Genomic DNA, 57,671 nt, shown 5'->3' on the forward strand with positions numbered 1-57,671 from the left:
TTCCAGGGCAAGCCGATCATCGGCATCTGCAACACCTGGTCGGAGCTCACGCCGTGCAACGCCCACTTCCGCAAGATCGCCGAGCACGTCAAGAAGGGCGTGCTGGAAGCCGGCGGCTACCCGCTGGAGTTCCCGGTGTTCTCCAACGGCGAGTCCAACCTGCGCCCCACCGCCATGTTCACCCGCAACCTGGCGAGCATGGACGTCGAGGAGGCAATCCGCGGCAACCCGCTGGACGCGGTGGTGCTGCTGGTCGGCTGCGACAAGACCACTCCGGCGCTGCTGATGGGCGCGGCGAGCTGCGACATTCCCACCATCGTGGTCACCGGCGGGCCGATGCTCAATGGCAAGCACGAGGGCAAGGACATCGGCTCGGGCACCGTGGTCTGGCAACTCTCCGAGCAGGTCAAGGCCGGCAAGATCTCGATCCACGAGTTCATGGCTGCCGAGGCTGGCATGTCGCGCTCGGCCGGGACCTGCAACACCATGGGCACCGCCTCGACCATGGCCTGCATGGCCGAATCGCTGGGCACGTCCTTGCCGCACAACGCGGCGATCCCGGCGGTGGACTCGCGCCGCTACGTGCTCGCCCACCTGTCCGGCAGCCGCATCGTCGAGATGGTCCATGAGGACCTCACGCTCTCGAAGGTCCTCACCAAGGGCGCCTTCGAGAATGCCATCCGCACCAACGCCGCGATCGGCGGCTCGACCAACGCGGTGATTCACCTGAAAGCCATCGCCGGGCGTATCGGCGTGGATCTCGACCTCGACGACTGGACGCGCATCGGCCGCGGCACGCCGACCCTCGTCGACCTGCAGCCCTCCGGGCGCTTCCTGATGGAAGAGTTCTATTACGCTGGCGGGTTGCCCGCGGTACTGCGCCGCCTGGGTGAAGCCGACCGCCTGCCGCACAAGGACGCACTGACCGTCAACGGCAAGACGCTGTGGGACAACGTCAAGGATGCCCCGCAGTACAACGACGAGGTGATCCGGCCGCTGGACAACCCGCTGCGCGAGGACGGGGGCATGTGCGTGCTGCGCGGCAACCTCGCCCCACGCGGCGCGGTGCTCAAGCCCTCGGCGGCGACCCCCGAGCTGATGACCCATCGCGGCCAGGCGGTAGTGTTCGAGGACTTCGACGACTACAAGGCGCGCATCAACGACCCCGACCTCGAGGTCACGGCCGACAGCGTGCTGGTGATGAAGAACTGCGGGCCGCGCGGCTATCACGGCATGGCCGAGGTCGGCAACATGGGCCTGCCGGCCAAGATCCTCGAGCAGGGCATTACCGACATGGTGCGCATCTCGGATGCACGCATGAGCGGTACCGCCTACGGCACCGTGGTGCTGCATGTCGCCCCGGAAGCTGCCGCCGGTGGTCCGCTGGCCGCGGTGCGCAACGGCGACTGGATCGAGCTCGACGCCTATGCCGGCAAGCTGCACCTGGACATCAGCGACGCGGAGCTCGAAGCGCGCCTGGCCGAGTCCGATCCCACCGAAGCGTCCCGGACCATTGCCGCCAGCGGCGGCTACCGCCAGCTCTATATCGAGCGGGTGCTGCAGGCCGACGAGGGCTGCGACTTCGACTTCCTGGTGGGCTGTCGCGGCGCCGAGGTGCCCCGGCACTCGCATTGAAGCATTTCAGCGCTCTGGGATCCGAATCGGCATACGTTCGTTAAGCCTATTACATGGCGGGAGGATGGTTTCCCCGAGTTTGGCCGAGCATAGCGATTAGGTTGCCTGGTTAGCCAAGTTCCCTTGATAGGGCGACGAAACAGAAAAGGAGAGCGGGAATGATAGGCGTGTCTTCCCTGGAATGCGTGTGGGCCGGCCGTGCCCAGCTTGGTGAAGGACCTATATGGTGCCCTGAGCGAGGTGAACAAGGCGAAGTCCTGTTCGTGGACATCCTGGAAGGCCGCCTACATGCCTATGATGTCGCCTCGGGAGTGACGCATGGCTGGTCGCTTGATGAGCCCTGCTGCTGGCTGGTGGCGCGCAATGACGATGACGGTTACATTGCCGGGTTGCGCTCACGTCTGGTACACCTACGCATCGACGACGCCGGCCCCACAGTGGTTGCAGCATGGTCGACGCCCCCCGATGAACCCGCAGGCAATCGCTACAACGACGCCAAGGCCGACCGTTGGGGGCGGCTCTGGTTCGGGTCCATGGACGATGCCGCCGAGCGAGCCACGGGGGCGCTCTACCGTCTCGATGAACGAGGGGTGGTCAGGGTGGATACCGGCTATCGAGTCGCCAATGGTCCGGCGATTAGTCCCGACGGCACTACGCTTTATCACAGCGACACGCCCAGTCGGGTCATCTATGCCTTCGATATTACGCCCGAAGGTGAACTGACCGGCAAGCGCAAGCACGTCACCTTCTCGGGCACGCAGGGCTACCCCGATGGCATGACCTGTGATGCTGAAGGTGGGCTATGGGTCGCCCATTGGGATGGGGGAAGGGTGAGTCGTTTCGCCCCGGATGGCCGACTCGACGAGACGATCCCCATTCCGGCCTCACGGGTAACTTCCTGCGTGTTTGCCGGACGTGAACTGAACCAGCTCTATATCACGACTGCCGCCACCGAACGGGACAGCGAGGCCTTGGCCGGCGCGCTGTTTCGGATGACGTTGGGTGTGAAGGGCGTACCGTCGGCCACATTCCGCTGCCCGCCATCTGCAGCCCCGTTACGGGCCTGAGCGCATGACATGCCGTCTCCGAGACAAGCGCATTTTCGTGACTGGCGCCGCCACGGGGATCGGTGCCGCCATTGCCCGGGCATGTGTCGAGCAGAACGCTGCCGTGTGCCTCGCTGACATCGATTTGGCGGGGGCGCAACGATTGGCGGATACACTGGCTGATGCGGGGCATGAGGTCATCGCCGTCGAGTGTGACATTGCCGAGCGGGCCTCGGTGGAAGCCGCCATGAGCGAGGCTCGCCGTGCCTTGGGTCCGCTGACGACGCTGATCAATAATGCAGGGCAAAACGTGTTTCACGAGCCGCTAACCATGCCCGACGAGGCTTGGCGGCAGTGTATGACAATCGACCTCGAGGGCGCCTGGCACTGTAGTCGTGCCGTGTTGCCCGACTTTCTTGCACAAGGCGGTGGGGTCATCGTCAATATCGCCTCGACACACGCCTTCTCGATCATCAAGGGCTGCTTTCCCTACCCCGTCGCCAAGCATGGCCTGATCGGCCTGACCCGTGCGCTGGGTATCGAATACGCGGCACAGGGTGTGCGGGTCAATGCCATCGCGCCGGGGTATATCGCTACTCCGGCCGTCGATGCACACTGGAAACGCTTCGACGACCCGGCCGCAGCGTTGGCGCAGGTCGAGACGTTGTTGCCGCCTGGGCGCCTGGGACGCCCGGAAGAGGTCGCCATGACTGCCGTGTTCCTGGCCTCGGATGAAGCCCCCTTCATCAATGCCAGCTGCATCACCATCGATGGTGGGCGCAGTGCGGTCTATCACGACTGACACGATGCGCGACCATGAGATTCTGCACCTGCAAATGCAACACGGGGCGGATCCTTGGACCCGCCCCGTGTTGCTAGTGACCCACATCAGTGAGATTTACTCAGGTAGCGCGTAGACCGCGAGCTGGTCGCCGACCTGTTGCTTCAGGATGGTGTTACCGCCCCCGATGAAGGCAACGTATTCACGACCGTTGTACTCGTAAATGGCGGGGTTCGATACGGAAGGCGCCTCGAGCTGGTCCGACCACAGCTCCTCGCCGGTTTCTAGCGAGTAAGCGCGCACTTTGGCATCCATCGACGCGCCGATGAAGATGACACCACCGGCTGTCACTGCCGGGCCACCGATGGTGGGTGAGCCCCAGCTTTCAGGCATGAAGAAGCCGTATTGTTGTGATGCGCCTACCGGGCGGCGCCATTTCACATCACCAGTGGTCATGTCGAGGGCGACAATCTCGCCATAGGGCGGTTCCCAGCAGGGCATGCCTAGCCAGTTCTGCGCTACCTTGAGACGCATGCCATAGGGGGCGCCTTCCTGTGGCGAGAAACCGACTTCGTTACCCGAACCGCTATCGGCCTGGTCGTAATCCTCGCGTGTGTAGAGTTTCAGGTACTGCACGATATGCGAAGTATTAACGATCGCGGTCTGGCTCTCGGGGTCGAAGGCAACGCCGCCCCACTGCACACCACCGGAACTGTCAGGATAGGTCAGCGTGCCTTCGCCCCGCGTGGTGGGCGGGGTGTACATGCCTTCATACCAAAGGTCGTCCCATAGCGCTGAACACTGACCTGCGCTGATGGCATCGGCAAGCCACCAGACTTTTGGCTTTTCTGCCTGATCGAGCAAGGGAGCGGGCTTGGTCGGGAAGGGCTGGGTCGGGGCGTAAACCTCGCCGTCGACGGTGCCATCGCCGCCCGGAACAGGGCGCTCCTCGATCGGCCAGACATCCTCACCGGTCAATCGGTTGACGACGAACAGGAAGCCCTGCTTGGTTGACTGGATCAATGCCGGAATTTCCTCGCCTTCAACAGTGATGTCCATAAGCGTCGGCGCGGCATTGATATCGTAGTCCCATATATCGTGATGAACCCACTGGCGCGACCAGACTACGTCACCCGTATCCACGTCGAGTGCCGTAGTAGACGTGGCCAATGGCGCCTTTTCGGTCCGGTTGCCACCCCAATAGTTCGGTGACGGCGAGGAGACCGGAAGGTAAACGAGACCGTTCTGCTCGTCAGCCGACATATGCGTCCACACATTGGCGGTGCCGCTTTTTTCGCGTAGTTCCTCGGGCAGGGCCTGGAAGGTCCATTCGCGCTCGCCGGTACGGGCATTAATCGAGAAAACGGTCCCGGGTGGGGCTTGCTCATAAGCCCAGTCCTTGCCGGCCCAGCCGAGAATCAGGTGATCGCCGACCACGATCGGGGGCTGCAGCAGCGACAGCGGCCAGCGGTCGTTGGTGTCATTCCACTGATTGACATCGAGCACGCCGTTGTTGGCGAAGCCTTGGCATTGTTCGCCGCTATCGGCATCGACCGCGAAAAGCTGTGCGTCCATCGTGCCCAGGTAGACGATCTTCTGGCAGGGCTCTCCGTCGACTGGGTTTTCAGCCTCCCAGTAGGCGACACCGCGATTTTTCAATGCGGGCTGGGTCAGGGCCTCGAGCGTGGATTGCGTGTCGAAACTCCACTTCTCGTCGCCGGTCGCAGGGTCAAGCGCAAGGATCCGATAAAACGGCGTGCCGATATAGAGCGTATCGTTGGCAAAGACCGGGGTCGCGGACCAGACCGTGGGAGGTAGCTCGCCTGAACCATCCGCAACATCGCCGGTATGTACTTCCCAGACTTTTTCCAGCTCGCCAACATTGTCGGCGGTGATCTGGTCGAGCGGGCTGTATTTCTGCGCGTTGAGTTGGCCGTGGAAACTATCCCAGGTGGGCTGTTCGGGAACCAGCGGGATCGGAGCGGCGTCCGCTTCTGGAGTAGACGCCTCCTGCGCTGTGGCGTTTTCCTGTGTCGCCGGCTGGCCTTGAGCGCTGGGCTGGTCCTGCCCCTGATCGTTCTGCTGCTCCTGAGCCAGCAGCGGCGCGGGAATGAGGTAAAGCGCCAGCGCGGTGGCCGGGGCCAGGCGTTGTGTGGCGAACCTGAAAGGGCGTTTCGCGGTGAGTCTGAATGACGGCATGGAGCGGCTCCTCATGAGTGGATGTGGCGACCTGCGCGGACCATGTCGAGGATCAACCCGACAAGACCAGCCACCATGGCGACGCCGAGCCACCATAGGTGCAGGAGGAGCCCTGCGAAAAAGGTGCCTGCGAGACCCAGCAGGATCACTATGCGCAGCGCGATGCGAATCCCGCGCCCTTTCAGCGCAGCGAGCGCGAGCGCCATGACAGCAAGCGCGATGCAGGCCAGGATGGTGATGAGCGCGCCGAGCGTACCCGTGACACCGGTCAGCGGGGTGTAATAGGCGTAGAGGGCGATGGCAAGCCCCGCGAGCGAGGACGCCATGATCAAGATGGCGCCCCATCTGGGTGAGTTAGATGGCGACATGTCGTTTCTGTCTCCTTGTGAGCCTGAAGGGGAACCCTTGGAGTCAGTTGTTTTCTGTTAGCCGGAAAACAATGAGCCTGTTAGGTTAGCAGAAAGCCGTATTCCTTTTATTGAAGGAGCATTCGCGACGCCTCAACAACGCCTGGATAAGCCCACAAAGGGCTCTCATCGCGCTATTCTGAGCCGACCAATTCCACAGGAGACGCTGAATGACCATCACGCTGGAGAACACCTTGCTCAGATTGGAAGTCGCCCCCGAAGTGGGCGGCTCGGTGGTGCGTTTCGAAGCACTGCGCAAGGATGGGGCCATCGACCTGTTTCGGCCCAGCTCGCCCGAAGAAACCGATGCCAACCATATGGCACTGTTTCCGCTGGTACCGTGGTCCAATCGCATTAGCGGCGACGGGTTCGAGTGGCAGGGGGAGCATTATCCATTGGCGCCCAATCGTGACGATCAGCGCTTCCCCATTCATGGCGATGGCTGGCAGCAGGCCTGGACGGTACGTCAGCGCACCGCCAACCAACTGACACTAGCATTGGAATCCCGGCACCAGCCTCCATTCGACTACCGAGCCTCCCTCATTTACCGCATCGATGGCGCAGCCCTGACGGTCGAATTGGTCGTCACTCACCTGGGCGAGCAACCCGCCCCCTACGGCCTGGGTGTGCACCCCTGGTTCCCGCGAACCGACGATGTGCGCATCGATGCGCCAAGCGATGGCGTCTGGGAGGTAGACGAGGCCCAGCTGCCGACGCAGTGGCGCGCCATCGACGACAAGCCCGAGTGGAACTTTCATCAAGACGGCGCTCTGCCCGGGGAAAAGATCGATAACCTGTTCACCGGCTGGAATGGCCATGCCCGGTTACGCTGGCCGTCGCGCGACTTGACCCTCTACATTGATACCGACCCGGCCTGCCCGCGATATCTCGTCTACTCTCCGGGGGCAAGTGCGGACTTTTTCTGTTTCGAACCGATCACACACGACGTTGACGCGCATCATCGCCAAGCTCCGCTCGACCACGGACTGATCGAGCTAGGCAAGGGACAGACGATCCGGTCACGCTATCGTTTCCAGGTCACCGCGTAGTTACCGTTTCGGTCATCGCGCGATCTGACTTCAACGGCGTGTCCGGTCATGGCGTCAGCGTCCGAAAGGAGGCAAGCATGACCACGACGATTCACGGCAAGCAGTTCATCGCTGGCACCCGCGTTGCGGAGGGAGGCCACACCGAGCTGTACAGTATCGATGCCGTTAGCGGGGAGGCCTATGAACAACCGTTCTATGAAGCCACCCCGCAGGACGTGACGGCGGCGGCGCGGGCCGCTGCAGATGCCTTTCATCCCTTTCGTGCCATGACGCCGGAAAAGCGGGCAGAGTTTCTCGACACCGTTGCCGATGAGATCGATGCCCTGGGTGATGACTTCATTGCCGAGGTGAAGCGCGAGACAGCGTTGCCCGAGGGGCGCCTGACCGGCGAGCGCTCACGTACCACCAACCAGCTTCGTCTATTCGCCAAGTTGCTTCGCCGAGGCGATTTTCTCGGAGCGCGTATTGACCGGGCCGATCCTGAGCGCCAACCGCCCAAGCCGGATCTGCGCCAAATGAAGCTGGGCTTGGGGCCGGTCGCCGTTTTCGGTGCCAGCAACTTTCCATTGGCGTTTTCGGTAGCCGGGGGCGACACCGCCTCGGCGCTTGCCGCCGGTTGCCCAGTGGTCGTCAAGGCGCACCCAGGACATCTGGTCACTTCAGAGCTTGTTGCCAACGCGATTGTGCGCGCGGTGGAAAATTCCGGGTTGCCCAACGGGGTCTTCAACATGATCTATGGTGACCGGGTCGGCGCCCAACTGGTCCAGGAGCCGGCGATCAAGGCGGTGGGCTTCACCGGCTCGCAGCGTGGTGGCCGGGCGTTGTTCGACCTGGCCAATGCGCGCCCCGAGCCGATTCCGGTATTTGCCGAGATGTCGAGCATCAATCCGATGTTCCTGCTCGATACGGCAATCGAGAAGCGCGGTGATGACATCGCCAAGGGACTGGCCGGCTCGGTGACGATGGGCTGTGGCCAGTTCTGCACCGGACCGGGGCTGATCATCGTCCAGCGCTCGCCGGAAACGACGCGCTTCATCGAGACGCTCGGCGAGCATATTCGCGAATTGCCCGGCCAGACCATGCTCAATGCCGGCATTCTCGACAACTATCAGGAGCGTATCGAGCGATTCAAGGGGCTGGCCGGCATGCAGGCCGCTGCGGTTGGGCCGGCTGAGGGCAACCAGGCAGCTGCGTACTTGTTCAAGGCGGAGAAGGCGCTGCTTTGGTCCAAGGAGTCGCCGCTACTCGAGGAGGTATTCGGTCCGTCTACCGTTGTCGTCGAAGTGGATAGCCCCGAGGAACTGGTCGATGCTGCCCGTTTGCTCAATGGCCAGTTAACGGCAACGATCATGGCGGAGGAAGTCGACCTGGAGCGTCAGCGCGGCCTGATCGAGATTCTCGAAGACAAGGTTGGGCGTTTGCTGTTCAACGGCTACCCCACCGGGGTCGATGTCTGCGATTCCATGGTGCATGGCGGGCCGTATCCGGCAACCACCGATGCCCGGGGCACCTCGGTAGGTACCTTGGCCATTGAGCGCTTCCTGCGCCCGGTGTGCTACCAGAACATGCCGGAGTCATTCCTGCCCGAGCCGCTCAAGAACGCCAATTCGCTGGGACTGTTGCGGCTGGTCGATGGCGAGTATACGCGGGATGCGCTGGCCTGAGCGCACCACCGCCGCTCTAGGCTGAGTCAAGTGTCGGCGTGAATCGCGATGAATCGCTCCGCCGGCACTTCGGGAAGAATTTCGAGACCGGGATGGGCGAAGTAATACCCCTGTTGCCGTGTAATGCCCATACGGTAAAGCCAGCGGGATTCTTCAGCTGTCTCCACGCCTTCGGCCAACAGCCGAATATCGAGTTCCTGCGCCATGCCTGCCGTGGCGCGGATCATCGCCTGACGCCGCGTATCTTGATCGACGCCCATGACCAGTTGGCGGTCGAGTTTCAGGGTGTCGGGTATCAGGTCGGTAAGCAGGTCGAGATTGGCGTAGCCGGTGCCGAAATCATCGAGTGCCGTGGTAAATCCCATGGCGTGGTAAGTGTCGATGATGTTGTGCAAGTGGCCGCGATCCGTGACGCTTTCGGTCTCGGTAATCTCGAAGTTGATTCGGCGCGTTGGCCAGCCGACACGCTGGCATGCTTCCAGGGTCGCCTGGATGCAGGCGTTGGGCTCGTAGACGGCGTTGGGCAGAAAGTTGATCGACAGCGTAGCCTGCATGTCGAGGCGACTGGCCAGTTCGATGGCCTTGACGCGGCAGGCCTGATCGAACAAATACAGTACCGTGTCGTCGACCTGCTCAAGAATGCTGCCCGCTGACTGGCCCTGTGGGCCGCGTACCAAGGCCTCGTAGGCCACGACCTTGGCCATCGCCACGTCGACGATCGGCTGGAACGCCATGGTGAAGTCGAACGACAAGGCACCGTCACAGCGGCCACAGTGGCCGGCGACTCTCGCACAGTGAGACATGGTTTCTTTCCCTTTCCCTCGTTCGGATGAAAGCCGTCTGGGTTCGTCCGGTTATCGGCCGGACAGACCGAGGCTTAACTGTCCCTTGTGCTCGTGGTGTCCGGTCCCCTCCCGGTCCGGACAACCAGAAGCACACCGGCAATGGCGATCGCCATGCCAAGTAGCGCCACGGGCCCCAGGGTCTCATCGAACAGCAACCACGCCTCCAGGGCGGTGAGTGGAGGGACCAGATAAAACAGGCTGGCGACACGCGAGGCCGCACCGCGCCGGATCAACGCCATCAACAGCAGAATGGCGCTGATCGACAGGCCCAGCACTAACCAGGCCAGGGTGAGCATGAAGGTGAGTGTCCATTCGACCTCACGATTTTCCAGCCACAGGGCGCCGATACCGAGTGCCGCACCCGCGGCCACGTACTGCACTACGCTGCCGGTAAGCAAAGGCATCTCGGCGCAAAAGCGTTTCTGGTAAAGCGTTCCTGCTGAGATAGCGAGAAGTGAGGCGAAGACGCAACCCAGGGCGCCCAGGCCGAATCCCGCGAAGAGGTGACCATCGCCCGGTGCCAGCTTGCCACTAAGTACCAGGGTGATGCCGACCAGGCCCATGACAAGCCCCAGCCATTGCCAGCGCGACAGGCGTTCGCCCAGCAGGGGAAGGGCGAGGGCCGAGGTCAGCAGCGGTTGCAGGCCGACCAGCAGCGAGGCCAGGCCGGCCGGCAAGCCGAGTTGGATGGCGTAGAACACCCCGCTCAGATAGACCCCGTGCACCAGCAACCCTGTCACGGCGGCATGCCCCCAGAGCCGGGGGGAACGGGGCCACGCGGCTTTGAAAAGCCAGACCAGGGGGAGCATGACCAGCACGGTCAGGACGAAGCGAATGAACAGGAAGGTCAAGGGCTCGGCATAGGGCAGGCCGAACTTGGCGCCAATGAAACCGGTGCTCCACAGCAGTACGAAGACGACCGGCATGGCGGCGAGCCACAAGGTAGACGGCCGGCCTGTCAGCGTCGTCGCACTCATCGGGCCGGGACTCCCGAGGAGGTACCCTCGGCTTCGCGACGACGAATCGGCATGTTGTCAATAATATCGAAGACTTGGCGGGGAGCCACGAAGCCTTCCAGTTGCATTTTCTTGCCGCCATCCATGCCCACCAGAATCACCGTCAACGGGCCGTCTGGCGCCACCTCCATGGCTTCCAGTACGGCCTGCGTCTCGTAAGTAGTCATTGGGCGTCCGGCGCGATGCCCGTTACCTGCCTCGATGCTGTAAAGCACCATCTTGCGCTGCTCAAACTCATCCCGCTGCGCCTGCAGCTGCTCGCGAATGCGGCGGAAGTCGGCATTGTCGAGGCTCGGCGTCACCAGGATAAGAGGGCGGAACAGGCCCCGGTCGGTGACCAGCGGGTTGGCCGGGTTGTCGGCTGCAGATACCTCACTGGGTGAGGGCAAGCCGATCGTCAGGGTTATCAGACTCAGGAGAGCGAACCAGTACCTTGGTCGGAGCATGGCGAGAGTGAGGAAATCGTTGGTTACGGAACCCCAGCAGAACAGATTCATGGGCGAAGTGCCACTGTCGCGACGAGGAGCAGAAGGTTCGTTGGTCGTGCTTTGGTCTAAGAACGTTAATATTTTGTAAATTGGTATGACCAGCACGAGCCCAATCACCATGTGGCCGGATGGCTTTTTTCGCTGAAAAAACCTCCCGAGGCGGAGGGTTAGCGTTGACGGGCATAGATGGAAAGCCAACGCAATTTGGCTAATGTGAGATCTGGGACGCGTTTCCATGGCGAAGCAAGCCGCGCAAGCACAGAGGCGCGCTTCGCAACATGGGGTAGAACAACAAACAACGTTCGTGCACCGCGATGTGCTCGGCCCGAATCCCAGGAGTTATGCCATGCAAGACAAGAATAGCCAATCGCCTGTCATTACCGAGGCCTCCAGCGACTCCGCGCAGGGGAATCATTCCGGCAAGTCACGAACCCGCCGTGACTTTCTCAAGGTCGCCGCCGCCGGCTCCGCAGCTGCGGTCGCCGCGCCCTGGATCAGCAATGCCCAGGCACAGGAGGGCATTCGTATCCGCATGCAGTCCTCGTGGCAGCCGGGCACCACCGGTTACAAGACCTTCGAGAACTGGGCGAATCGTGTCCAGGAGCTGACCAGTGGCGAAGTACGTATCGAGCCATTTCCGGCCGGTGCGGTCGCCGGGGACTTCGAGGTCGCCGATGCCGTGCGCAACGGGGTCCTCGAAGGCCAGAACTGGTTTACCGTCTACTGGCCCGGCAAGATGCCGGCGGGGGTCTTCCTCACCGCTTATCCCATGGGGCTCTCCGATCCGCACCACTGGGACATGATGTTCGGCGCCTATGGTGGGTTCGGTATTGCCAAGGACCTCTACCGTAAACAGGGCCAGGAATTCCTGGGGCATGTCCATCACGACATCAACCTGATTCACTCCAAGGTCCCCCTGCGCAGCCTCGAGGATTTCAAGGGCGTAAAGATCCGCATGCCCGGCGGTATCGTCGCCGAGACCTTCGCCTCCATCGGTGCGCGGACTACGCTGCTGCCGGGCTCGGAGGTCTACCCGGCCCTCGAGAAGGGCACCATCGATGCCTCCGATTACACCGGTGCAGCGGTCAATTACGAGCTGGGCTTCTGGCAAGTGACCGATTACATCATCCTGGGGCCGCCCTCCACGCCGTGCCTGCACCAGGCCGTCGACCTGATGGATATCGGCATCAACCGGCGTGTGTTCGAGCGCATGTCGCCGCATGTCCAGGATCTGATGCATGAGCTCGTCGCCGCCTATTCTCGCGAGCATTACGCTGCCATTCAGGCTGCCAATGCCGAAGCCTGGCCGAAATACAAGGAGAAGGGCGTCGAGATCATTCACCTCTCCGAGGACGATGCCAGTCAATTCCGCAAGGCCGCGATACCACTGTGGTTCAAATGGGCCAACAAGGACCCCGATGCGGCCCGTCTGTTCAAGGCCCACCTGCAAACCATGCAGGATCCGGCCGTGGCGCTAGTCACCGAAGAGGATCTGGCTGGCCAGCAGCTCAACGGCTGAGTTCGTTTCCTAATGCGCTGTATCTGCGTCGTCTCCGGTGGAGGCGGCGCATACGTGTGGGCGATTGTCCGCGGGGAACCGTGTTATCTGCAGGAGTGCTTCTTGATGCCTAAGTGTCGCCACGGGAGAGGGTCATGAATCTACAGGTGAATTTTGTCCTGCCACATTGGCTGTATTGGCTGGTCCTGCTGGCGCTGCCCCTGATCGTGATGTGGCTGGTCGACCGCAGCTTTCGGCGCGGCGGCACGGTCAGTGGAAATACCACCGTCGAAGTGCCGGCCGGAGAGGACGATGCTGGCTATCGCCCGCCGGGCAATGTCCTGACCCGGGTCATTGACAAGATATCGGGATTCACCGGTCGTTACGTTGCCTACTGGTCGCTGATCGCGCCACTGGTCTACTGCTACGAGGTGTTCGTTCGTTACGCCTTGAATTCGCCGACCAACTGGGCGCACGAGTCGATGTTCCTGATGTTCGGCATGCAGTACTTGCTTGCTGGTGCCTTCGCGCTGCGTGAGGGGGGGCACGTGAAGGTAGACATTCTTTATACGCGCGCCTCGCCATTGACCAAGGCGGCGCTGGATCTGATGACCTCGGTGTTCTTCTTCATCTTCGTCTTGGCATTGGTCTCGACGGGATGGAACTTCTTCGCTCAATCGGTCAACCAGGACTTCCTGTTCTTCGGCCAAAGCTACTCCAATGAGACTTCGTTCACCGAATGGGCGGTGCAGTACTACCCGGTGAAGTTCACTCTGGCGTTGGGCGGACTGCTCCTGCTTCTGCAGGGCATCTCGCAGTTCATCAAGGATTACCAGGCATTTCGGTATGCTCGGCAGCAGGCTCAGGGCAGCCGTGTGCTCGCCTGGCTGTTCGTGCTGCTTGGCGTGTTGCTGGGCGCCTACGCGATCCATGAGATCGTCAACGTGGCGGTCAATGAGTACGAGGCTTTCCCGCTGAGCGTGGAGAACAGCCTCTACCAAGTGGATACCGGCACACTGACCGCGCTGATGTTCGGTACGCTGATGCTGGTGTTGATGGCCGGCTTGCCGCTGGCTTTCGTAACTGGCGGGTTGGGGGTGGTATTCCTTTATCTGGTTGGTGATCAGTTCATGCTCAACCTGATCCCGTCGCGCATCTTCCCGATGATGACCAACTACCAGCTCTCGGCGATCCCGCTGTTCATTTTCATGGCGGCGGTGCTGGAGAAGGCGGGGCTGATCGAGGAGCTGTTCGACACCGTCTACAAATGGATGGGGGGGCTCAAGGCGGGCCTGGCGATCGCCACGATCGTTGCCTCGACCCTGCTGGCGGCGATGGTCGGTGTGATCGGTGCAGCGGTAGTCACCATGGGTCTGATTGCGCTACCTGCGATGCTCAAGCGCAAGTACGATCCCGAGATCGCTATCGGCTCGATCATGGCCGGGGGAACGCTGGGCATCCTGATTCCGCCCTCGATATTGGCGATCATCTATGGCGTGGTGGCCCAGCAGTCCGTAGGTGAACTGTACCTGGGCTCATTGGTCCCCGGCCTGTTGCTGGCGGGCATGTATGCTTTCTACTGTTGGCTACGCGGCACGCTCAATCCCAAGGCGGCACCTCCCTTGCCGATGGAAGACCGAGTAAGTACCGCCGAAAAGCTGCGCCTGCTGCGCAAGATGCTGGCGCCGATCATACTGGTCATCGTCGTGCTTGGGGTAATCTTCACCGGCCTGGCTACGCCCGTGGAGGCGGCCGGTATCGGCACGCTCGGCGCCATGGTCGTGGCGGCCATGCATGGCCGCCTGACCTGGCCCAACCTGCATGCTGCATGCATGACCACCTTGGTGGCGACCGCCATGGTGATGTGGATCATCTTCGGCGCGACCATCTTCGTCGGCTTCTACATTCTGCAGGGCGGCCAGGATTTCGTGCAGGAGCTGATCTCGGGTGCCGGGCTGGGCCCCTACGGCGTGTTGATGGTGATGATGGTGCTGCTGGTCGCGCTGGGCATGTTCCTCGACTGGGTCGGCATCCTGCTGCTGGCGGTGCCAATCTTCGTGCCGCTGATTCAGCCTTTGTCGTTCGACGGCCTGCTTGGCCTGCCGGGGGTCGATGCCAGTGACGTGTCGCTGTGGTTCGGCGTTATCTATTTGGTCAACATGCAGATGTCGTTCCTGAGCCCGCCATTCGGTTATGCGCTCTTCTACATCAAAGGGGTGTGCCCGCCGCACATCACCATGGCGCAGATCTTTCGCTCGTCGCTACCCTTCCTGGCCCTGCAGGCACTGGGGCTACTACTGGTGATTCTGTTCCCCGCACTGATTACCTATCTACCCAATCTGGTCTACGGCTGATTTCGTCTGGTCGTCTTCCGGCCCGTCCCATTACTGGGGCGGGCCGTTATCGTTGGGGAGCGACTCGACAGTCGAAGAAGTGTGGGCCAGAGTCATACAGGGTGTTTTGACACCCTGACAGGATTGTCTCGTTGGGCAAGGAGCTGTTTTTCATGGTCTACATTCCCTTGGACTCGAGCCGGGAAAGTTCCGTGGCGCTGTTGCGGGAGGGCAATACCTTCATCTCGACCCGCTGCGAACGCTATGACACTGACATCTTTCGGGCCCGCCTGATGCTGGAGAAGACGATCTGCCTGCGCGGCGAGGCGGCGGCGCGTTTGTTCTATGACGAGGAGCGCTTTACACGCGAAGGAGCCGCCCCCGGCCTGCTCGTCAAGACGCTGTTCGGTGTCGGCGGTGTGCAAGGGCTGGATGGCGAGGCACACCAGGTCCGCAAACGGATGTTTCTGGAACTGATGAGCGATGCCGACATCGACGAGCTGACACGCTTCGCGGCCGAACACTGGCAGCAGGCCATCGGGGGCTGGCAGCGCCAGAAGCAGGTGACCCTTCACCCGGCCGTGCAGTTGATCCATTTTCGCGCCGTGTGCCGGTGGGCAGGGGTGCCAATCGATGCCGACGAGGCCGAGACGCGTTGTGCCGATCAGGCTGCGATGATCGATGGCGCCGGTGGCATTGCCATCCGGCACTGGCAGGCCCGGCGTGCCCGCAAACGCTCGGAAACGTGGATGGCCGAGCTGGTCGAACAGGTGCGGAGTAATCGAATCCAGGTCGACGAGGATCGCGCCCTGTTTCGGGTCAGCTGGCACCGTGATGCACAAGGCGAGCTGCTGACGCCGCAGGTAGCGGCAGTCGAGATGCTCAACCTGCTACGCCCGACGGTGGCGATTGCCCGTTTCGTCGCTTTCGCCGCGCTGGCTTTGCATGAGCATCCGACCTGGTACGAGACGCTGCGCGATAACGATACCTGGCTTGAGCCGTTCGTGCAGGAGGTGCGCCGCGTTTACGGGTTCTTCCCGTTCCTGGCGGCGCGTGTGCGCGACGACTTCGAGTGGAACGGTTACCACTTTTCAAAGGGACGGCGGGTCATGCTGGATCTCTACGGCACCAATCGCGACCCGCGTTCATGGGAGCGGCCCGAGGCGTTCCGGCCCGAGCGCTTCGAACAGGAGTCCATTAATGCCTACAACTTCCTGCCGCAGGGTGGCGGCGATCATGCCGTCAACCATCGCTGCCCGGGTGAATGGTTCACTATCGCCCTGATGAAGGAGGCCGTACGGCAGTTGACCCGGCATATGACGTATTCGGTGCCACCTCAGGACCTAAGTGTCGACTGGTCGAGGTTACCGATCATCCCTGAGAGTCGCTTCATCATCGAGTCGGTCAGGCCGGTAATCCCGGCCTGACGATGCCTACAGCCAAGTAGAGAGCGTCAGCGAGCCGAAGCGGTCGGAGTCAGTCTGCTCCTTGAATTCCTTGGTGCGCCACACGGCGGTATAGGCCAGCTGCCAGTCGCCCCAGTTGAAGGCAACACCTGCCTTGAGGTCTCCGACCCACTCCTGGCGCTCCACGTCGTGGCTGTCCTCGAAGGTGTTGCCATCGAGCAGCAGGTTATGCGCCATGTAGCGGCCTTCGACCCCCACGAACCCGTACCAGCCGAAGGACCTGTCTGGCAGGAAACCCTGGCGCACGCTCATCGCTGGCGCCACGCTGGGAACCCCGAAACTGTTGTCGAGGCCCTCGCCGAAGCGTAGCGTGCCGCCAGCACCGGCATAGGTATACAAATTGCCCAAGGCCAGTGAGGTATGCGGACCATATTCCATTTCCAGGCCGCCCAGATCGGCCTGGGCCCACCAGGCCTTGTGCCAGCCCAGATTGAGGATGGGTTCGTTCTCCAACTGATTGTCCCAACCTTCGGCTTTCTCGCTACCCAGGATGTGATGTGCGCCGTTCTGCAACTTTTCGGCGCCTGTTGCAGGTCCGACCAGACCGATTTCCAGGTCGAGTACCGAGGCCTCGCGCCAGCCATCATGCTCCACATCATCGAACAGCGAGATACCGCCTAGCAACAGACCAGCATAGGGGCGATCGTTCTCGAGGAGCGTCGTGGCTTCGATGTTGTTCGGGGTATAGATCTGATGCGCCAGATGGTAACCGACGGCATCCAGGCTCTGTGCTGACCAGCCGGGCAGGCGAGCGGCGAGATGGCGTGTCCAGTGCTGCTGGTCAGGCACGCTGATCCGGGTCAGCTCGACGCCATTGGTGTAATGCTCGTCGCCACCTGCGGAGAATGTGTCGTTGGTCAGCTTGAGTGAGTAAAGACTCTCATCGGCGGCAGCAAGCATGGGCAAGGCGATAAGGGCTAGGCACAAGCCCTGTTGGGTGGGGCGGGATAGTCGTGGCATCGGTACTCTTCCTTGAGTCGAGTAGGAGAAGTAAGCCTACACAAACGCACGCTTTACACTAGCCAAACATTAGATTGATAACAATCTTTCATGGCTGCGAAGTGCAGAATTATTTGCAATATATGCAAATAAATTTGCATATCGATGGGGGTAAGGCTAACGTTTCTCCATCTGCCAAGAGGAGTGACCAATGTCAGCCACCTCCCGCCATCCAACAGCACCTGCCAGTTTCGCCGAGCTACAAGCATTGGCCAACTCGGTCCGCCGTGGCGATACCCAGGCGCCACGCCTTTCGCCCAAGGCACAGCATCTACTCGATGCTCTGCTGGGTATGCCGGAAAGCGTCGGTTTATCGAATATTTCGAAGCTTGGAGAGCAACTCGAGGTCAATCCGTCGAGCCTGACGCGGCTATCACACGCATTGGGATTTTCGGGGTTTCGCGCCTTTCAGGCCCTGTTTCGTGAGGACCTGGCGGGCAGCAGTTTCTATTCCACCCGCGCGGAGCGGCTGCTCGACTTTGGCGAAGCTCCGGAGGGGACGGTCGCATCAACGTCACAGGACCAGGCCTTGTGGCAACAGGAAATGGCCAACCTCACCGCGACGGTCGAAGGTCTCGATAGCGGCGCCTTGCAGCGCGCGGTGCGTTTGATCGTCGAGGCGAGGCACGTGCATGTCATTGGCCTGCGGGCAAGCTTCGGAGCCGCTCACTACCTGGCGTACTACCTCGATTTTCTGCGTGACGATGTCAGACACATTTCGCCCTTGGCCGGCGTCGGAGTGGAGCAGGCCCAGCGACTGGCTGAGGGCGATCTGGTTATCGGCGTGGCGTTCCGGCCCGAAACCCGCGCCAGCGTCGATTACTGTCGGTTGGCCGTAGAGCAGGGGGCAACGCTGTTGGCCTTGACCAACCACCCCGGCTCGCAACTCACCAGCCTGACCGACCATGTCCTGCTGGCGCCGGCCGAAGGTCCGTTCTTCTTCAACCCCATGACCAGTCTGTTTCTACTGGTCGAGCTTCTGTTGTCGCGTGTCGCCCATGACATGGGCAGCGACGCGATCACCAGCATTCGTCAGCGTGAGGCATTGATCGCCTGTCTCAACGTCGAATGAGCCGTCACGATTATCATGCCCTGGAGGCAATACGATGAAACCTGCCGATGTGTCCACCGCGCAGTCCGATGCCTCGCTGCCGGTCAGCAAGCGTCTGGAAACCGCCTATGCCAAGAACGATGCTGCTACGCGCGCGTCCGACACGCTACTGATCAATGAGCAGTCGCGCCTGCTCGAGGCGGAAGGCAAGCGGGTCTACAAGTTTGGCTTCGGGCAGTCACCGTTTCCTGTCTTTGCGCCGGCGGTGGCTGCGCTGGCCGACCATGCCTCGGACAAGGACTATTTGCCGGTTCAGGGCCTGCCGGCGTTGCGCTCCCGCGTATCTGCCTTCTATAGCGATGTGGACGGCACCTCCTGGGAGGCGTCGCGTGTCGTGGTAGGCCCGGGCAGCAAGCTGTTGCTGTTCGCCCTGATGAAAGCATTGCCCGAGGCGGATATCCTGATACCCGCGCCGTCCTGGGTCTCTTATGCGCCTCAGGCTCGCATGGCCGGACAACGTGCCGTGCATCTGGATGCTTCCTTCGAGACGCGCTGGCAGGCCACTGCAGCGCAGCTCGAGGCGTATTGTCACGCCGAGCCGGACCGCCTCAAGGTGCTGATCTACAATGCACCGGGTAACCCCACCGGGCTGGCGCCAACCCCCGATGAGCAGGAGCGTCTTGCCGACGTCGCCCGACGGTATGGCGTGCTGGTGCTGGCCGACGAGATCTACGGCCTGCTACATCATCGGGGCGGGCACCGTGCCTTTGCTCGTAACTATCCGGAAGGTACCGTGACCACTGGAGGATTATCCAAGTGGTGCGGTGCCGGAGGATGGCGCCTTGGCGTCATGCATGTCCCGGCCGCTCTGGGCAGCGAACTGTTCTCCCGTGTGCTGGGCATCGCCTCGGAGACCTGGTCCAGCGTGGCCAGCCCGATCCAGCAGGCAGCCATAACGGCCTATACCCGCACGGACGCACTCGATGCCTACCTGCAGCGTCAGCGTGTGGTGCTGCTCGAGATCGGCCAGTGGTGCGCTACGCGTCTCAATGAGGCGGACATACGTACACATGCCCCCGACGGCGGCTTCTACCTGTTTCCCGATTTCGAGGCGCATCGCCAAGCGCTGGCGGCCCGCGGCATCACGACCAGTGCCGAGCTGACCCGCCGCCTGCTGGAAGAGGCGGGGGTAGCCTTATTGCCTGGCAGCGCTTTTGGCTGTGATCCCGGACAGTTGACGGTCCGCCTGGCCTATGTCGATTTCGATGGTGCGGCACTGTTGCAATCTGACGCTTCGGTCATGGATCATGAGGCAGCCCGTATGGTTGTCGAGGGTATCAAGGCGATTGTCGGCTGGCTTCAGCGGCAGGCATGACGATACGACGGCGAAGCCGTGTCGCGTTTTGAAGACGCTTGTAAGGCGGTGGAGACGTCCTGTTTCCTTTTTCTACAAGAAAGCAGGAACCTCTCGGCCCGAGAGCCATCACAGGGAGACACACAGCATCACTTGGGAGTATCGCTATGCGTAGGATGACCGCACTGTTTTCTGCCGCCCTGCTGACCGCAGGCATGATGTCCATGCCGGCCATGGCACAGCAGGATTCAGCGACACAGCAGGGGGGCACGGCCCAGCAGGGCCAGGCGGCCAGCCAGAACTTCACGGATCAGCAGTTGCAGCAGTTTGCCGATGCTTCCCAGGAAATCGCCAAGGTTTCTCAGGAATATACGCAGCGCCTGCAGGAAGCTCAGGGAGATCAAGCCCAGCAGCAGGAGATCCGTATGGAGGCCAACGACAAGATGATCTCGATCGTCGAAGAGAGCGGTCTGGATGTCGATACCTTCAATGCAATCGGTCAAGCGATCCAGCAGGATCCCGAACTGATGAAGCGTGTCCAGCAGATGGCGCAGAGCGGTTCGTAAGCACTGCGTGAGCTCGACGGTACGCCGTTGGCATAAAAAGGGTCGCCCTAGGGCGGCCCTTTTTTATGCAGTCTTCTAGGTAACCCAGCGGTCCTTTGGCGTGCAGCCGCCAAGAGTGGTCCTTCTTGTTTTCAGTAGCTGGAAATTGTTTTTTAAAATGTGAAACAGGGCTAGCCGCCAGTGAAACTGGTGTTCTAGCTATTTTGTCTACCAGAAACGGAAAGAATTTGCGTAGTATCATCCCAGTCGACGCATGCCAGGCCACACCTGGTAGAAATACCGGCCAAGGAGACTACCCGTCTCGTTCGTAGTAAGGAATCGTTGTGGAAGATTCTCTTTTCACTTGGGGGCTGCTGATCGGTGCCGCCTTCCTTGGGGGTGGGCTGAATGCCATCGCAGGAGGTGGAAGCTTTTTCACCTTTCCGGCCCTGGTCTACGCAGGGGTGCCTGCCGTGGCCGCGAACGCCTCGGGAACGCTGGCCCTGCTGCCCGGCTATATCGCCAGTACCTGGGGGTTTCGTGAGGATCTGAGAGCGCCCAAGGCGCTTCCCATGAGTATGACGCTGGGAGTTAGCTTGATTGGCGGTGCCCTCGGGGCGGGGTTGCTGCTTGTCACGCCCGATGATGTGTTTCGTGCCGTCGTTCCCTGGCTTTTGCTGGCGGCGACCGTGCTTTTCGCTATCGGCCCCCGGTTGATGAGCGTGCTGAATCGCGGCGACAGAGAGGCGGGCGGCGTCGCACATGCTGCGTCCCTGCTGGCCGTGAGCTTTTACGGTGGCTATTTCAATGGTGGTTTGGGCATCGTGCTGCTGGCTATATTCAGTCTACTGGGCCATCGCGACCTCAACATGATGCAGGGCCTAAAGAACCTGATTTCCGCCGTACTCACCATGATCGCCGTGACGTTGTACGCCATCGGCGGAGCCATCGTCTGGAAAGAAGCACTCGTCATGATGGCCGCTGCCATTCTGGGTGGCTATGTCATGGCCCGCGTAGCTCGGCGGTTGCCCTCGATCGCGGTCCGCACAGTAGTCATTGCCACGGGGGTTGTCATGACACTCCTGTTCTTCGGCTCCTGATCTTGGCTTGGCTATCAGGCAGGTCGTTCCAGCGAGAAGGTATCGGTGGTCCGCACATAATCGGCACCGGCCAGACGGCCGACGGGGCGCAGGGCTTCGAGGCTGATATGTCGCCCGTCCCACACCTTGGGGTCGGCATGTATGGCGATAACTTCTGCCAGTATCAATCGGCCTGAACGAGGGCGGTCACCGAAGCTCAGCACATCGCGCACCAGGCAACCGAAGGCGATTGGCGCCTCGGCGATGCGCGGTGGCTTCAGATCACCCAGCGAGGCTTTGGTAAGACCGGCGTGTACAAACTCGTCCACCTCGGGCGGTAGAGACGCGCTGGTCGCGTTCAAGGCCTCGATCAATGCCTCGTTTCCCACATGCACCACGCACTCCTTCACCGCCTCGAGATTACGCACCGTATCCTTGGGCAAGGCATGCTCATTAAGTAGCGGCGCAAAGGCCAGCACTGGCGGATCGACACTGGCGACGTTGAAGAATGAGAACGGGGCCAGGTTGGCATTGCCCTCGGCATCGACGGTAGAAACCCAGGCGATGGGGCGCGGGGCGATGGCTCCGGAGAGCAGGCGATAGATCGCGCCGGCTTCCAGCTGGGCGACATCGAGAAAGGCCGGGTCGGTTGGGCAGGCAGTGAACATAAGAAACTCCGTGCGATATCGAAACGTCATTCGAGCATGGCCTGGCAACTGCGCATAGGCCGAGGCCAACAGACACTCACACCCGTTGTCCGAGCTGTCTCTCCAAATGCGAGCTGAGGCGCAGGGCGAGCTGCGTCAGCGTCAGGGTAGGATTGGCGTGGCCAGCACTGGGAAACACGCTGGAGCCGGCAATGAAGAAGTTCTCTTGGCCGAACACCTTGCAGTCGGGATCGACGATACCCTGATCGGGAGTCAGGCTCATGCGCGTGCCCCCCATGTGATGCCGGCCGGCAATTTCGCCGTCTGCGGGAAATTCGATGTTCTCGATGTCCTCGTTGGCCAACCAAGGAGCCAGCTGCAGGCGGCCAATGTTGCGATCACGCAAATCCTCTCCCAGCAGCAGCGTCGTGTCGCGTACGGTCTTGGCGTCGAGGGGCGTTTTGCGCCAGATCAGCCGGGCACGAGGCATGCCCAGCTTGTCCGTTGCCGTGTCCAGTTCGATACGGCTTTCTGGGGTCGGCTCCTGTTCCCAGGCCGCACGCAGCAGAGCGCCACACATCAAGCGCTTGCCGAAGGCCTTGTCCTTGAGCTCTCTTCCGAGCGCCGGCGCCGCATAGGCCAGATCGTCAATTAGCTGCTCGGTATCCTCATCACCCATACGGTGCAGGCGCAGGCCGCAGTTTAGGATTCCCCGCTCGGCGATGCTCTCCGGTGTCGGTGCGAGAAAGACGGTGTGGTCGAGATCGAGCCCAAATCGTTCGGGGGCGAGAAACAACGCCCGCCCGATAGTGGCGTGGGGATGATCCATCCAGTAGCGGCCCAGAGTCTCAGCATGCTTGACCAATTGGCCATGGGCCTGACGGTTGCACCACAGCAGCAGGCGCGAATTCTCGATACCCCCACATGCCAGTACGTAGTAGTGGGCCGTCACGCTGCGTTCATTGCCGGCATAGTCGCGAAAGACTGCGCGAGTCACCCGGCCTTGTGACGTTTCCAGTCTGAACAGGTTGGCGGTGGGGCAGTAGATCAGCGTCTTGGCATCTTTAACGAAGGCAGTGTATCTGGGCTTCAAGCGTATCGGTGGTGGCGCCGAAAAATGGATCCGCTTGAGCCCCGAGCCGGAGATGTTGCTATCCGGAGGCGTAGGAACGACGCCCAGTATATCCGCTGCCTCGGCATAGTAAGGCTCCAGTGCCTCACGGCCGATCGGCCAGGCCGTCGTCTCGGGAGCTGCCGGCTTGGGGGTGAAGTCATAGGGATCCAGCGAGCGACAGATACCGCCCCAGTGATTGGTCGAGCCACCGAAGTAGCGTAACCGTGCGCCGACGAGCGGAATGTAGGGGTCACCGAGTGACTCGCCTTGATAGATTTCCTGTGAGCGCTCGCTGTATTCATGATCGCCGCCCTCGCAAAGAGCGACACGATACCCCTGACGAGCCAGGCGCTGGGCCATGGAGAGTCCGGCCGCGCCACAGCCTACGATGCACACGTCCACGGAGTGTGTGCCGAGTTCGGAAAAGGCGATTTGCATTAGAAGTCGCTCTCGCGCAGCAGCCAGCCGTTGACCGTTCTCGGTGTGTTGTCCTGAGAAGTGAAAGGCGCTTCAAAACTATCGTTTCTGCCTGCCTCAAGCGGTCGAATGGCATGTGCGCTCGCCGTGAAAGGACCGGTCAGGGCTAAGCTACCCAAGCCCAGGCGGTTCAGAAAGCGCCGGCGTGACAGGGACTGCCGAAGGGTGAAGGGCAACGCTTGCTGCTGCGGGGGCATGGATGGATTTTCCTCGTTATGGTTTGTAACCCACTCTAGCCGATGCGTAACTGTTTCACATCATGAGAGCCAGCAATGCCGGCAGATACAGGAACGACAGCAGGGTTGAGCAGAACACCAACCCGGCAACGTATTCCGGCTCGCGCCGGGCACGTTGGGCAAACAGGTAGTTATAGACCGCCACCGGCATGCTCATCTGCAGAATCAGTACGCTCTGTGCCAGTGGTGGCAGGCCGAGTAGCTGCGATACGCCGAAAGCCGCCAACGCCGCGGCGGGAATGCGCAGCAGGCTGAATTCCAGGCTCGAAGCGAGGCTGCGAACCTGAATGCTGGCCAGCGAGACCCCCAACGTGATCAGCATTAGCGGTACGCTGAATCCGGAAAGCAAGTCGACCGTGTTCGACAGCCAGCGAGGCAGGGTGGTTCCGGTGAGCAGCAGCCCCGTGGCGATCAGGATGGCGTAGACGGTAGGCGTACGGAGCAATGTGCGTAGGGGATGCCCACTGCGGCTGGCGAGCATGGCCCCGAAGGTGAACTGCACCAGTGCCACCGAGACCATGATGGTGATGGCGTAGGCGAAGCCGGCCTTGCCGAAGGCGTAGAGCACAACGGGCAGGCCCATGTTGCCGGTGTTGGGATACATCATTGGCGAGATGATGACCTTCCAGTCCTTGCGCAGCAGTTTGGCGATCGCGAAGCTGCCCGCCGCCATGAGACCCAGTACCAGAAGCGTGCCCAGCATGGTCTGGCCGAAACTCCTCGCATCGATTTCGGCGTTGCCCAATGCAGCCAGGATCAGCGTGGGTGTGCCGATGTTGAAGACCAGGCGGGTAATGAAATCAACAGGATAGTCGTAGCCCAGCCGCTTCCAGAAAAAGCCGAGACTGGCACCGAAAAAGACGGGAGCCATCACGGCGAAGAGTTCGGCGAACATGGGCGGTCCTTAGTGTATCGATAGAGAGGGTTCGACTATTGTCTATAATTGCTACCCTGTCGTGCAATTGAGAAGCCAGCTAACGGATAAACGCCTGCACTGTGAAGCAGGGCGCTCCATTGACGCAGGGCGCACGTCGCGGGGCGCAAACCGTCAGAAGGATGCCCTAACAGACGATATGGCGGTTCCGGACGTTACCGGCCAGCCGCCTTCACGGATTGCGGGACAGCCGGTCACGCTGTGGTTGAAGAGATATAGCCAGGCCGGGCCGAACGCGGTGTGGTGAATCAGGCGATCATAGTCGCCCGATTTCGGTGCGCGCACCCGATAGCCTTCAAGCCGGTCGAGCTCACCCAAGGTGCGCGTATCGACACGGAAGACCTCCACCTGGATGCCCTGTGATGGCTCGGGTTTGGCACCCGGGTAAGGTCCCAGGTCATAGAGCGTCACGCTGGTGAGCTGGTCCGATCCCAGGAAATCCGCGCCGGATAACCAATGATGATTGCACAGCCCACGCTTTAGCGTGCCATAGACAGCCACCAGCGGCGTGCGCTGGATGGCGAGAGCGGGAGTTGGCATGACTCGGGCTCCTGCAATGTAATGAACGATGCGGTCTCGATCGACGAGCGCCGTAGTCTAGCATCGATGAGGCGGCAATCGACGAGCAGGAGAGAGGCCGGTACTCGTCGCCGAAGCGGCGACAAGCACCGGCACTAAGTGCATCAGTTCATCGCCTGCGGCAGGTAGAGCGCAATCCCCGGGAACAGGTGCAACAGGACGATAGCCAGGACCATCAGCAGGAAGAAAGGCAAGGTGGCTCGTGTGATGGTGATAATGTCCTTGCCGGTCATGCCTTGAATGACGAACAGGTTGAAACCTACTGGCGGCGTGATCTGCGACATCTCGACGACAATCACCAGATAGATGCCAAACCAGATCAGGTCGAAGCCGGCAGCCTCGATCAGCGGCATGATGATCGATGTCACCAGCAGGATTAACGAGATCCCGTCAAGGAAACAGCCCAGGACCAGCAAGAACAGGGTCAGGATCACCAACAGCGCCGTCGGCGACAGGCCCATCTCGGCGATGGCGTTGGCCAGTTGTATGGGAAGTTGCGTGAAGCCCATCGCCGAAGACAGGAACGACGCCCCGGCAATGATGAAAGCGATCATGCACGAGGTGCGCAGGGCGGCGAACAACGAGTCGAGGAAAATGGCCTTGTTGAAATGGCCGTTGGCGCGCGCGATCAGCATCGACAGGACGACGCCGGCCGAGGCCGCTTCGGTGGGCGAGGCGAATCCGCCATAGATGCTGCCGAGAATACCGCCGATCAGTACCAGCAGCGGAATGAGCTGAACACTGCTGGCCAGCTTTTCGCGCAGCGAGGTCGCTGGTTCGCGCTTGCCGGCGCGGCCCTGGCGCTCGCCGACCAGTAGCGACCAGCCGATCAGGTAGGCCATGAACAGGCCGAGCAACAGCAGGCCGGGGCCGATACCGGCGATAAATAAACGCGAGATCGACTGCTCGGTGACCACGCCGTAGACGATCATCATAATCGATGGCGGAATCAGCAGGCCCAGCGTCGAGGCGCTGGCCAGCGTGCCGATGGCCAGGTTGGGGTCGTAGCCGCGCCGCTCCAGCTCCGGCAGGGTCATCTTGCCAACGGTAGCGCAGGTCGCCGCCGAGGAGCCGCACACAGCGGCGAACAGCCCGCTGCCGATGATGTTGGAATGCAGCAGCCGTCCCGGCAGGCGATTGAGCCATGGCGACAGGGCACGGAACATGTTGTCGGCCAGGCCCGAGCGGAACAGCACTTCGCCCATCCACACGAACATGGGCAAGGCGGTGAGCTCCCAACCGTAGCTGGCGCCCCAGAAATCAGAGGCCAGGATCGGGCCGGGCTCGAAGCTCGAGAATATCGACAGGGCGATCCAGCCGGTGCCGAGCAGGGCGAAGGCGATCCACACGCCGCCGCCCAGTAGCAGTGCCAGGACAGCGATCGTGACGAGACTGAGGGTCAGCACGGGAGCGATCTCCAGGGGTATCGTTAGTGAAGGCCTCGGCTCATTCGCCGCCGGTCTCTTCATCCTGTTCAGGCGCGACGTAGCGGCTCGGCGTCGTGATAGCAATGCGCAGCGTGGCGGCCAGTGCCTCGAGGAGCGCCAGGCATAGCAGGCCGACGCCGGCTGTCAGTACCGTTTGCGGTATCCACAGCGGAATGGCAAGCAGGCCGGAGGAGACGTCGCCGTAGTCGAGACTTTCGCGGACCAGGCCGATCAGCTCCCAGCCCAGCACAAGGCTCAATGCCAGGGCGACGCTCAGGCAGGCACTCTCGACCCACACGCGGACGCTGGACGGCAGGCGCGAAATCACCAGTGTCACTCGGATATGCGCATGATGGACGAAGGTGTAGGCCAGGCTCAGGAAGGTAGCGCCGACCAGTAGATAGGCGGCGATCTCCGAGACCCCCGAAACCTCAAGGCCCAGCCGATTGGTGCCGAACAGTACCAATAGGCCATCCAGGCAGCGGAACAATACCTGCAGCGTGACCAGGGCGCAGATGACCAGCATGCAGGCGGCAGCGCCCCAGGCGCCAAGGTCATAAAGTTTGCGAAGTCGAAAGGTCATGGCGATACGTCTACGCAGCGGGTAGGGCGGAGGCGCGAAGCGAGGTCATTAAATGGAAGCGTCGCGCCTACGACGGATCGGGCCGACAGTGTCGGCCCGGCTGACGTTACTGGGCTGCCTGACGATTGCGGTAGTCAGAAACCAGTTGCTCGGCCTGTTCGCCGGCACGCTCACGCCAGCTCTCGAACAGCTTGTCACCGGCGGCCTGAAGCTGGGATTGCAGCTCCCCCTGAGGCTCGGTGATGGTCATGTCGTGCTCCTTGAGCGCTTTGGCGCTTGCGGCACGGTCGTCACGGCTCATCTGCCAGCCACGGCTTTCGGCCTGAGCTGCAGCGTCGAGTACCGCCTGCTGGCTGGCCTCGTCGAGACGATCAAAGGCACGCTTGTTGATGAACACGATGTTCTTGGGGAACCACAAATTGGCATCGCTGAAGTGGGAGACGTAATCCCAGGCCGACATGGCCTTGCCGGTCGAGACCGACGTGATCATGGCGTCGACGCGTCCGGTGCTGAACGCGGTGGGAATGTCGGATTCCTCGGTCTCGGTGGGGGTGCCGCCAAGATTCTCGACAAAGCGCTGGGTATTGATGTTGGGAGCACGTACGCGCAGGCCCTGGAACTGTGAAGCGTCGGTCAGCTCGAAGTCGGTGTAGATTCCCTGCGAGGGCCACGGCACGGAGTACAGCGGCATCAGCCCTTCCTTGGCGAACATCTGGGTAATGATCGGCTTGGAAGCCTGCCACAGGCTATAGGCGTCCTCGTAGCTGTTGGCCAGACCCGGCAACGTGTCTACCTCATAGATCGGTGACTCGTTGGACAGGGTGGACAGAAATACCTCACCGGCCTGCACCGTGCCGCGGCGCACCGAGGGCTTGATCTCGGCATGGCCGATCAGCGAACCGCCACTATGCACGGTGATATCGAGCTCGCCGTCGGTAGCCTGGCGAACGTCCTCGGCAAACTGCTTGGTGTTCTGGGTGTGAAAGCTGGCGTCGCCATAGGGGGTGGCCAGGTTCCACTGCTCGGCGGCAAGCGTCGGCAGGGAGGCGGACATGGCGCCGGCGGCGGCCATCGCAGCCAGGGAGAAAAGACGAGTAGTCATTGAGTTACCTCGTGTTGTTATTGAATGGCCTAGTTCCATTCATTCTTCAAGCCGCAGTGTCGCAAGGTCAAATCGTTAATTCTTATTTCCAGTATCGGCCCAGGCTTTCACCTTGGGTAGTGCAGTATCGTCGGCATGTTCATGGATATAACGGGTCGCGCATTCCTGGGCGAGTTGCGACACGCTGCGGCTGAAGCTGGGGTAGCTGGCCGTGCGCCAGATGGCGTCGTAATACATGGCCGGCAGTGGCGTGGGCAGGTCCAGTTGCACCAGTTCGCCGTTCTTTACGCTATCGGCGACGGTAGAGACCGGCAGGGCGCCGATACCCAGGCCTTCGATACTCATGCGTGCGATGGTCATCAACGTGCTGGCGCAATGGATCTTGGGGTCGTCGAAGCCTTGCTCGGCGAGATAGGCGACCAGTTCGCCATAGGGCCTGGCCTGGCGGGAGAACGAGATGAACGGCAGGGCGCGCGGGCCGTTACAACGTAGGGTGTCGATGTGCTGCGGGGCGACGAACATGCCCATTTCGTAGGTCGCCAGGGGCACTTGTTCCACGCAAAGCCCCGGCGCGACCCCATCCATCGCGAACAGCATGTCAAAGTCGTTGTCGGCCAGGCACTGGTGGAGCAGCGGTGAGATGTCCACGGTCAGCTCGATGGTCAACTGCGGATAACGCTCGGCCAGGCGCCGCATGAAATCGGGAAACCAACTATGGGCGATGGTCTCGATGATGCCCAGGCGCAGCGTGCCGGAAAACTCCTCTTCGTTCTGGAACAGCCGCAGCGCCTCCTCGCGGCCCGCCAGCAGGCGCTCGGCATGTTCGAAGAACTCACGCCCCCGCAGGGTGGGCTGTACCGGGCGCGCGGTACGTTCAAGCAGCGATTCGCCGACCGCCGCCTCCAGCCGGTTGATACGATCGGAAATCGACGGCTGGGTCAGGTGCAGGCGGGCGGCGACCTTGCGGAACGACCCCAGGCGGACGACCCAGACGAAGGCTTCGAGTTCCTTGAAATCGAACATGCAGCGCCTCGCTAAGCGGCGTTGTCAGCCTTGGTGATCAAGATCATGCTTTCTTGAACAGCTGAGTCTCGCGATCCTTGAAAGCCTTGAATTCCAGCGCATTGCCGGAGGGATCATAGAAGAACATGGTGGCCTGCTCGCCGGGCTCGCCCTTGAAGCGCACATAAGGCTCGATCTCGAACTCGACGCCATGGGAGCGCAACTTGTCAGCCAGGGCTTCCCAGGCATCCATTTCCAGCACGATGCCGAAATGGGGAACGGGCACGCCGTGGCCGTCGACCGGGTTCTTGTGGCTGGAGACCGGGTTGTCCTTGAGCGCCGGGTTGAGGTGGCAGACAAACTGATGGCCGTAGAGGTTGAAATCGACCCAGCTCTCCGAGGAGCGGCCTTCTGGACAGCCCATGAAGTCGCCATAGAAACGGCGCGCCTCGTCGATATCACGGACCTGAATAGCCAGGTGGAAGGGATCGCTGACAGCCATGGTAAGGCCTCCTTTTGTAAAATTTGTCAAATGATAGCCTTCGGATTCTTCCCCTACGCTCGCGGCAGCGTCAACTGGTTTCGTAAAAGCCACTGCATGAAAAGTTGCATCTATACCGAGCATCACGAAAAACGATTGGACCGTTATCGGGGCGATTCCTAAAGTGGGTAATCTGCCAAGTTTTGCAAACCAATGACAATAACGAGAGGAAATCGCATGCCTGTCCCGCTACTCAATTGCGACATGGGCGAGAGTTTCGGCAACTGGGCGATGGGGCTCGACGATGAGGTCATGCCCTATGTCGATTGTGCCAATATCGCCTGTGGCTTCCATGCTTCCGATCCGGTCATCATGCGCCGCACCGTGGCGCTGGCTGTCTTCCATGGCGTGCGCATCGGCGCCCATCCCGCTTACCCCGACCTGCAGGGCTTCGGCCGCCGGTCGATGGCTTGTTCGCCTGCCGAGGTCGAGGCCATGCTGCTCTATCAGATCGGGGCGCTGGACGGTATTTGCCGTGCCGAAGGCGGTCGGGTCGCGTACGTGAAGCCTCACGGTGCGCTATACAACGACATGACGCGCGATTTCGAATTGCTGCGCGGCGTGATGCGTGCCGTGTGCGCCTATGACCCGCAACTTCCGCTGCTGGTCATGGCCACGACGGATCCCGAGCCGATGAAGGCATTGGCGGCCGAGATGGGCGTCACGCTGTGGTTCGAATCCTTTGCCGACCGGGCCTACGACGCGCGCGGCCAACTGGTCTCACGGCGGGAGCCGGGTGCGGTGCACCACGACCAGGCGGTGATCGTCGAGCAGGCAGTCAAGTTGGCCAAGGGTGAGCCGCTGACGGCTAATGATGGCTCCTCGCTGACTCTGGTTTCCGACACCCTCTGCGTACATGGTGATAACGCCGAGTCGGTAGCGGCAGTGCGTGCCATTCGCGAAGCGTTCCAGACGCTGGAGCAGGCATGACGCCGCGACTCGAAACGGTAGGCATGGACAGCTTCATCGTACGCCTGTTCGATACCATCGATGAAAGCCACATGGTGTGGCTGACGGCGGCCGACGCCGCTCTGCGTGATGCGTTCGGTGACGCCCTGATCGATCTGGTGCCGTCCTACACCACCTTGCTGGTTCATTATGACGTGATGCGGCTGACCCACATCGAGGCCTGGGAGATGGCCCGCCAGGCACTGAGCGGGCTGGAGCCGGCACAGGAGGCACAAGGCAGCCGCCATGTGATCCCGGTGTGGTACGACGAGAGTGTCGGCCCCGAGCTGCCGCGCATTGCCCAGCGTCTGGGCATCGGCATCGAAGATCTCATTGCGCGCCACTGTGGCCGGGACTACTGCGTCTTCGCGCTGGGCTTCGCGCCGGGCTATGGCTTCATGGGGCTGGTCGAGGAAGCGCTGGCCACACCGCGCCTGAAGACCCCCCGCCAGAAGGTTGCAGCCGGCAGTGTAGGCATTGCCGACCGCCAAACCGCCATCTATCCAATGCGTTCGCCGGGCGGCTGGAACATCCTTGGTCGTACCCCTCTCTCGTTGTTCGATAGAAACCGTGAAGGCTATAGCCTGTTCCGTCCTGGCGATCGTGTGCGCTTTGAGGCGATCGGCCGCGAGGCTTTCATCGACCAGGGGGGCGACCCCACACCGCTGGAGGAGCGCGGATGAGCGGATTGATCGTCGAGCGCTCCGGGCCTCAGGCATTGATCGAGGACATGGGGCGCTTCAGGGTGCGTCATCTGGGCGTGACCCAAGGCGGCGCGCTGGACTGGGTGTCGCTGGGCTGGGCCAACTGGCAACTCGGCAACTCGCCCACAGCGGCGGGGGTGGAAATCGCCGTGGGTGGGCTTGTACTGCGTGTCGAGTCGCAGGCCACGCTGGCACTGGCCGGGGCCGACCTGGGGGCGACACTCGATGGCAAGTCACTGCCCGCGAGTGGCAGCTTCGTGGTGGCGCCCGGTCAACGGCTGGCTTTCACCCAGCCTGCCAAGGGATTACGCGCTTATCTGGCCCTGCCGGGAGGCGTTCAGGCCGAGCCGGTTCTGGGGAGTCTATCCAGTGTGGTGCGCGAGGGCCTTGGCGGCTTGGATGGGTGCGGCAAGGCATTGGCGGCGGGCGACCGGATCGTCTGGTCGGGTGAAGTCTCCAAGCCCAGGCAACTGCCCGATGACTTGACGTTGCCCCCCGAGGCACCGAGCGAGCTGGGGCTGGTGGTTGGCGCACAAATCGCCCACTTCACCGGGGCGAGCCTGTACGCGGCTTTCAATAGCGAATGGCAGGTGGACACCCGCGCCGATCGCATGGGGATCCGGCTGCGTGGCCCCGAGCTGCGCTGTCAGCTTGGCAGCATGGTGTCGGAGGGTATTCCGCTGGGGGCCGTCCAGGTGCCCTCCGATGGCCAGCCAATCATATTGCTCAATGATCGACAGACCGTCGGTGGCTACCCGCGTCTTGGCGCCCTGACCCCGCTAGCCTGCGCTCGGCTCGCCCAATGCGCACCGGGCGAATCGCTGCGCCTGGTGCCGGTGACACCCAGTCAGGCCAGGCAAGCCTACTTGGCTCAGTGGCAGCGTTGGCAGTAAGGCGGCATGCAGTACGTGGCATGACATTGAAGATACTAACGAGTCGTTGACGCAGCGGCGGTTTTCCACAAAGGTGGGCGCCTGCCATCACGACTCGGAAAACCTTATGGAATTGCTGCGCGTCGTCTTTCGCGACTACCGCTGGCCCTTCATCGGTGTCATGGCGTTGAGCATGGCCAGTGCCGGGCTGGGGATAGGCGTTATCGCCTTCATCAACCAGCGCCTGATCGTTGCTGAAGGCAACGCCTTGAACGAGCTGCCGCAGTTCATTGCGTTGCTGATCCTGCTGCTGGCTGTATCGCTTGCCTCGCAACTGGCCCTGACGACGCTGGGGCACCGGTTCGTCTACCGTCTGCGCGGCCGGTTGATCAAGCGTATCCTGGATACCGACATCGAGCGTATCGAGCAGCTAGGAAGCGCTCACTTGCTGGCCAGCCTGTCGAGCGACATTCGCAATGTCACCATCGCCTTTGTGCGCCTGCCTGAGCTGGTACAGGGCATCATCCTGACCCTGGCCTCGGTGGCCTATCTCTTCTCACTCTCACCATCGATGCTCGTCGTTACGGCGGTATGGATCACGGTCACCATGGCAGTGGGCTGGTGGCTCGTGTCGCGAGTCTATCGTCACTTTCATCTGGTACGCGATGCCGAAGACCGGCTCTACCGGGACTACGAATCGGTAATCGATGGACGCAAGGAGCTGGCACTCAACCGCCATCGCGCCCGGAAACTGTACGAGGGTAGCTACGAGGCGAATGCGCGAGACTATCGTCACCACATCATTCGCGCCGATACCTATCACCTGAGCGCCAACAACTGGTCAAATATCATGATGCTTGGCGCCATTGGCGTGGTCTTTTTCATGGCTAACGGCCTGGGCTGGGCCGACACCACCGTAGCGGCAACTTACTCACTGGCGATCCTTTTCCTGCGTACACCATTGATTCAGGCGGTCGGCGCGCTGCCAACGCTACTCAGTGCCCAGGTGGCCTTCGACAAGCTCGCTGCGCTGGATCTGGCGGAGTACCGATCGGGGTTCGGCGCAGCGGAGCCGGGAACAGACTGGCAGACTTTGGAGTTGCGCAATGTCACCTATTGCTACCCAGACCAGGAGACGCGAGCCGGTTTTGCCGTGGGCCCGGTCAACCTCACCATTACACGAGGTGAGCAGATTTTCCTGATCGGCGGTAACGGCAGCGGCAAATCGACGTTGGCCAGATTGCTGACCGGTCTCTACCGTCCGGCGAGCGGCGAGATCCTCGTCGATGGACAGCCGATCGAGGCGGGGAGCTGGGAGCGCTATCGCCAACGCTTTTCCAGTGTCTTCACCGACTTCCATCTTTTCGATCAACTGATGGGGCCGATTGGCGGCAAGGCCGATCCGGAGCTGATCGATGCCTGGTTGGATCGTTTGGCAATGCGTCACAAGCTGGATTTCATCGATCAGCAGGTCGCCTCCACGCAGCTCTCGCAAGGCCAGCGCAAGCGCCTCGCATTGTTGGTGGCTATCTGTGAGCAGCGCGATTTCCTGCTGCTCGACGAGTGGGCGGCCGATCAGGACCCAGTGTTCCGACGCGTTTTCTATCATGAGCTGCTACCCAAGCTGCGCGAAGTCGGCACCACCGTTTTCGCCATCAGTCATGACGATAGTTATTTCGAACAGGCCGATCGGTTACTCGAAATGCGCGATGGGCAATTGAACGAGCTGGCCGGAGAGCAGCGCGAGCTGGCGAGTCGGGATGCCGTGACCCGTATCGGATAGAGAGTGGTCTGACCAGTATGGTGCGCCTCGGTAATTAAGTTCCGTTGTGGATGCAAATAAAAATCCTTATCCTATGCGTTAGATTTTACCCGTCGTGGCGACCTCCCCAAATCCCACCTTGAGGTCGATACGGCGCTAATGCTGCATCCCGCCAGAACTACGTCCGAGGCCTCACATGCCAACCCCCGCTTTTGCCCCCAAACCCGACCAGCATCTAGCCCAAGCCATTCGTCGTTGTCTGGGCCTGTCTTTATCCGGCGCCTTGCTGACAATGCCACTTGCTGCGCTGGCGCAGGAAAACGCGGCATCCGCCAGTGAGACGGATACTGTGGTGGTGGTAGGGACGGCGTTGAAGGTCGATACGCCATTGGCGGAAACACCTCGCCCGGTATCAGTCGTCACTCGCGAGGAACTCGACGACCGCAACGTTCAGAGCCTTGACGAGTCCCTCCGCTATCGCTCCGGCGTACTATCTGGCCACTACGGTGCCGATAACAATACGGATTGGTTCCAGGTTCGAGGCTTTGACCAGGCAACTTACCAAGATGGTTTGCGTATCTATCGTGAAGGTTTTTACCAATGGCTTCCCGAGCCCTATGGTCTTGAACGAGTCGAAATCTTTAAAGGGCCGGCGTCCATTCTCTATGGTGAGGCACCTTCCGGTGGCCTGATCAATGCCGTCAGCAAGCGACCCACGGCCGAGCCACAAGGAGAGATCGAGATGCAGGTCGGCAGCCGTGACCATCGTCAGCTTGCCTTTGATACCTCAGGGCCGGCCACTGATAGCGGCGATGTTCGCTACCGTGTTGTGGGCCTCTACAAGGAGCGCGACGGTGATCTGAACGATACCGAGAACGAGCGTCTCTACTTCGCGCCGAGTCTCGAATGGGATATCTCCGATAATACCCAGTTGACGGTACTGGCCAGCTTTCAGAAGGATGACGGTATCCCCGTTAATCCCTTCAAGCTGGCCTATGGCACGGTAGAAGGCACGCCGTTTGGTGAGGTAGACCCGCAAAAAAATTATAGCGAGCCTGGCTACGACCGGGATGAGCGTACTCAGACTTCTGTTGGCTACCAGCTTCGCCATGCCCTAAACAATACTTGGTCCTTTGAGCATGACTTCCGCTATAGCAATCTGGATCTGGACTTGAGAAGTACATATATCCTTTCTCAAGCATCAGCAACAGAGGGATATCGAGGACATCTCCAGCGTAGCGGTGAGATTGATAGCTATACTGTTGATAACCGCTTTGTTGGGAAATGGTTTACCAACCGAACAGAAAATACTCTGCTGATTGGAGTTGATTACCAAGACCTTGCTTTAGAAGGTAAAGAAGCTGATGTGGGGCCAACATTTGATAGTAATGGTAATGTGACGGCTCCGGGCCCTTTTGCACCGATAAACCTTTTTGACCCTCAATATGGCGACTACACGCCCTTGACTGCGAACCAACGGTTTCATCGCGACATAGATAAGGATCAATTAGGCATCTACCTGCAGGAACAATTGCGTGTCGATGATCGTTGGGTATTGTTAGGTGGCGTGCGCCACGACAGGGCCGATGTGAGAAACGAGTCAGAGGCATTGAATGTTACGGTAAACGAAACTCAGACCGCGACTTCCTGGTCCGGTGGCTTGATGTATCTCGGTGATAATGGCTTAAATCCTTATTTGAGCTACACAGAGTCCTTCCAGCCGGTTGCTCAAACCAGCGCTTCTGGTGCTATCTTCGAGGAAATCAAAGGCGAACAATGGGAATTGGGGGTCAAGTACGCGCCGTCTAACTGGGATGGCTACGTGACGGCTGCTTTATTCGACATCGAGGAGTCCAATTCCTTCGCGACAACGCCTGCTGGGTATCAAGCGCAGGAAGGTGAGAGAACCTCTACTGGATTTGAACTCGAAGGGGTGGGTTATGTCACGGATGCCCTCAAGCTAACGGCGGCTTATACCTACACGGATGCACGTGATGAAGACGACAACCGTGCGACATTAATTCCCCGCCATATGGCGTCCGCTTGGCTGGACTATGACTTCGAAGGGACCGCACTGCATGGCCTAAAGGTTGGCGCCGGGGTCCGCCATGTGAGGGAGACAGTCGATGGTACCATCACTGTGCCTGACTACACCGTGGGAGACGCCATGGCCAGTTATGACTTTGACCGCAACTGGACTGCCCAGGTCAATGTGACCAACATCACCGATGAAGAGTATGTCGCCAGCTGTGATTACTGGTGCTACTACGGCGAATCGCGAAGCGTCATCGGCAGCCTGAGTTATCGTTGGTAAGCCAGCCCTATCCATAAAAAACCCCGGCGTATGCCGGGGTTTTTTATATCAGCTAAACAAATTTACTGCTGGTCGTTCTGAATTGCCTGGTCGGCTTCATCGCCCGCGTTATCCAATGCATCGCTGGCGTTGCCCAGCGCATCGGAAGTTGCTTCCTTGGTATTTTCCCAAGCGCTGTTGGCGGTTTCCTTGGTGTTTTCCCAAGCGCTAGACGTGGTCTGCTTGGTCTGGTTCCACCAGTCATTGGTGTATTCGGGTTGCTGACTAATCTGCTCTTCCGTCATGTCGACGGTGACACGGTACTGGATGTTTTCCAGATTATCTCCGTTGCTAGTCTCGACAGAGAAACTCTGGGCATCGATGACGTATTGCTTCTCTCCGAAATCGAAGACACCTCCTGTCTCGACAACCAGGCTTTTCAGCTGCATGGATTCATCGAGCAGAATGTCCTCCACTTCACCGATGCTTTCGGTGTTGTTCTGGTTGGTGTAGACCTCGGCATCCATCAGCTCGTCGGCGGAGTAGAGCCCCTGAGACTGTGCCATTGCCGTACCGCCGAAAGCCAGGCCGCCTGCGATCAAGGCGGTGGTGAGGGCGTGATTGAGCGGCTTACGTAGGGTCATGGTGTCGCTCCTTCTCCAAATTCCTTTTGCTTGCGTGTCGCGTTATGAGGCCTTTTCCTTAGGCAATCACTAGCGGCGTCCTGGCACGAGCGAATCAGCAGTCGCGCCAATTGCTAAGCCACTTATTCAACATAAGACACGTGCCATATATTTCAACCTCGTAACAAGAACGGGGGCACTAGGCCCCCGAAACGTTACCTTATTAAACAGGCCCCTAAATGAGGTAGTTGCTGCTTGTTGTGGTATCCGTCCCCAACAGCTCGGCGCTTGCCAGGTCGGTAACCAGCGACGTTCCTGAGACGTCGGTACTCTCGGACGACAAGATGATGTTGCTGTTTGTGGATAGCGCCGTGTCGTCCTGGGGCGCCAACAACTCGTCGATGCCCGAGAAGACCATCAGTTCGGATTCGTCGGTTGCGTATGCGTCCGGCGTGTCGTTGGCGCTTGAGGCGTCGAAGTTGCTGGGCAGTGCTTGCTCCTTACTGAGAACCTTGTAGGAGAAGCGCCACACTTCACCCGGCTCGAGTTCCGCGCCGCTATTGATGGCCGACACTGAGTAACCATCGGTGGTCTTGGTGAACTCACCATTCCAGAGTTCGGCGATCCCCACCGGAAGATCAAAGGTCACCTTGGGTTGGCTCAACGTCATGTCCGAGGTGTTCTCGACAAGTACCTCAGTGATGTAGCCCTTGGACCAGGCTTTGGTCACATTGCTGGTAATGACCAGAGCATCGCTGGGCTGTTGCTCGAGGCTGTGACCCGCGGTGTCGGTCTGGGTCTCGTCGACAATCGCACCGGACGTGTCCTCGCTAGGCGCTGTGGCCGGCTCGCTCGTTGCCGTCTTTAACGACTGGCCATTGATGGTCAGAACCTCGGGCAGTACGTCCGGAGAGGCATAGGTCTTGTAAGAGAAACGCAGGGCTTCACCAGCCTCGACCAGGTCATTGCCATCGTAACGTACGGTGTAAGTGTCACCGTCGCGTTCGAGCAGGGTAGCGCCATAGAGCGTGTCGATATCGGCTGCCAGGCTGAAGGTAATCTGCGGTGTCTCGATCGCCTCGGCAGAAGTGTTGGTGATTACCACACGCATGACATGACCGTTGGACCATTGGCTGACCGTTTCCAGATCGACCTGGGCGCTGATTGTTTCGCTGCCTTCGGCCGTGGGAGTCGGTTCGATGACATCCGTCAGCAATGCCGTTTCTTCCGGTGCTGGCTCCAGGGTATGTGCCACGGGCTCGGCAATAGCGGTATCCGTCGCAGGCGCTGTTTCCTCGTGCGCTACTTCGGCCTCTTCGACCGGGGCGGCGACATCCATGACCGGCTCAATGATTTCGACGACCGGCTTGGCCAGGATTTCTGCGGCCGTCGGCACGCCCGGCTTGTCGCCCTGGCTCGTCTGGCGCGTGGCGGTATCCAAGCGGGTACCGTCGGCAAAGATCGCCTGCTCGATATCGATCAGCGTATCGTCGTCACTGCTGCCATCCAGATAGATGCTGCCGTCATCGTTGAAGCGGATCTTGTAGGCGCTGTAATCCTGCTCGAAGATGGCTACATCGATGCCTTCGCCACCATGCAGGACGTCGTTGCCCAGACCGCCGCGCAGGATGTCATCGCCCTTGCCTCCGTACAGCGTGTCGTGACCCAGCGCGCCGTCCAGATAGACGCCATTGTCCGTGCCCTGAAGAATGTCGTTGCGCTTCGAGCCGACCACATAGTCGAAAGTAACGGTGTTGGCACCCGCTTCGGTGATGGCGCCAAAGCTGGCCCCGCCGTTGTTGTACCACAAGGTGGTCGACATGCCATCGGCATTGGCGTCACGGATCGACTGTTCGACGTGGACGGTGTTGCCGTGGTCCTGGCCGCCGTGGAAGTTGATGTCACGATCGGTGGAGATGACGTGCGCCTCGTTACCCACGGAGGAGCGCCAGGAGGCAAACAGCAGGCTGTGACGCATGCCGGAGTCTTCGAGATTGACGAAGGTACCGTCGTAGCTTTCACGCAGCTCGTAGGCGTAGCCGTTACCACCCGAGCCCTTGTTGAAGGCGCCATGGGCCTGGGCGCCATCTACCGTCAGGTCGAGGCTCAGCGCAAACTCGAAAGCCGTGGAAGGGCCATTGAGGATCTGAATGTCCTTGACGCTGCTGCCCACTGTGCCGTCGAACTTCACGGCCTGGTAGTCGGTCAGGTCGGACAACGTATTCTGGAACACGGCATTGTCAGGCGTGCCCAGCTCATACTGAATGGTGAAGCCCTGAAGGGTCACGTTTTCCAGGGCGTCCATGCGCTCGACCTTGGTTTCCCCGCCGTCGAAATCGAAATGCACACCCCGGTCGAGGATGACCGTATCGCCATCCACGGCCACGATGTTGGCCATGCTGGTGCGCAGCGGCGCATTGAGCTTCTGCCAGGAGGTATCACCGATTTCCTCGAAATACTCCTGGGTATTGTCCTGCCAGATACGGACCGTGTCACCGACGTTGAGACCACTGTTGCTCAGCGTCAGGATATTGCTGCCTTCGGCGACGTCGTGGCGCAGGGTGCCGGAAAATTCGGTATCAGTGCCTTCGACATAGAAGGCATGCGAGTTATCGGCCAGTGCCTTGTCGGTGAAGGTGATCCGGGTATCCTCGGAACCGGCACCGGTCACGGTAATATCCGAACGGGTGATATGGATCGAGTCGTCGAAGCGGTAATCACCGGCGGCGAGTTGGATGATAGCTCCGGCTGGTGCCTTGGCGATCAGTGCCTCGAGTTCGGACGCAGTGATATCGGAGCCAACATGAATTACGCCATCATCGGGCGCGGTGGAGGTCGTTTCACTTATCGTCGCCGCCTGTGGTTCGCTGATGCTCGCCGTCACGCTGCTTTCCACGGGCGCAGATGTGCTCTCAGTGACTGCAGCATCGTCTGTGACTGTGGTGGATGAGATCGGCTCGATGCCATTCACGGCAGCGGGCTCGTCGTTCACCGTGAAAGCGGAGGGCATTTCGCCGCTGTCGTTCAATACCTTGAACTTGAAACGCACAGTCTCCCCTGGGGCGATGTCATTTTGGTCGTCATCGTCCTGAATCACATAGCTCGGCCCCGAGTGGGCCCCGATCACGCCACCCCAGACATCGGTAATGGTACCTGGCAGATCGAAGCCGATACGGTAGTCCTGGATAGCCAGAGTCCCTTCGTTGGTGATGAAGACTTCCATCACATAGCCGCCATTCCATTGGCTGGTCACGTTGTATTGAATTGAGGGACGCATCGTGCACCTGTGTTAAAGCTCAGGAGAACGGCCAGCGAACTGCGGACCGTGAACGATGTCGGCTGCAGGAGAGGCACGAGCTGCCATCAACGAAAGAGGCGGCGTCTGTGTGGTGGGCATTCACTCGCCCCGAATGTCATCCCTGACTTACTCTGGCAAGCAGGACATGACTCCGTTAACGGCGAAATGAAGACAAACTTGAGAGAGATAAAGTGGGCATTTTGTCGCTAATTTAGCGTTTTGGGATTAGCTGAGTGTCGTTACAGCCGACGCAAGCCCCACATGAAGTAGGCGCCACCCAGCAATGAGGCGACCAGCCCGGCGGGTATCTCGTCGGGAAACAGCAGTTGCCTGCCGATCCAGTCGGCGACCACCATCAGCAGAGCGCCGAGGAGGGCGGATCCCAGCAGGTGATTGCGAGCGCGGGAGAAACCCAACAGGCGTGCCATGTGCGGTGCCAGCAGCCCGACGAACGAGAGCGGGCCGACTACCAGCGTGGCGCAGGCGGTGAACAGTGCTACCAGTCCGAGCAGGACCAGGCGGGAGCGCAGGATATCCACACCCAGCGCCTTGGCCGTCGGTGCGCCCAGGGGCAGAAGGTCGAGCCAGCGTGAGAATGGCGCCGTGACCAGGCCAAGCAGGATAGCCAGGGCGATGACGATCACGGCCGTGGACAGGTCGACGTAATAGGTCGAGCCGGACATCCAGGCGATGACCTGTTGGCCGCGTGGGTCGCCGCCCGCCAGGATGAAGCTGCGCACGGCGTCGAACAGCGCGGTGATGGCGACCCCGGTGAGCAGCAATCGCTCGGGCAGAAAGCCGCTACGGTAATTGAGCCCGATCAGCACCCCCAGTGTAACCAGTGCACCCAGCGTGCCGACACCGATCAAAGTCCATTGGCTAGCGCCGGGAATCAGGAAAATGGCCAGAATCAGTGCTATGGCGGTACCGCCACTGATGCCCAGGACTTCGGGACTGGCCATGGGATTGCCGGTAACACGCTGGACCAGCGTGCCGGCCAAGGCCAACAGTGTGCCGGCCCCGGCGGCGGCCAGCATGCGGGGCAGGCGCCACTCGAGCATCGATGCTTCATCGAACCGGGGAAGCCACTGCCAGCCTCCTGCACTCTGGCCGGAGAGCAGGGCGAGTGCAGCGGCGATCGTCAGAGCCACGACAAGAACTGCAGGAAGCCAGGAAGATGCCGGCCGAGGCTGTATCGGCATCGACGTACCGGTGCGGGGCCGATCGCTGCCAAGCTTGAGACGCGGAATCAGCCACAGCAGCAGCGGGGCGCCAAGGGCAGCGGTGGTTGCGCCGGTCGGGATCAGGGTCGGCAAGGCACTGGAGAAGCGCTGCAATAGCAGGTCGGTAGCGGCCAGCAGAAGGGCACCGAGCAAGCCCGACCACAGCAGGCGCGGCCCTAGGCGTCGCGCGCCCAGCAGGCGAACGATGGCCGGCGCCGCCAGGCCGATGAAGCCGATCACACCAACCACACTGACTACACAGGCAGTGAGAAATACTGCCAGGCCCAGGCTAGCCAGGCGTAGGTACTTGAGCGATACCCCCAGGCTACGCGCATTGGTGTCATCGAGTTCAAGAACGCTCAGCGGCTTGAGCATGGCGAAGGCCAGTAATATACCGGCGAGCAGGCGCGGCCACAGGAACGCCACGCCATCCCAGCTGTTCTGCGCCAGAGAGCCGGCGCCCCAGATCAGCAGGCCCTTGAGCGCTTCCTGGTTGAACAACAACAGCACCATCGACAGTGCGCCGAAGTAGAGATTGACCACCAGTCCTGCCAGCACCACTACCATGGGCGACAGGCCACGCCGCCAGGCGAGCAGAAAGACCAGGCCCATGGCCAGCCCGCCGCCAAGTAAGGCAACCCATTCACGGCCCATTCCGAGCAGGCCGGGTGCCAGTAGCGTAGCGGCCAACAGCCCTAGGTTGGCGCCACTGGCCACGCCCAGTGTCGTGGGCGCTGCCAAGGGGTTGCGCAGCACCTGCTGCATCAGTACTCCGGCTATGGCCAGTCCGCCACCGGCCAGTAGCGAGATCGTCAGGCGCGGCCACCAGCTGTAGTGCGCCAGCACCTGGGCGATGTCGTCACGCGCCGGTGAGAACAGTGCCTGCAGGGCGGTTATCAATGAGAACTGATCCGCCAAGGCTGCCCAGGCCAGCCCCACCGTAAGCAGTGCCAGTAACAGGCAGGTCCGGGCCGGTGTCATCAGGCGCGAGGTGTCAAGCATCCGTCTCGCTCCCGTCATTTGGACCATGCGTTTCCTGCAATGCCGTGGCCAGAAGGCTGGCGAAGCGTTGCGCCGACGGCAGGGCGCCGAAGCTCCACACTGGGGGTAGGTAAATGACCGGACGCTCACGCACGGCGCGCAGGTTGCGCCACAGCCCGCTGGATGACAGTTCGTCGGCCACGCCGGTTGGCAGCGGCTCGATGACGACCAGTTGGGCATCGAGCTCGGCGAGCTTCTCCAGGCCCACCAACGAGAAACCCCAATAGTTGGTCGGGCCGGGCCAGGCATTGTCGAGGCCCAGATGATCGAGCACTGCCTGATAGAGGCCGCTTTCTCCGAAGACTCGCGCATGCCGAGCATCCATGAACTGCACCAGCAGCAGCGGTGGCACGTTCCCGGGCAGTTTCCCACGCATTTCTTCCAGGTAGGCCTCGGTGCTTTCGATCAGACGCTGGGCGGCCTGCTGACGATCGACCACGTCCGCCACCTCACGGGTAGCCTCGAGCATGCTTTGCCAGGGATCGTTATCGGGACCGTACATACCAATGGTAGTGACTGGCGCGATTCGCGACAGGCGCGGCTCGAGGTTGGCGAACATCGGTGAGATCAGAATATGGTCGAGCCCCAGGCTGGCCAACAGTTCCAGATTGGGTTGGGTACGCAGGCCGAGATCGGACACGGTATTGGGGATGGCAGGCTCGAGAACCCAGTCTCGATAGGCGTCGATCTGGGCTATGCCCTCTGGGACGACCCCCAGGGCCAGCAGGGTTTCCGCCAGGGTCCAGTCGAGGGTGGCGACATCAGGCGTCTTGTTCGCCTGGCTCGGTAGCGTCGGGATGGCCAGAAGCAGCAGAACAAGAAGCGGCGTGAGAACGAGAGTGGTCAGGGGCGGCCGTGAATGAACGGGCTGTGGTGTCTCGACGGTCACGCAGTCTCCGAGAGCATGGCGGGTCAACGAAGCGGAAATATCAATGCAGGATGGCGATGGGGTGCTCGCCGCCGGGGTGCGGCATCACGCGCATGGGAATGCCGTAGATCGCTTCCAGCGTGGTATCGCACATCATCTCGCTCGGCGAGCCCTGGGCCAACACTCGGCCGCTGTGCAAGGCGATCAGGCGGTCGCAGTAGCGTGCCGCCATATTGACGTCATGTAGCACGATGATCACGCTCAGGCCCAGTTCGCGGCACAATTTGCGCACCAAGGCCAAGACTTCGACCTGGTGGGCGATGTCCAGTGCCGCCAGCGGCTCGTCGAGTAGCAGGTAGCGACTGCCCTGGGCGAGCAGCATGGCCAGCCAAACGCGCTGGCGTTCGCCGCCCGACAGGGTATCGACCAACCGGTCGGCAAACGCTTCGGTGTGTGTCAGGGCGATGGCCCGTTCGATCTGGGCGCGGTCCTCGTGGGTCATGCGCCCCAGCAGGCCATGCCAGGGGTAGCGGCCGAACCCCACCAGCTCGCGGCCGGTCAGGTTTTCAGCGCTGGGCAGATGTTGCGGCAGGTAGGCCACCTGACGCGCGAACTCGCGGTTACCCCAGGCCGACAGGGCCCGTCCATCGAGACGAATCTCGCCGCCGCTCGCCGGCTGCTGCTGGGCGAGCAGCTTAAGCAGTGTCGACTTGCCCGAGCCGTTGTGACCAATCAGGCCATACACCTGGGCTTCGGCGAAGGACAGGCTGGTGGGCTGCAATAGGCATTTGCCGCCCACTTCGAAGCTGGCAGCGTCGACGTTGAACATGTGGTGAACCCCACGAGGGAAAGACACATACGCCGCAATCGTAATTCAAATAAGAACAGTTATCAAAATTAAGCGCTGCGCCACTGTGTTTCATCGGTTTCCTCCTGGGCACACGCCTCGACGGCCTGGGCGATGTAGCGTCCAGCCATGCGTTCGGAGACGCCAAGGCGCCGGGCGATCTCACGCTGGGGCAAGCCATCGAGGCGATGCCATAACAGAGACTGGCGGAGATGGGAGGGAAGTCGGCTCAAGCGGGCTCGTACCTGATCGAGATGCTGTGCCTGGCTGACTGCCGTCTCGGGACAGATCGTCGCGCTCTCCAGTCTCAGGGTTGGGTCATCGAGCGGCATGGTTTCCGGCTGGGCCCCGCGCTGGCGCTGATGATCGATTAGCAGGTTGCGGGCAATACGGAACAGGTAGGCGCGGGGGTTACGCAGCGGATCGGGTAGGGAGGAGCGTCGCAAGCGCAGATAGACCTCCTGGCATAAGTCGGCGGCAAGGTCGGGAGCATCCAGCTTGCGTGCCAGATAGCCGATGAGTTCTCGGGAATGTTCCTGAAACAGCTGATCGAGCGTATTGGTCATGGCAGATCACGTCTGAACAGTGAAGGCTGAGGGCACATGCCGTGCCTTGGCCGTAATGGCTGCCCGCCCGCATTAACGGACAGCCAATCCATGGCTGACGTCAGGCCGTCGTGGTCTGGACAATTGCCTGATCCGGTGCCGTAGTGGCGGGGCGGAACGCGGCAATGGGGTTGTTCAGCGTGCCGGCGAACTTGAGATTCTTGGATGGATCGGCCAGGTCGATCATCTGACGGTTGTTGCCGAGCTGCAGCCGATTGAGGCAGGAACGTACGAACGCCGGGGCGAACAGGTCGTAGCGGGCGAACTTGTCGCGATACTGCGAATGCTGGCGCTGATAACCGATGATGCAGTCGGCGACGCACTGCCAGAAATCCTGCTCGCCGAACATGCCGCCGCTGCCGCCATGCTCGACCAGAATGTGCGACAGATAGCGGAAGATGCCGTCGAAGGTATCGGTGAATATCGATAGCACCTTGAGATGCTCGGGCACGTCGACGGCCAGCCGCCGTACCGTATCCGGCAGGTCGGCGTCGACGTTCATGATCGCGCTCTCCTCGGCGATGTCCTTCATGATCACGCGTACGGGAACGTGCCCCTCGAGCTGCAGTACCAGGTTCTCGCCGTGGGGCATGAACACCAGGTCATGGGCGAAGAAGCAATGCAGCAGCGGGGTGAGATAGGCCTCGAGATAGCGCTTGAGCCAGGTGCGTTGATCGAGCCCCGAGGCCGCGATCAACGCAGGCAGCAGGGCCTTGCCGTCCCGGTCGCGATGCAGGAGGGCGGCCATGGTCATCAGTCGCTGGCCGGGCTGCAGCAGGGCAATCGGGCTTTCCCGCCACAGGCAGGCGAGCATCTTCTTGTAAGGGCTGTCGCGCTCGATGGCCGACTCGAAATAGGCATTACGATAGCCGATCGCGGCAACTTCACGCAGCAGGGTGAAGCCGTTGGCGGCCAGGAACGGATCGTCGTCGATCAGACGCTTGAGCCAGGCGTTTATCGCCGGCGTGCCCTGCATGTAGTAGGGCGAGAGGCCGCGCATGAAACCCATGTTGAGGATAGACAGCGCCGTCTTGACGTAACGACGCTCGGGACGGTGGATGTTGAACAGGGTGCGAATCGACTGCTGGGCGCGGTAGCCGTCCTCGCCGGCACCTAGGCAGATGATGCGCTGGCTGGCGACCTCGCCGGCGAAGGTGATCGCCAGCTTGTTATGCCACTGCCAGGGGTGGATCGGCATGAACAGGTAATCCTGCGGGGCTAGTCCTCGGTCGACGAGCTGACGCTCGAAGTCATTGACTGTGGCGGCGCCCAACTCCTCGTCGAGAAGCGCCGCATAGGAGAGGCCTTCGATGCTGGCGAAGTGTGCGTGGTTACGGTGCACGGCCAGCCACACCAGATGGATCTCGGCACCGGCCTCGGGGGCGTAGGCATGGTAGTCGATGCCATCGAAGCCGATGCGGCCATTGTTGGCGACAAAGCCCGGGTGGCCTTCGGTCATGGCGGTCTCGATGGTCTGGAAATCGGCCAGAGCCAGGCTAGCCGCGTCATGCCGTTGATTGGCCAGCTTATAGGCGCTGCCGAACAGCGTGCTGCTGATCTCTTCCAGATAGACCGGCAGGGTGTCATCGTCGATGCCCAGCACATCCCGGAACTCGATAATAAAGCTCTGGGCATCCAGTTCGGCGTCGAGGTTGTCGATCCGTTTCTCAATCGAGCCGGCTTCGACCCACCAGTGATCGAGCTGCATGATCCGGGCGCGAAAACGGTAGCGAATGCCCCGGTCCGGCACATTCAGTTCGTAGTGTCCCCAGTCGCCATCCTGCGCAAGGCAGATGGGTTCCAGTAACAGTTCATGGGCGAACTCGGCGATGGCCTTACGGACCAGCAGGCGGTTGGCCTGGGCCCACAGGTCAGGCTGCAGGTGACGAGTGGTGTCCTGGGCAGTGGTCGGGCGGGTTTCCATGGGTGTCGTCGTCTCTTCCTGAGTGAAGTCTTCAAGCTCGCGCCGTTCGGCGACCTGAAACTGGGATCGGGTGCAGAAGGCCAGGTGGGCGGTCTTTTCCGGCAGGGTGATCTGTCGGTCGTAGGCGAACCCTACCCGGCGATTGAGCGGGTGAATCTTGGTGTTGTTGACGTCTGGCTCGACCACCACGCGCCGGGTGTCGGCAGCGCTGAACATCAGGTGCATGACCGTACTCAGCACGCCCCAGCTGAAGCGATGAATGCGTGTCTCGGCGGGAGCAACGAGGAAGTGCATGCCGCGATCGCCCGGTTGGACCGGATAATGGGCGCCGATGGGATCATGTTCAGGCTGATAGCACTCGACCAGAAAAGCGGGCTGGGACTCGAAGAATCCGAGATAGGCCTGGCTGTGCGCACTGTCGTGCATGGCCTGATAGAACGCCTGCACTTGATCGGCGCTATCGCCGTTCATGCCCCAGAAGCGGGCGTACTCTCGGTTGACCCAATCATGGATCAAGGCGATATCGTCGGGCAGGTGCACGGCGCGCAGGTGAAAACGGCCGAGGCCCGGTACGTCATGAGTGAAGCGGATTTGCGGATCGTATAGAGAGCTGAGAAACGATGTCGTCATTGCGAAAGACCTCTCGCACGGTAGGAAGCAGCCGGTCCGGACGCGGCCGCCTGCCGTGATCCGAGTACGTGCTGCAGTAACAGGGGAAAGAGCAGGGCCGTTGTCAGAAAGCCCAGCGCGGCCAGGAAGAAGGGGCTGGCCAGTCCGAAAGCGCTGACCATCGAGCCGGCGGCGAACGAGGCTCCGAGTACGCCCAGGTTCTGGAAAATGTGTACCTTGCTGTAGTCACTGGCATAACTGGCTGGGGTGCCGAGCTCGAATATCATCACCTCGAGGCGTACGGTGATCTGGAACAGTGCCCAACCGAACAGCGCGCGACCGGTCAGCATCACCGGGACCAGCAGACTGGCCTGGAGCAGTAGGCCAGCAATCCCCAGCATCAGCAGGGTTACCAAGCGTTCGCCGGGCCGCCCGCCCCGACGTCGGATACGGGCATTCAGCACTAATGCCAGCAGGGCCACGGCGCCGGGGATCGCGAAGACCAGCGCCGAAACGCTGGCATCTACGAGGCCTGATACCGACTCCCAGTGCAGCACGAAGAACGGCCGTATCAGGAAGGCACTGAAATAGAACACCAGCATCACCAGGCCCAGGCGGATGGCACCGCTACCGGCAGTGGGTGCCTCGGGCGCCGGTGTCTCGTCCACGGTATCGATTGCCGGACGGTGGGCGCCCTTGGCGACCAGGAAGAGGCACACCGCGACCTGAATCACATCGCTGACAGCCATGACCAGGAAGATGTCACGCGCTTCGCCGTAGTCGAGGGCCAGCCCGCCCAGCAATGCCCCAAGGATGCCGCCGAAGTGCACGACGACCGAAAGCACGCCGATGGTACTGGCATGGCGATCACGACGCTCCAGACGCATGACGTAGGGGTAGATGAGCAGGTAGCTGGCCTTGAACACCAGCATGCCCATCGACACCGCCCAGAACGTCATCACGTTCGTCAGCACGTAACAGGTCACGCACAGCACACCCGCCGCTATCTGGGTGTAGATGAGCAGCACCAGTGGATCGATGCGTTTCGCCAACCGCGCCCAGGCAGGCAATGAGAGCATCACCGTCAGGCAGGCCGCCGCCAGATACAGCCCGACATGCAGCGGACTTTCGATGCCGAAACGCCCTGAGAAGAACTGCGGGTAGAACGGCAGCAGCATCGAGTCGCTGACCACCGCCACGGCAGTCATGCCGATCAACAACCCCTTAAGCATCAGGCGGTCATCCGCTGCGGGTGGAACACGGTCTCGTCGGGGGCGCCGAATTGCTGGAAGGCGATGCGCTGTTCGATGGGGTAATGCTCGATACCGGTGAGTTCGCGAATGATGCAGGCATTGCGATAGCAGGCCATGCCCAGATCCGGCGCCGCCAACCCGTGAGTATGCAACTCGGCGTTCTGGACGAAGATCCGAGAGCAGGAACGGTCGATGCTGTAGTGACGGTCGACCGCGAAACGACCGACATTGTCGCGGCGGATCTGCGCGGCGATAGGCGCCAGAAATGCCGGCTCTTCGTAGCGGTAGCCGGTGGCCAGCACCAACGCCTGGGTATGATGTCGGTAGCGTTGCTCCTGCTCGGTGTGCAGTAGTGTCAGGTCGAATTCATTGGCGGTGGGGTCGAAACGGCAGTCTTCGAGCTGGGCATTGGTGAGCAGGTGGGTATCGAGTTCACCGTTCAGTCGCTTGGTGTACAGCAGGTCATAGATGGCGTTGATCAGCTCCAGGTTGATGCCCTTGTACAGGCCCTTCTGGGTACGCATCAGCCGGTCGCGGGTGGCCTCCGGCAAGGCATGGAAGTAGTCGATGTATTCCGGCGAAGTCATCTCCAGGGTCAGTTTGCCGTACTCCAGCGGAAAGAAACGCGGCGAGCGGGTTATCCAGTTGAGGGTGTAGCCGTAGCGATCGATGTCCTGCAGCAAATCCTTGTAGATTTCCGCTGCGCTCTGGCCGCTGCCTAGCAGGGTGATGGATTTCTTGGTCTGCAGCTCGGCCTTGTTCTCCAGGTATTGGCCGCTGTGTACGACGCGCTCGGCATGCGTCCGGCAACAGTTGGGCAGGTAGGGCGTGGTGCCGGTGCCCAGCACCAGCTTGCGCGCCCGGTAAGAGACTGGCTCGCCACGGCGTGTGTCGGTGCAGCGAATTACGTAGCAGTCCTGTTCCGTGTCATAGTCGATGCGCTGCACGTCGTGTTGGAAACGGATCGACGACAGTTGGCTGACCGCCCATTGGCAGTACTGGTTGTACTCGTTGCGTAGCAGAAAGAAGTCCTCGCGGATATAGAACGAGTAGAGCTTGCCCTGCGCCTTGAGATAGTTGAGAAAGCTGAAGCGGCTGGTGGGGTCGGCGAGCGTGACCAGGTCGGCCAGGAACGGCGTCTGCAACGTGGAATCTTCCAGGAGCATGCCAGGATGCCAATCGAACCCGGCGCCGCGCTCGAGAAACAGCCCGTCGAGGTTATCCAGCGGCTCGGTCAGGCAGGCCAAGCCCAGGTTGAACGGGCCCAGGCCAATAGCGATGAAGTCATAGGTCTTGTCGTGCATGGCGTGTCTTCCTTGAGAAACCGTCAGGACAGGGCGCGTGTGGCGCGAGGATGTGCCGGAGTCGTCATTGCATGCCGGGTCAAATAGGCGGCACCGTGATGCTTGATGCGCTCGGCGATCATCTGCAGGTCGGCCACGCTGGTTTCCGGATTGAGCAGGGTGAACTTGAGGTATTGGCGACCTTCGAGGCGGGTCGCCGCGACAATGGCTTCACCGGTGCGTGACAGCGCCTTGCGAATGTAGGCGTTGGTCGCGTCGAGCACGTCGTCGGGCACTGGGGCTTCAGGGTGATAGCGAAAGACCAGCGTGCTGAGCTGTGGCGCGACGGCAACCTCGATCTCACTATCGTCCTGCAAGGCGCGATGGGCATCATGGGCGAGATCGATGACGTGATCGAAAAGGGCGCCGAGCTCATCCGCCCCCATCAGCCGAAGCGTCATCCACAGCTTCAGCGCATCGAAGCGCCGCGTGGTCTGCAAGCTCTTGTTGACCAGATCGGGCGTGCCTTCGCTGGCCTGGCTGGCGGGGTTGAGGTAGTCGGCGTGGTAGGTGACATGGCCCAGCATGCATCGATCCCGGACCAGGAAGGCGCTGCAGCTCACCGGCTGGAAGAAGCTCTTGTGGTAATCGACGCTCACCGAGTCGGCAGATTCGATACCGGCGAGCCAATGGCGGCGGCGCGTCGACGCTAACAACCCGCCACCATAGGCGGCATCGACGTGCATCCACAACGCATGCTGGCGGCACAGCGCGGCAACGTCTTCGAGCGGATCGATGCTGCCAAAATCCGTTGTCCCGGCGGTGGCCACCACAGCGATGGGAATCAGCGCTTCACGTCGGCAACGCTCGATCTCGCGCTCGAGGGCCTGGCTATCCATGCGATAGTTGTTGTCGCAGGCCACGGGAATGATGGCGTTATGGCCCAGGCCGAGCAGGGCGGCGGATTTTTGCAGGCTGAAATGGCTGGCCTGCGAGGCCAGGATGCGTAGACGCCCCGATTCTGCTGGCAAGCCATGCGTCTTGTTGCCGGCATGGCCTGCGATACCGGCACAGTAATGGTCGCGGGCGATCAACAGCGCCATGAGGTTGGACTGCGTGCCGCCACTGGTGAAGACGCCATCGCCTTCCGGTCCCAGCCCGATGCGTTGCACCGTCCAGTCGATCAGGCGCTGCTCGATGAAGGTACCGCCGGCACTCTGATCCCAGGTTTCCACGGCAGTATTGATCGGTGCGGTGATCGCCTCGGCGAGGATCGATGGCAGGGTGATCGGGCAGTTAAGGTGGGCCACGTAGTGTGGGTGATGAAAGTAGACAGCATCGTCCAGATACAATCGCTCGACCTCGCCAAGTACGGCATCGAGATTGCCTAAGCGTTGGTCCAGGTCGACCGAAGCGAAACGTGATTGCATTTCTTCGGGCAGGATGCCCGTGAAAGGGCGCTCGACCGACGACACCTTGCGTCGGACGAGATCGACACAGCGCAGCATGCCCTGAAGGTAGGCATCGGCGTTGCGTGCGTTGAACAGTTGGTCGTCCTTGAGGCCTGATTGGGTCAGGTCGGTGAAGCGAATGGGGATGGCCGTCTGGGGTGCAGCAGAATGGCTCATGACATCACCTTTTCCTGGTTCGGTTCGTGTCGCATGGCTTGGCGATGGGCCGTGGCCGGCATCGTCTATCTCCCTTTATTGCGAATGGTTATTGTTTTTCTTTGTTGCGCTATAGAAGACGAACCGGCTGCGTTTTTCTGAACCGGAAAAAGGGATTTTTTTGCAACGTCGCTACCAGGCAGGTCAGAAGAAAGGAGCAAGTCAGGGCTGTGGCTCCCCTCGAGGCCTTGGTGAGGAATACAACAGAATGAAAACGGCCAGACGCCGTTAGGCGCTGGCCGTGTCGCTGAGGCAGGAATCAGAAGTTATAACTGACGGTGGCCATCACGTTACGCTCTTCACCGAAGTAGCAATAATTGATGTCGTAGCAGGACGCGACGTATTCCTTGTCCAGCAGATTGTGCACGTTGACGCGGGCACTGACGCCTTCCAGGCCGACCTGACTGAAATCATAGCCGAGCATGGCATCGACCAGCGTGTAATCCGGCAGCTTCTCGGTATTGGCCTCGTCGACCCAGATGTCGGCGTAGTGGCGTACTCCCAGGCCGGTTTCCAGCCCTGTCAGGCTGCCACGGTCGAAGCCATAGTTGACCCACACGCTGGCCTGATGGCGCGGCACCTGGTTGGCCGTATTGCCTTCGGTGTCGTCTTCAGTTTCGGTATAAGTGACATCGGTGAAGGTATAGCTGGCCTGCAGACTCAGGTTGCCGGTCAATTGGGTATGCGATTCCAGCTCGACCCCCTGGGATTCGATCTCGCCAACGGCGCTGTAGAAGATCTCGTTGGGGTCCTTGGTCGAAACGTTTTCCTGAGTGATGTGGAACAGCGCAATGCTGTAGCGGTCCTGCGTACCAACCGGCTGGTACTTGAGCCCGGCTTCGACCTGTTCGCCCTCGGTTGGCTCCAACAGATCACCGTTCTCGTCCGTCGTGGCGTTGGGTGTGAACGACGTCGAATAGCTGAGATACGGTGCTAGCCCATTGTCGACGTGATACAGCAACCCGGCACGACCACTGACTTGGGTGTCGTCGAGCTCGGTGCTGGTATCGGTGTCGAGATTGGTGTTCTCGATGTCGACCCAGTCGTTGCGCAGGCCCACCACCAGGTGCCAGTTGTCCAGGGTCATCTGGTCCTGGAGGTAGACGCCGGTCTGGCTGAGTTCACGCTTTTGGTTGTCGGTGTAATACACCGAGATATCGCTGCCATACTGCGGATTCGTCACGTCAAGGTTGCTGGCCGTGCCGTAGTCCCAGGCCACGTCGTTCTCACGTTGCTGGTAATCGGCACCGAACAGCAAGGTATGCTCGACTGCGCCGGTTGCCAGGCGAGCCTCGAGCTGGTTGTCCACCGTCCAGGCCTGCAGGTCTTCCTCGCCGCCCGAGGCGTAGCGGATCAGCTCCGTGTCCGAGGCCCAGCCGTAGGCGTAGACCTGTTCCAGCTCGACATCCGACTCGAGATAGCGCGCTCGCTGGCGGAAAGTCAGGTCATCATTGAAGCGGTGATCGAACTCATAGCCGAACTGGCGCTGGGTGCGTTCGAACTTTTCGTAGTCCTCCTCCCCCTCGAAGAATTCATTGTCGATCTCGATGCCGTTGCGGCTTTCCACCGTGCCTTCGTAGGGCAGGCCGGAGTGGTAGCCGCCCTCGGGGTCTTTCTGCAGGTAAGCTTGCAGGGTCAGGCTGGTATCGTTGGAGATGTCCCAGGTCAGGGAAGGCGCGATGGCATAGCGTTCCTCCTCGACCGGGCCGAACTGCGTATCGGCGGCTTGTCCCAGCCCGACCAGGCGATAGGCGACGCGGCGCTCGTCATCCAGCGGGCCGGTGATATCGAAGGCGGCGCTGCGCTGATCGTTGCTGCCGACACCCAGCTGGATTTCCCGCTCGTTTTCGAATTCGGGGCGTTTGCTCTGCATGGCGACCAGGCCACCGGGAGAGGCGCGCCCGTAGAGTACGGAAGCCGGCCCCTTGACGACTTCGATGCTCTCGAGGAAGTACGGATCGATGGCCATCGAGCTGTACGAGCCACTGTCGCCCATCAGCTTGAGCCCATCGAGGAAGGTATTGTTGATACTGCCGTCGGAGAATCCGCGCAGGACAATGTAGTCGTAGCGGTTCGATGCGCCGATCTGGTTGGAAAAGACACCGGGCGTATAATCAGTTGCCCTCTGTACCGTCTGGGCACCTTTCTCTTCGATATCCTCGCGTGTAATGAGTGATACCGCCTGTGGCGTCTCGATGAACGGCGTATCGGTCTTGGTTGCGGCCTGGCCTGTCACCGTAACGGTATCCAGCGTCGCAGCATCGTCATTGGCCTGCTGGGCCGTGGCGGAAAATGGCAGAAGAGTGAGTCCCAGTAGCCACACCGGTACGGGGCGGTATGAAGGCTTGTCCTGCATGAATGCTCCTTGCGCTCGGTGAGTAATTATGACTGAGAATTATTCACGTTTGCGTTGCAGGCTGCGTATGCTGAACGCTGAAAACACTATGCCGTGTGACGAACCTCAACCGGATTGGAGTGTATGGCGGGAGCGGCTTATGCGCCTTGCCTAACCCTGACAGTTTCGAGCGTCGCTAGGTGCCACGCCGTAACGCTGGCGGAACGCCGTTGCGAAGTTAGTAGCATGGCGGTAACCGACCTGAGTGGCGACTTGCTGCACGCTTTCACCTTTCCGCAACAACTGGTACGCCAACGCAAGGCGCCGCTCACGCAGATAATCGAAGATTGACTGACCATAAGCCTGTCGGAATTTCTCACGCAGGCTGCTGGGACTCATGCAGCCCAACTCGGCCAGGGTGCGCAGTGAATGCGCATCGCCAGGGTGGCTGTCAAGTTGGGTACGCACACGTTCCAGCAGGCGTTGGTCGCGGGATGAGGCGGGCTGACTCCCGGTCGGAAGAGGAAGTCGGGGCACTAGCGTGCTGTCATAGGCAGACAGCGCGTGTGACAGTAACTGCAGGGCAAGGCCTTCTGCTTGCAGCAGAGCGGCGTTTCCTTGTGCCTGTAAACACAGCCATTCGGCCAGCGATTGGCGGAGCCCTTCGGGTACGGAAAGCGACCACAAACCTCCTTGGGCCTGGAGCAGCGGCGCCAGGCTGGCCAGGCGCGAATCGTGTTCCTGTGCCTGCTTGAGCACCGTCAGGTTGACCGCGCGGACCCGCTGCCCCGCAATATGCCGGGCACTGAGCGTCTGTTGGCAGGCATAGGCCAGCAGTAGTCCGCTTCCCGGTGTCAGGGTGCAGCGCCGATCGCCCAATTCCAGCTCGGCGCAGCCTTCCAGCATGACAATGATCGAGACGTGCGCTGGCGCATCCTCGCGCGCGTGGGTTTCGTAGGTCTGGTAGACGTTCAGGTCCGAACCGATCAGTTGCAGGCTCCTGCAAGGCTGGCATTCACCGATATAGCCCTCGGCAACCATGCAGCCCCCCAGGGAGCAATGCCGCTTTGACAAGGAGGGGAAGCGATGGGTCAGATGATAGCGATGCTCATAGGTGGTGAAATCCGCCACTGTGAGCCGACGGGCTGGCCTGGGCATTGCAGCCGGCGACGGCGAGTAAGACATCGGTTTCATGATCGCATCACCAGTCAGTATCGAAGTGGATGACAACTGCCAGTACTGGATTGACCGCTGTTAATGATAATACTTCGCGTTATCTTCGCGCCAGTTTTTGCTCGGCGCTGAAAGATACAGAGACGGCAAGATGTAAAAACGCCCACCATAAGGTGGGCGTGAAGGTACGAGCATTGTGGCAACGATCAGTACTGGTGCGACCAGGTCAGACTGTAGGTGCGCCCGCGGCCCTGGTAGTCGTAGAGATATTCGGGGCCGTAGGTGGGGGAATAGAAGCCTACAGCGCGTTGGCCCCAGGCGGTCGAGTACTGTTTGTCTAACAGATTGGAGACGCCCAAGGTGAACTTTCCGTAGCCGGTCTGCTGACTTCCTATGAAATCGAGCGTAGTGAAGCCTTCTATTTCTGCGTCTTCGTAATCCGTGTAGTCCCAAGCGTGATTGGCTTGCAACCGGAGGGAGCGTTGATAATCCGACCAGCCAACATGAAGCGTGGCTGTGTCCTGGGACGGGTAGGGTGCGTCAGTAATGCCACGGTCTTCCCAATCGTCATCAATCTTCCGCTCGGAGGCCAGGACGTGAAGCGTCCCGCCTACTTCCCAGTGGGTATCCACGTAACGAGTCACGGACGCCTCCAGGCCATAATCGCGGCGCTTATCATCCGTCTGGCTGATGCTTAGGTTCTCGTTGACCTCAATGCTCGAGTTGGACCAGGAATAATAAACGGCCGCCTGGGTCAACCAGTCGCCACCCTGATAGCGCCACCCCAATTCAACCTGGCGCGTCTTGATGCCATCCAGCGGGTTGTCGCTAACACTTTGGCCTTCGTTACCGTAATACTTCGATGGGTCGGGAAGTTCGAAGCCTTCGCTGTAGTTGGTCCACGTCTGGTGGCCATTGTGGAAATCGTAAAGTGCGCTGGCGTTATAAAGGGTCACGTCGTAATCGTTCTCACCGCCCGGTATATCCTGGAAATCGCTGATTTCGACATCCATGTGCTGCTGCCTGATACCGGCGCCGAACTTCAGTGAGTCCGTAGCCCACCATTCGCTTTGGGCAAAAGCCGACATGCCATCGATCTGGAAGCTGGGATAGCGGGGGGAGGTACCAGTCCCTTCCTGCACTAGACCGCCAGTGGCATCCGTGATAGCAGGGTCGAAACTCATATTATCTGCAGCGAACTCTTCGCGATCGAAATCTACACCATAAGTGAGGTTGACACTGTCCGTGACGTCCGATGAGAAAAGGGCCTTTATGCCGCTCAGGTCGGTGTCTTGCTTAGAGGTAGTAAAATAATAGCCGTTTACCTGTTCATCCGGGTCTATACGTCTATTTGCATTGTCATCTTCATAGTCTGCGTATGGGAAAGGATGAAAGCTTGACTCTTCCTCACGGTGGAATGCTTGCAAATAGAAGTTCTGGCCTAGCAGGTTTGCATGATGATAGTTGAGATTGAATAGCTTCCGCTGAGTACGTGGTTCCCTGTCAGCGCTGAACCCATCTCTGATCTCGGCATCATGCAGCAAATTGTTGTTTCTGCCTTGCACCGGCCCGTCGGCCAGATTGGGAAAATAAACGCCACGGTCGCCTTCATACCCTGAATCGTAAAGCTGTGCGCTGACGTCGAGTGTCTGGTTGGCATCGATAGCGAAGTTCAGGCTACCCATGACATCGATACTGCGATTGTCCTGCAGGTCGGTCTGGGCAATGTCGGGGAATATTTCATCACCGCTGGCATCATATTGGCGGCCATTGTCCTGTAGTGCCACGCCAATGCGCCCGCTTATCCGCTCGCTACCCCCTGACACGCCAATCGCAGCACGACGATCCAGATCGTTACTGTCGTTGAAGCCGGTCGTCACGCCCAGCTCCGTTTCAAGAACCGGTGGGCCCGCTTCGCCTTTCTTAGTAACGATATTGATGATGCCGCCCGTGGCGCCCCCGCCGTAAAGGCTGCTGGCGCCCGACAATACCTCTATGCGCTCGATATTGAAGGGGTCGATGGCGTCGAATTGACGGGATAGGCTGCGTGAACCGCTGATAGATACGCCATCGATCAAAACCTGAACATCTCTGCCACGCAGGTTCTGGCCAGCGTTGGTGCGGCCTTGGGGGCCGAAGTCCAAGCCTGGGACGAGTTTTCCCAAGGCGGTCTTTAAATCGGCGCCGGTATGGACTTGTTGCTGTAGCTCTTCACGCTCGACGACCCAGACAGTCCCAGGAATCTG

At 60.7% G+C, this 57,671-nt stretch carries 46 protein-coding genes (1 of these 46 running past the window's edge); 17 read left to right on the top strand and 29 right to left on the bottom strand.

Annotated features, from left to right (window positions below):
- The 3 genes from F568_RS0117440 to F568_RS0117450 form a co-directional block, all read left to right on the top strand.
- On the top strand, positions 1-1,635 hold a 1,635-nt coding region (locus tag F568_RS0117440), incomplete at its 5' end, for an IlvD/Edd family dehydratase (RefSeq protein WP_019020052.1).
- Between the two features lie 158 nt (positions 1,636-1,793).
- Positions 1,794-2,702, top strand: a complete 909-nt coding sequence (locus F568_RS23130; RefSeq protein ID WP_019020053.1) for an SMP-30/gluconolactonase/LRE family protein — start codon at positions 1,794-1,796, stop codon at positions 2,700-2,702.
- Between the two features lie 4 nt (positions 2,703-2,706).
- The gene (locus F568_RS0117450) at positions 2,707-3,483 is read left to right on the top strand and encodes an SDR family oxidoreductase (protein ID WP_019020054.1); all 777 of its coding nucleotides are present in this window, start codon (positions 2,707-2,709) and stop codon (positions 3,481-3,483) included.
- A gap of 96 nt (positions 3,484-3,579) precedes the next feature.
- Here F568_RS0117450 and F568_RS0117455 read toward each other — a convergent pair whose 3' ends face one another.
- Positions 3,580-5,661, bottom strand: a complete 2,082-nt coding sequence (locus F568_RS0117455) for a pyrroloquinoline quinone-dependent dehydrogenase (protein WP_019020055.1) — start codon at positions 5,659-5,661, stop codon at positions 3,580-3,582.
- Positions 5,662-5,672: 11 nt separating this feature from the next.
- Positions 5,673-6,029: a hypothetical protein gene (locus F568_RS0117460; RefSeq protein WP_019020056.1), complete on the bottom strand. Its 357-nt coding sequence runs from the start codon at positions 6,027-6,029 to the stop codon at positions 5,673-5,675.
- A gap of 209 nt (positions 6,030-6,238) precedes the next feature.
- On the opposite strand from F568_RS0117460, the gene F568_RS0117465 reads away from it, so the two are divergent.
- Complete coding sequence (locus F568_RS0117465; protein WP_019020057.1) at positions 6,239-7,117, top strand: aldose 1-epimerase; 879 nt, start codon at positions 6,239-6,241, stop codon at positions 7,115-7,117.
- Positions 7,118-7,194: 77 nt separating this feature from the next.
- On the top strand, positions 7,195-8,781 hold the full coding sequence (locus F568_RS0117470) for an aldehyde dehydrogenase (NADP(+)) (protein WP_019020058.1): 1,587 nt from the start codon (positions 7,195-7,197) through the stop codon (positions 8,779-8,781).
- A gap of 26 nt (positions 8,782-8,807) precedes the next feature.
- Here F568_RS0117470 and F568_RS0117475 read toward each other — a convergent pair whose 3' ends face one another.
- The 3 genes from F568_RS0117475 to F568_RS0117485 all read right to left on the bottom strand — a co-directional run bounded on the left by F568_RS0117475 (position 8,808) and on the right by F568_RS0117485 (position 11,139).
- The gene (locus F568_RS0117475) at positions 8,808-9,584 is read right to left on the bottom strand and encodes an EAL domain-containing protein (RefSeq protein ID WP_019020059.1); all 777 of its coding nucleotides are present in this window, start codon (positions 9,582-9,584) and stop codon (positions 8,808-8,810) included.
- 74 nt (positions 9,585-9,658) lie between these two features.
- Positions 9,659-10,603 carry a DMT family transporter gene (locus F568_RS0117480; protein WP_019020060.1) on the bottom strand — a complete coding sequence of 315 codons (945 nt, stop codon included), beginning with the start codon at positions 10,601-10,603 and terminating at the stop codon, positions 9,659-9,661.
- Positions 10,600-11,139, bottom strand: coding sequence for a DUF4174 domain-containing protein (locus F568_RS0117485; RefSeq protein WP_229804300.1), 540 nt, complete (start codon positions 11,137-11,139; stop codon positions 10,600-10,602). Before F568_RS0117485 ends, F568_RS0117480 begins: the two co-directional genes overlap by 4 nt.
- Positions 11,140-11,476: 337 nt before the next feature.
- On the opposite strand from F568_RS0117485, the gene dctP reads away from it, so the two are divergent.
- The 3 genes from dctP (at position 11,477) to F568_RS0117500 (ending at position 16,388) form a co-directional block, all read left to right on the top strand.
- On the top strand, positions 11,477-12,649 hold the full coding sequence (gene dctP / locus F568_RS0117490) for a TRAP transporter substrate-binding protein DctP (protein ID WP_019020062.1): 1,173 nt from the start codon (positions 11,477-11,479) through the stop codon (positions 12,647-12,649).
- 134 nt (positions 12,650-12,783) lie between these two features.
- A complete protein-coding gene (locus F568_RS0117495) occupies positions 12,784-14,982 on the top strand; it encodes a TRAP transporter large permease subunit (protein WP_019020063.1) in 2,199 nt (732 codons plus the stop codon).
- 152 nt (positions 14,983-15,134) lie between these two features.
- Positions 15,135-16,388 carry a cytochrome P450 gene (locus tag F568_RS0117500; protein WP_026300634.1) on the top strand — a complete coding sequence of 418 codons (1,254 nt, stop codon included), beginning with the start codon at positions 15,135-15,137 and terminating at the stop codon, positions 16,386-16,388.
- Between the two features lie 6 nt (positions 16,389-16,394).
- Here F568_RS0117500 and F568_RS0117505 read toward each other — a convergent pair whose 3' ends face one another.
- Positions 16,395-17,387 carry a lipid A deacylase LpxR family protein gene (locus F568_RS0117505; protein ID WP_019020065.1) on the bottom strand — a complete coding sequence of 331 codons (993 nt, stop codon included), beginning with the start codon at positions 17,385-17,387 and terminating at the stop codon, positions 16,395-16,397.
- Between the two features lie 190 nt (positions 17,388-17,577).
- On the opposite strand from F568_RS0117505, the gene F568_RS0117510 reads away from it, so the two are divergent.
- From F568_RS0117510 to F568_RS0117525, 4 genes are all read left to right on the top strand, one after another.
- Entirely contained in the window at positions 17,578-18,498 is a 921-nt protein-coding gene (locus F568_RS0117510) for a MurR/RpiR family transcriptional regulator (protein ID WP_019020066.1), read from the top strand.
- 34 nt (positions 18,499-18,532) lie between these two features.
- Positions 18,533-19,852: a pyridoxal phosphate-dependent aminotransferase gene (locus F568_RS0117515; RefSeq protein ID WP_019020067.1), complete on the top strand. Its 1,320-nt coding sequence runs from the start codon at positions 18,533-18,535 to the stop codon at positions 19,850-19,852.
- A 146-nt stretch (positions 19,853-19,998) separates the two neighbouring features.
- Positions 19,999-20,397, top strand: coding sequence for a DUF4168 domain-containing protein (locus tag F568_RS0117520; protein WP_019020068.1), 399 nt, complete (start codon positions 19,999-20,001; stop codon positions 20,395-20,397).
- Positions 20,398-20,720: 323 nt separating this feature from the next.
- On the top strand, positions 20,721-21,476 hold the full coding sequence (locus tag F568_RS0117525; protein ID WP_019020069.1) for a sulfite exporter TauE/SafE family protein: 756 nt from the start codon (positions 20,721-20,723) through the stop codon (positions 21,474-21,476).
- A 14-nt stretch (positions 21,477-21,490) separates the two neighbouring features.
- On the opposite strand, the gene F568_RS0117530 is transcribed toward F568_RS0117525, so the two are convergent.
- The 10 genes from F568_RS0117530 to F568_RS0117575 all read right to left on the bottom strand — a co-directional run bounded on the left by F568_RS0117530 (position 21,491) and on the right by F568_RS0117575 (position 30,058).
- Positions 21,491-22,123: a flavin reductase family protein gene (locus F568_RS0117530; RefSeq protein ID WP_019020070.1), complete on the bottom strand. Its 633-nt coding sequence runs from the start codon at positions 22,121-22,123 to the stop codon at positions 21,491-21,493.
- 76 nt (positions 22,124-22,199) lie between these two features.
- Positions 22,200-23,654, bottom strand: coding sequence for an FAD-dependent oxidoreductase (locus F568_RS0117535; protein WP_019020071.1), 1,455 nt, complete (start codon positions 23,652-23,654; stop codon positions 22,200-22,202).
- Positions 23,654-23,890, bottom strand: coding sequence for a hypothetical protein (locus tag F568_RS0117540; protein WP_019020072.1), 237 nt, complete (start codon positions 23,888-23,890; stop codon positions 23,654-23,656). Before F568_RS0117540 ends, F568_RS0117535 begins: the two co-directional genes overlap by 1 nt.
- Positions 23,891-23,945: 55 nt before the next feature.
- The gene (locus tag F568_RS0117545; protein WP_019020073.1) at positions 23,946-24,824 is read right to left on the bottom strand and encodes an AEC family transporter; all 879 of its coding nucleotides are present in this window, start codon (positions 24,822-24,824) and stop codon (positions 23,946-23,948) included.
- A gap of 153 nt (positions 24,825-24,977) precedes the next feature.
- A complete protein-coding gene (locus F568_RS23135; RefSeq protein WP_019020074.1) occupies positions 24,978-25,403 on the bottom strand; it encodes a gamma-glutamylcyclotransferase family protein in 426 nt (141 codons plus the stop codon).
- Positions 25,404-25,546: 143 nt separating this feature from the next.
- Positions 25,547-26,848, bottom strand: a complete 1,302-nt coding sequence (locus F568_RS0117555) for a TRAP transporter large permease (protein WP_019020075.1) — start codon at positions 26,846-26,848, stop codon at positions 25,547-25,549.
- A gap of 40 nt (positions 26,849-26,888) precedes the next feature.
- Positions 26,889-27,452, bottom strand: coding sequence for a TRAP transporter small permease (locus F568_RS0117560; RefSeq protein ID WP_019020076.1), 564 nt, complete (start codon positions 27,450-27,452; stop codon positions 26,889-26,891).
- Between the two features lie 106 nt (positions 27,453-27,558).
- Complete coding sequence (locus tag F568_RS0117565) at positions 27,559-28,554, bottom strand: TRAP transporter substrate-binding protein (protein ID WP_019020077.1); 996 nt, start codon at positions 28,552-28,554, stop codon at positions 27,559-27,561.
- A gap of 75 nt (positions 28,555-28,629) precedes the next feature.
- Positions 28,630-29,577, bottom strand: a complete 948-nt coding sequence (locus tag F568_RS0117570; protein WP_019020078.1) for a LysR family transcriptional regulator — start codon at positions 29,575-29,577, stop codon at positions 28,630-28,632.
- 43 nt (positions 29,578-29,620) lie between these two features.
- Complete coding sequence (locus tag F568_RS0117575) at positions 29,621-30,058, bottom strand: VOC family protein (RefSeq protein WP_019020079.1); 438 nt, start codon at positions 30,056-30,058, stop codon at positions 29,621-29,623.
- 216 nt (positions 30,059-30,274) lie between these two features.
- On the opposite strand from F568_RS0117575, the gene F568_RS0117580 reads away from it, so the two are divergent.
- The 5 genes from F568_RS0117580 to F568_RS0117600 all read left to right on the top strand — a co-directional run bounded on the left by F568_RS0117580 (position 30,275) and on the right by F568_RS0117600 (position 36,697).
- Positions 30,275-31,027 (top strand): 5-oxoprolinase subunit PxpA, encoded by a 753-nt coding sequence (locus tag F568_RS0117580; protein ID WP_019020080.1) that lies wholly within the window; start codon positions 30,275-30,277, stop codon positions 31,025-31,027.
- The gene (locus F568_RS0117585) at positions 31,024-31,728 is read left to right on the top strand and encodes a 5-oxoprolinase subunit B family protein (protein ID WP_019020081.1); all 705 of its coding nucleotides are present in this window, start codon (positions 31,024-31,026) and stop codon (positions 31,726-31,728) included. Before F568_RS0117580 ends, F568_RS0117585 begins: the two co-directional genes overlap by 4 nt.
- Positions 31,725-32,642: a 5-oxoprolinase subunit C family protein gene (locus F568_RS0117590; protein WP_019020082.1), complete on the top strand. Its 918-nt coding sequence runs from the start codon at positions 31,725-31,727 to the stop codon at positions 32,640-32,642. Before F568_RS0117585 ends, F568_RS0117590 begins: the two co-directional genes overlap by 4 nt.
- 106 nt (positions 32,643-32,748) lie before the next feature.
- Positions 32,749-34,404: a multidrug ABC transporter permease/ATP-binding protein gene (locus F568_RS0117595; protein ID WP_019020083.1), complete on the top strand. Its 1,656-nt coding sequence runs from the start codon at positions 32,749-32,751 to the stop codon at positions 34,402-34,404.
- Positions 34,405-34,579: 175 nt separating this feature from the next.
- A complete protein-coding gene (locus tag F568_RS0117600) occupies positions 34,580-36,697 on the top strand; it encodes a TonB-dependent siderophore receptor (RefSeq protein ID WP_019020084.1) in 2,118 nt (705 codons plus the stop codon).
- Positions 36,698-36,759: 62 nt separating this feature from the next.
- Here F568_RS0117600 and F568_RS0117605 read toward each other — a convergent pair whose 3' ends face one another.
- The 13 genes from F568_RS0117605 to F568_RS23145 form a co-directional block, all read right to left on the bottom strand.
- Complete coding sequence (locus tag F568_RS0117605; protein WP_019020085.1) at positions 36,760-37,320, bottom strand: PRC-barrel domain-containing protein; 561 nt, start codon at positions 37,318-37,320, stop codon at positions 36,760-36,762.
- A gap of 214 nt (positions 37,321-37,534) precedes the next feature.
- The gene (locus tag F568_RS23990; protein ID WP_019020086.1) at positions 37,535-40,576 is read right to left on the bottom strand and encodes a cellulose binding domain-containing protein; all 3,042 of its coding nucleotides are present in this window, start codon (positions 40,574-40,576) and stop codon (positions 37,535-37,537) included.
- A gap of 260 nt (positions 40,577-40,836) precedes the next feature.
- Positions 40,837-42,822: a Fe(3+)-hydroxamate ABC transporter permease FhuB gene (gene fhuB, locus F568_RS0117615; protein WP_019020087.1), complete on the bottom strand. Its 1,986-nt coding sequence runs from the start codon at positions 42,820-42,822 to the stop codon at positions 40,837-40,839.
- Positions 42,815-43,750: an ABC transporter substrate-binding protein gene (locus F568_RS0117620; RefSeq protein ID WP_019020088.1), complete on the bottom strand. Its 936-nt coding sequence runs from the start codon at positions 43,748-43,750 to the stop codon at positions 42,815-42,817. The genes fhuB and F568_RS0117620 overlap by 8 nt, the downstream gene beginning before the upstream one ends.
- A gap of 40 nt (positions 43,751-43,790) precedes the next feature.
- The gene (locus tag F568_RS0117625; protein ID WP_019020089.1) at positions 43,791-44,558 is read right to left on the bottom strand and encodes an ATP-binding cassette domain-containing protein; all 768 of its coding nucleotides are present in this window, start codon (positions 44,556-44,558) and stop codon (positions 43,791-43,793) included.
- Positions 44,559-44,626: 68 nt separating this feature from the next.
- Complete coding sequence (locus F568_RS0117630) at positions 44,627-45,142, bottom strand: RNA polymerase sigma factor (RefSeq protein ID WP_019020090.1); 516 nt, start codon at positions 45,140-45,142, stop codon at positions 44,627-44,629.
- Between the two features lie 100 nt (positions 45,143-45,242).
- The gene (locus F568_RS0117635) at positions 45,243-47,735 is read right to left on the bottom strand and encodes a GNAT family N-acetyltransferase (RefSeq protein WP_019020091.1); all 2,493 of its coding nucleotides are present in this window, start codon (positions 47,733-47,735) and stop codon (positions 45,243-45,245) included.
- Entirely contained in the window at positions 47,732-48,946 is a 1,215-nt protein-coding gene (locus F568_RS0117640) for an MFS transporter (protein WP_019020092.1), read from the bottom strand. The genes F568_RS0117635 and F568_RS0117640 overlap by 4 nt, the downstream gene beginning before the upstream one ends.
- Entirely contained in the window at positions 48,946-50,271 is a 1,326-nt protein-coding gene (locus tag F568_RS0117645) for a lysine N(6)-hydroxylase/L-ornithine N(5)-oxygenase family protein (protein ID WP_019020093.1), read from the bottom strand. Before F568_RS0117645 ends, F568_RS0117640 begins: the two co-directional genes overlap by 1 nt.
- Before the next feature lie 23 nt (positions 50,272-50,294).
- Positions 50,295-51,878, bottom strand: coding sequence for a pyridoxal phosphate-dependent decarboxylase family protein (locus F568_RS0117650; protein ID WP_019020094.1), 1,584 nt, complete (start codon positions 51,876-51,878; stop codon positions 50,295-50,297).
- Between the two features lie 298 nt (positions 51,879-52,176).
- Positions 52,177-54,273 carry a TonB-dependent siderophore receptor gene (locus F568_RS0117655; protein ID WP_019020095.1) on the bottom strand — a complete coding sequence of 699 codons (2,097 nt, stop codon included), beginning with the start codon at positions 54,271-54,273 and terminating at the stop codon, positions 52,177-52,179.
- 150 nt (positions 54,274-54,423) lie between these two features.
- Positions 54,424-55,446 (bottom strand): helix-turn-helix transcriptional regulator, encoded by a 1,023-nt coding sequence (locus F568_RS0117660; protein ID WP_156817482.1) that lies wholly within the window; start codon positions 55,444-55,446, stop codon positions 54,424-54,426.
- 185 nt (positions 55,447-55,631) lie between these two features.
- On the bottom strand, positions 55,632-57,671 hold the 3' portion of the coding sequence (locus tag F568_RS23145; protein WP_019020097.1) for a TonB-dependent receptor. Its footprint extends 123 nt past the window's final position; 2,040 of the gene's 2,163 nt are visible here — the last part of the coding sequence; the start codon falls outside the window, past its right edge; its stop codon occupies positions 55,632-55,634.

It is taken from the genome of Modicisalibacter luteus DSM 23508 (assembly GCF_000378505.1).
GTDB lineage: Bacteria > Pseudomonadota > Gammaproteobacteria > Pseudomonadales > Halomonadaceae > Modicisalibacter > Modicisalibacter luteus.

Excerpts from the sequence above, each read along its gene's own strand:
- F568_RS0117655 (WP_019020095.1), bottom strand. The coding sequence starts at position 54,273 with ATGCAGGACAAGCCTTCATACCGCCCCGTACCGGTGTGGCTACTGGGA.
- F568_RS0117545 (WP_019020073.1), bottom strand. The coding sequence starts at position 24,824 with ATGTTCGCCGAACTCTTCGCCGTGATGGCTCCCGTCTTTTTCGGTGCC.
- F568_RS0117570 (WP_019020078.1), bottom strand. The coding sequence starts at position 29,577 with ATGTTCGATTTCAAGGAACTCGAAGCCTTCGTCTGGGTCGTCCGCCTG.
- F568_RS23130 (WP_019020053.1), top strand. The coding sequence starts at position 1,794 with ATGATAGGCGTGTCTTCCCTGGAATGCGTGTGGGCCGGCCGTGCCCAG.
- F568_RS0117595 (WP_019020083.1), top strand. The coding sequence starts at position 32,749 with ATGGAATTGCTGCGCGTCGTCTTTCGCGACTACCGCTGGCCCTTCATC.
- F568_RS0117510 (WP_019020066.1), top strand. The coding sequence starts at position 17,578 with ATGTCAGCCACCTCCCGCCATCCAACAGCACCTGCCAGTTTCGCCGAG.
- dctP (WP_019020062.1), top strand. The coding sequence starts at position 11,477 with ATGCAAGACAAGAATAGCCAATCGCCTGTCATTACCGAGGCCTCCAGC.
- F568_RS23135 (WP_019020074.1), bottom strand. The coding sequence starts at position 25,403 with ATGCCAACTCCCGCTCTCGCCATCCAGCGCACGCCGCTGGTGGCTGTC.
- F568_RS0117470 (WP_019020058.1), top strand. The coding sequence starts at position 7,195 with ATGACCACGACGATTCACGGCAAGCAGTTCATCGCTGGCACCCGCGTT.
- F568_RS0117625 (WP_019020089.1), bottom strand. The coding sequence starts at position 44,558 with ATGTTCAACGTCGACGCTGCCAGCTTCGAAGTGGGCGGCAAATGCCTA.
- F568_RS0117640 (WP_019020092.1), bottom strand. The coding sequence starts at position 48,946 with ATGCTTAAGGGGTTGTTGATCGGCATGACTGCCGTGGCGGTGGTCAGC.
- F568_RS0117520 (WP_019020068.1), top strand. The coding sequence starts at position 19,999 with ATGCGTAGGATGACCGCACTGTTTTCTGCCGCCCTGCTGACCGCAGGC.
- F568_RS0117505 (WP_019020065.1), bottom strand. The coding sequence starts at position 17,387 with ATGCCACGACTATCCCGCCCCACCCAACAGGGCTTGTGCCTAGCCCTT.
- F568_RS0117460 (WP_019020056.1), bottom strand. The coding sequence starts at position 6,029 with ATGTCGCCATCTAACTCACCCAGATGGGGCGCCATCTTGATCATGGCG.
- F568_RS23990 (WP_019020086.1), bottom strand. The coding sequence starts at position 40,576 with ATGCGTCCCTCAATTCAATACAACGTGACCAGCCAATGGAATGGCGGC.
- F568_RS0117535 (WP_019020071.1), bottom strand. The coding sequence starts at position 23,654 with ATGCAAATCGCCTTTTCCGAACTCGGCACACACTCCGTGGACGTGTGC.
- F568_RS0117455 (WP_019020055.1), bottom strand. The coding sequence starts at position 5,661 with ATGCCGTCATTCAGACTCACCGCGAAACGCCCTTTCAGGTTCGCCACA.
- F568_RS0117585 (WP_019020081.1), top strand. The coding sequence starts at position 31,024 with ATGACGCCGCGACTCGAAACGGTAGGCATGGACAGCTTCATCGTACGC.
- F568_RS0117475 (WP_019020059.1), bottom strand. The coding sequence starts at position 9,584 with ATGTCTCACTGTGCGAGAGTCGCCGGCCACTGTGGCCGCTGTGACGGT.
- F568_RS0117660 (WP_156817482.1), bottom strand. The coding sequence starts at position 55,446 with ATGAAACCGATGTCTTACTCGCCGTCGCCGGCTGCAATGCCCAGGCCA.
- F568_RS0117600 (WP_019020084.1), top strand. The coding sequence starts at position 34,580 with ATGCCAACCCCCGCTTTTGCCCCCAAACCCGACCAGCATCTAGCCCAA.
- F568_RS0117645 (WP_019020093.1), bottom strand. The coding sequence starts at position 50,271 with ATGCACGACAAGACCTATGACTTCATCGCTATTGGCCTGGGCCCGTTC.
- F568_RS0117450 (WP_019020054.1), top strand. The coding sequence starts at position 2,707 with ATGACATGCCGTCTCCGAGACAAGCGCATTTTCGTGACTGGCGCCGCC.
- F568_RS0117605 (WP_019020085.1), bottom strand. The coding sequence starts at position 37,320 with ATGACCCTACGTAAGCCGCTCAATCACGCCCTCACCACCGCCTTGATC.
- F568_RS0117650 (WP_019020094.1), bottom strand. The coding sequence starts at position 51,878 with ATGAGCCATTCTGCTGCACCCCAGACGGCCATCCCCATTCGCTTCACC.
- F568_RS0117560 (WP_019020076.1), bottom strand. The coding sequence starts at position 27,452 with ATGACCTTTCGACTTCGCAAACTTTATGACCTTGGCGCCTGGGGCGCT.
- F568_RS0117485 (WP_229804300.1), bottom strand. The coding sequence starts at position 11,139 with ATGAATCTGTTCTGCTGGGGTTCCGTAACCAACGATTTCCTCACTCTC.
- F568_RS0117465 (WP_019020057.1), top strand. The coding sequence starts at position 6,239 with ATGACCATCACGCTGGAGAACACCTTGCTCAGATTGGAAGTCGCCCCC.
- F568_RS0117635 (WP_019020091.1), bottom strand. The coding sequence starts at position 47,735 with ATGACGACATCGTTTCTCAGCTCTCTATACGATCCGCAAATCCGCTTC.
- F568_RS0117565 (WP_019020077.1), bottom strand. The coding sequence starts at position 28,554 with ATGACTACTCGTCTTTTCTCCCTGGCTGCGATGGCCGCCGCCGGCGCC.
- F568_RS0117540 (WP_019020072.1), bottom strand. The coding sequence starts at position 23,890 with ATGCCCCCGCAGCAGCAAGCGTTGCCCTTCACCCTTCGGCAGTCCCTG.
- fhuB (WP_019020087.1), bottom strand. The coding sequence starts at position 42,822 with ATGCTTGACACCTCGCGCCTGATGACACCGGCCCGGACCTGCCTGTTA.
- F568_RS0117575 (WP_019020079.1), bottom strand. The coding sequence starts at position 30,058 with ATGGCTGTCAGCGATCCCTTCCACCTGGCTATTCAGGTCCGTGATATC.
- F568_RS0117530 (WP_019020070.1), bottom strand. The coding sequence starts at position 22,123 with ATGTTCACTGCCTGCCCAACCGACCCGGCCTTTCTCGATGTCGCCCAG.
- F568_RS0117630 (WP_019020090.1), bottom strand. The coding sequence starts at position 45,142 with ATGACCAATACGCTCGATCAGCTGTTTCAGGAACATTCCCGAGAACTC.
- F568_RS0117480 (WP_019020060.1), bottom strand. The coding sequence starts at position 10,603 with ATGAGTGCGACGACGCTGACAGGCCGGCCGTCTACCTTGTGGCTCGCC.
- F568_RS0117495 (WP_019020063.1), top strand. The coding sequence starts at position 12,784 with ATGAATCTACAGGTGAATTTTGTCCTGCCACATTGGCTGTATTGGCTG.
- F568_RS0117515 (WP_019020067.1), top strand. The coding sequence starts at position 18,533 with ATGAAACCTGCCGATGTGTCCACCGCGCAGTCCGATGCCTCGCTGCCG.
- F568_RS0117500 (WP_026300634.1), top strand. The coding sequence starts at position 15,135 with ATGGTCTACATTCCCTTGGACTCGAGCCGGGAAAGTTCCGTGGCGCTG.
- F568_RS0117580 (WP_019020080.1), top strand. The coding sequence starts at position 30,275 with ATGCCTGTCCCGCTACTCAATTGCGACATGGGCGAGAGTTTCGGCAAC.
- F568_RS0117590 (WP_019020082.1), top strand. The coding sequence starts at position 31,725 with ATGAGCGGATTGATCGTCGAGCGCTCCGGGCCTCAGGCATTGATCGAG.